46 protein-coding genes (2 of these 46 only partly in view) are annotated in these 56,956 nt (G+C 69.1%); 20 read left to right on the top strand and 26 right to left on the bottom strand.

Annotated elements, in window-relative coordinates; translation table 11 throughout:
• On the top strand, window positions 1–273 hold the 3' end of the coding sequence (locus DDZ18_RS13410; protein WP_109253914.1) for a YiiX/YebB-like N1pC/P60 family cysteine hydrolase. The gene continues 282 nt to the left of window position 1, outside the view; 273 of the gene's 555 nt are visible here — the last part of the coding sequence; its start codon lies beyond the left edge, outside the window; the stop codon is at window positions 271–273.
• Window positions 274–278: 5 nt separating this feature from the next.
• On the opposite strand, the gene DDZ18_RS13405 is transcribed toward DDZ18_RS13410, so the two are convergent.
• Together DDZ18_RS13405 and putA are read right to left on the bottom strand one after the other, a co-directional pair.
• A complete protein-coding gene (locus DDZ18_RS13405) occupies window positions 279–2,168 on the bottom strand; it encodes a ribonucleoside-diphosphate reductase subunit alpha (RefSeq protein WP_109253913.1) in 1,890 nt (629 codons plus the stop codon).
• A gap of 276 nt (window positions 2,169–2,444) precedes the next feature.
• Window positions 2,445–5,588 (bottom strand): bifunctional proline dehydrogenase/L-glutamate gamma-semialdehyde dehydrogenase PutA, encoded by a 3,144-nt coding sequence (gene putA / locus DDZ18_RS13400; protein ID WP_109253912.1) that lies wholly within the window; start codon window positions 5,586–5,588, stop codon window positions 2,445–2,447.
• 187 nt (window positions 5,589–5,775) lie between these two features.
• Here putA and DDZ18_RS13395 point away from each other — a divergent pair, with 187 nt between their 5' ends.
• Window positions 5,776–6,849 (top strand): glycosyltransferase family 4 protein, encoded by a 1,074-nt coding sequence (locus tag DDZ18_RS13395; RefSeq protein ID WP_109253959.1) that lies wholly within the window; start codon window positions 5,776–5,778, stop codon window positions 6,847–6,849.
• Window positions 6,850–6,901: 52 nt separating this feature from the next.
• Window positions 6,902–9,484, top strand: coding sequence for a hypothetical protein (locus tag DDZ18_RS13390; RefSeq protein WP_146190681.1), 2,583 nt, complete (start codon window positions 6,902–6,904; stop codon window positions 9,482–9,484).
• A gap of 21 nt (window positions 9,485–9,505) precedes the next feature.
• Here DDZ18_RS13390 and DDZ18_RS13385 read toward each other — a convergent pair whose 3' ends face one another.
• Together DDZ18_RS13385 and DDZ18_RS13380 are read right to left on the bottom strand one after the other, a co-directional pair.
• The gene (locus DDZ18_RS13385; RefSeq protein ID WP_233245848.1) at window positions 9,506–10,738 is read right to left on the bottom strand and encodes a substrate-binding domain-containing protein; all 1,233 of its coding nucleotides are present in this window, start codon (window positions 10,736–10,738) and stop codon (window positions 9,506–9,508) included.
• 95 nt (window positions 10,739–10,833) lie between these two features.
• Window positions 10,834–11,985 carry an OprO/OprP family phosphate-selective porin gene (locus tag DDZ18_RS13380; protein WP_109253910.1) on the bottom strand — a complete coding sequence of 384 codons (1,152 nt, stop codon included), beginning with the start codon at window positions 11,983–11,985 and terminating at the stop codon, window positions 10,834–10,836.
• 354 nt (window positions 11,986–12,339) lie between these two features.
• On the opposite strand from DDZ18_RS13380, the gene DDZ18_RS13375 reads away from it, so the two are divergent.
• The 4 genes from DDZ18_RS13375 (at window position 12,340) to DDZ18_RS13360 (ending at window position 16,221) form a co-directional block, all read left to right on the top strand.
• On the top strand, window positions 12,340–13,578 hold the full coding sequence (locus DDZ18_RS13375) for a type III PLP-dependent enzyme (protein WP_109253909.1): 1,239 nt from the start codon (window positions 12,340–12,342) through the stop codon (window positions 13,576–13,578).
• Window positions 13,575–14,624, top strand: a complete 1,050-nt coding sequence (locus DDZ18_RS13370) for a 1,9-bis(guanidino)-5-aza-nonane synthase (protein ID WP_109253908.1) — start codon at window positions 13,575–13,577, stop codon at window positions 14,622–14,624. Before DDZ18_RS13375 ends, DDZ18_RS13370 begins: the two co-directional genes overlap by 4 nt.
• A gap of 270 nt (window positions 14,625–14,894) precedes the next feature.
• Entirely contained in the window at window positions 14,895–15,458 is a 564-nt protein-coding gene (locus tag DDZ18_RS13365) for a 2-hydroxychromene-2-carboxylate isomerase (RefSeq protein ID WP_233245853.1), read from the top strand.
• Between the two features lie 112 nt (window positions 15,459–15,570).
• Window positions 15,571–16,221: a MarC family protein gene (locus tag DDZ18_RS13360; RefSeq protein ID WP_109253906.1), complete on the top strand. Its 651-nt coding sequence runs from the start codon at window positions 15,571–15,573 to the stop codon at window positions 16,219–16,221.
• Here the strand turns inward: DDZ18_RS13360 and DDZ18_RS14005 are convergent.
• Window positions 16,218–16,391 carry a hypothetical protein gene (locus DDZ18_RS14005; protein WP_199241159.1) on the bottom strand — a complete coding sequence of 58 codons (174 nt, stop codon included), beginning with the start codon at window positions 16,389–16,391 and terminating at the stop codon, window positions 16,218–16,220. The two genes, DDZ18_RS13360 and DDZ18_RS14005, sit on opposite strands and share 4 nt — an antisense overlap.
• A gap of 111 nt (window positions 16,392–16,502) precedes the next feature.
• Between DDZ18_RS14005 and DDZ18_RS13355 the strand changes: the two genes are divergently transcribed.
• From DDZ18_RS13355 to DDZ18_RS13345, 3 genes are all read left to right on the top strand, one after another.
• Entirely contained in the window at window positions 16,503–16,700 is a 198-nt protein-coding gene (locus tag DDZ18_RS13355; RefSeq protein WP_109253905.1) for a PqqD family peptide modification chaperone, read from the top strand.
• Between the two features lie 263 nt (window positions 16,701–16,963).
• Window positions 16,964–17,164, top strand: coding sequence for a CsbD family protein (locus tag DDZ18_RS13350; RefSeq protein WP_109253904.1), 201 nt, complete (start codon window positions 16,964–16,966; stop codon window positions 17,162–17,164).
• 133 nt (window positions 17,165–17,297) lie between these two features.
• A complete protein-coding gene (locus DDZ18_RS13345; RefSeq protein WP_109253903.1) occupies window positions 17,298–17,477 on the top strand; it encodes a hypothetical protein in 180 nt (59 codons plus the stop codon).
• A 24-nt stretch (window positions 17,478–17,501) separates the two neighbouring features.
• Here DDZ18_RS13345 and DDZ18_RS13340 read toward each other — a convergent pair whose 3' ends face one another.
• Complete coding sequence (locus DDZ18_RS13340) at window positions 17,502–18,206, bottom strand: hypothetical protein (protein WP_109253902.1); 705 nt, start codon at window positions 18,204–18,206, stop codon at window positions 17,502–17,504.
• A gap of 123 nt (window positions 18,207–18,329) precedes the next feature.
• Here DDZ18_RS13340 and DDZ18_RS13335 point away from each other — a divergent pair, with 123 nt between their 5' ends.
• Window positions 18,330–19,100 carry a hypothetical protein gene (locus DDZ18_RS13335; protein ID WP_109253901.1) on the top strand — a complete coding sequence of 257 codons (771 nt, stop codon included), beginning with the start codon at window positions 18,330–18,332 and terminating at the stop codon, window positions 19,098–19,100.
• A gap of 7 nt (window positions 19,101–19,107) precedes the next feature.
• Here DDZ18_RS13335 and DDZ18_RS13330 read toward each other — a convergent pair whose 3' ends face one another.
• The 4 genes from DDZ18_RS13330 to DDZ18_RS13315 all read right to left on the bottom strand — a co-directional run bounded on the left by DDZ18_RS13330 (window position 19,108) and on the right by DDZ18_RS13315 (window position 24,080).
• Window positions 19,108–20,655 (bottom strand): bifunctional GNAT family N-acetyltransferase/carbon-nitrogen hydrolase family protein, encoded by a 1,548-nt coding sequence (locus DDZ18_RS13330; RefSeq protein WP_109253900.1) that lies wholly within the window; start codon window positions 20,653–20,655, stop codon window positions 19,108–19,110.
• Window positions 20,656–20,862: 207 nt separating this feature from the next.
• The gene (gene aguB, locus DDZ18_RS13325) at window positions 20,863–21,696 is read right to left on the bottom strand and encodes an N-carbamoylputrescine amidase (RefSeq protein ID WP_109253899.1); all 834 of its coding nucleotides are present in this window, start codon (window positions 21,694–21,696) and stop codon (window positions 20,863–20,865) included.
• Window positions 21,697–21,714: 18 nt separating this feature from the next.
• Window positions 21,715–23,067 carry a serine hydrolase domain-containing protein gene (locus DDZ18_RS13320; RefSeq protein WP_146190680.1) on the bottom strand — a complete coding sequence of 451 codons (1,353 nt, stop codon included), beginning with the start codon at window positions 23,065–23,067 and terminating at the stop codon, window positions 21,715–21,717.
• Window positions 23,064–24,080 carry an agmatine deiminase family protein gene (locus tag DDZ18_RS13315; RefSeq protein WP_109253898.1) on the bottom strand — a complete coding sequence of 339 codons (1,017 nt, stop codon included), beginning with the start codon at window positions 24,078–24,080 and terminating at the stop codon, window positions 23,064–23,066. The genes DDZ18_RS13320 and DDZ18_RS13315 overlap by 4 nt, the downstream gene beginning before the upstream one ends.
• 328 nt (window positions 24,081–24,408) lie before the next feature.
• Here DDZ18_RS13315 and DDZ18_RS13310 point away from each other — a divergent pair, with 328 nt between their 5' ends.
• A complete protein-coding gene (locus DDZ18_RS13310; RefSeq protein ID WP_158272164.1) occupies window positions 24,409–24,936 on the top strand; it encodes a GNAT family N-acetyltransferase in 528 nt (175 codons plus the stop codon).
• Between the two features lie 10 nt (window positions 24,937–24,946).
• On the opposite strand, the gene DDZ18_RS13305 is transcribed toward DDZ18_RS13310, so the two are convergent.
• Both DDZ18_RS13305 and DDZ18_RS13300 read right to left on the bottom strand, forming a co-directional pair.
• Window positions 24,947–26,545 (bottom strand): alkaline phosphatase D family protein, encoded by a 1,599-nt coding sequence (locus tag DDZ18_RS13305; protein WP_109253896.1) that lies wholly within the window; start codon window positions 26,543–26,545, stop codon window positions 24,947–24,949.
• A gap of 163 nt (window positions 26,546–26,708) precedes the next feature.
• Window positions 26,709–29,882, bottom strand: coding sequence for a TonB-dependent receptor (locus tag DDZ18_RS13300; RefSeq protein ID WP_109253895.1), 3,174 nt, complete (start codon window positions 29,880–29,882; stop codon window positions 26,709–26,711).
• A 359-nt stretch (window positions 29,883–30,241) separates the two neighbouring features.
• Between DDZ18_RS13300 and DDZ18_RS13295 the strand changes: the two genes are divergently transcribed.
• The gene (locus DDZ18_RS13295) at window positions 30,242–31,795 is read left to right on the top strand and encodes an ArnT family glycosyltransferase (protein ID WP_109253894.1); all 1,554 of its coding nucleotides are present in this window, start codon (window positions 30,242–30,244) and stop codon (window positions 31,793–31,795) included.
• Here DDZ18_RS13295 and msrA read toward each other — a convergent pair.
• From msrA to DDZ18_RS13250, 9 genes are all read right to left on the bottom strand, one after another.
• Window positions 31,792–32,433 (bottom strand): peptide-methionine (S)-S-oxide reductase MsrA, encoded by a 642-nt coding sequence (msrA, locus tag DDZ18_RS13290; protein ID WP_109253893.1) that lies wholly within the window; start codon window positions 32,431–32,433, stop codon window positions 31,792–31,794. The genes DDZ18_RS13295 and msrA overlap by 4 nt on opposite strands.
• Window positions 32,434–32,512: 79 nt before the next feature.
• A complete protein-coding gene (argC, locus tag DDZ18_RS13285) occupies window positions 32,513–33,457 on the bottom strand; it encodes an N-acetyl-gamma-glutamyl-phosphate reductase (RefSeq protein WP_109253892.1) in 945 nt (314 codons plus the stop codon).
• The gene (locus DDZ18_RS13280) at window positions 33,454–34,728 is read right to left on the bottom strand and encodes an acetylglutamate kinase (protein ID WP_109253956.1); all 1,275 of its coding nucleotides are present in this window, start codon (window positions 34,726–34,728) and stop codon (window positions 33,454–33,456) included. The genes argC and DDZ18_RS13280 overlap by 4 nt, the downstream gene beginning before the upstream one ends.
• Window positions 34,729–34,811: 83 nt before the next feature.
• Window positions 34,812–35,816, bottom strand: a complete 1,005-nt coding sequence (locus DDZ18_RS13275) for an N-acetylornithine carbamoyltransferase (protein WP_109253891.1) — start codon at window positions 35,814–35,816, stop codon at window positions 34,812–34,814.
• 158 nt (window positions 35,817–35,974) lie between these two features.
• On the bottom strand, window positions 35,975–37,090 hold the full coding sequence (locus DDZ18_RS13270) for a diiron oxygenase (protein WP_109253890.1): 1,116 nt from the start codon (window positions 37,088–37,090) through the stop codon (window positions 35,975–35,977).
• Between the two features lie 165 nt (window positions 37,091–37,255).
• On the bottom strand, window positions 37,256–38,191 hold the full coding sequence (locus DDZ18_RS13265) for a sterol desaturase family protein (protein WP_109253889.1): 936 nt from the start codon (window positions 38,189–38,191) through the stop codon (window positions 37,256–37,258).
• The gene (locus tag DDZ18_RS13260; protein WP_109253888.1) at window positions 38,175–38,630 is read right to left on the bottom strand and encodes a hypothetical protein; all 456 of its coding nucleotides are present in this window, start codon (window positions 38,628–38,630) and stop codon (window positions 38,175–38,177) included. The genes DDZ18_RS13265 and DDZ18_RS13260 overlap by 17 nt, the downstream gene beginning before the upstream one ends.
• Before the next feature lie 115 nt (window positions 38,631–38,745).
• Window positions 38,746–41,457, bottom strand: coding sequence for a TonB-dependent receptor (locus tag DDZ18_RS13255; RefSeq protein WP_109253887.1), 2,712 nt, complete (start codon window positions 41,455–41,457; stop codon window positions 38,746–38,748).
• A 155-nt stretch (window positions 41,458–41,612) separates the two neighbouring features.
• Window positions 41,613–42,050 carry a hypothetical protein gene (locus DDZ18_RS13250; protein WP_109253886.1) on the bottom strand — a complete coding sequence of 146 codons (438 nt, stop codon included), beginning with the start codon at window positions 42,048–42,050 and terminating at the stop codon, window positions 41,613–41,615.
• 70 nt (window positions 42,051–42,120) lie between these two features.
• On the opposite strand from DDZ18_RS13250, the gene DDZ18_RS13245 reads away from it, so the two are divergent.
• The 6 genes from DDZ18_RS13245 (at window position 42,121) to DDZ18_RS13220 (ending at window position 50,995) form a co-directional block, all read left to right on the top strand.
• The gene (locus tag DDZ18_RS13245) at window positions 42,121–43,260 is read left to right on the top strand and encodes a PQQ-dependent sugar dehydrogenase (protein ID WP_109253885.1); all 1,140 of its coding nucleotides are present in this window, start codon (window positions 42,121–42,123) and stop codon (window positions 43,258–43,260) included.
• A 104-nt stretch (window positions 43,261–43,364) separates the two neighbouring features.
• Window positions 43,365–44,624 carry a serine hydrolase domain-containing protein gene (locus DDZ18_RS13240; protein WP_109253884.1) on the top strand — a complete coding sequence of 420 codons (1,260 nt, stop codon included), beginning with the start codon at window positions 43,365–43,367 and terminating at the stop codon, window positions 44,622–44,624.
• Window positions 44,621–46,228, top strand: coding sequence for a GMC family oxidoreductase (locus tag DDZ18_RS13235; protein WP_109253883.1), 1,608 nt, complete (start codon window positions 44,621–44,623; stop codon window positions 46,226–46,228). The genes DDZ18_RS13240 and DDZ18_RS13235 overlap by 4 nt, the downstream gene beginning before the upstream one ends.
• Before the next feature lie 11 nt (window positions 46,229–46,239).
• Window positions 46,240–47,661, top strand: a complete 1,422-nt coding sequence (locus DDZ18_RS13230) for a coniferyl aldehyde dehydrogenase (protein WP_109253882.1) — start codon at window positions 46,240–46,242, stop codon at window positions 47,659–47,661.
• Between the two features lie 48 nt (window positions 47,662–47,709).
• Window positions 47,710–50,064 (top strand): penicillin acylase family protein, encoded by a 2,355-nt coding sequence (locus DDZ18_RS13225; protein WP_109253881.1) that lies wholly within the window; start codon window positions 47,710–47,712, stop codon window positions 50,062–50,064.
• Between the two features lie 169 nt (window positions 50,065–50,233).
• Window positions 50,234–50,995 (top strand): SDR family NAD(P)-dependent oxidoreductase, encoded by a 762-nt coding sequence (locus DDZ18_RS13220; protein WP_109253880.1) that lies wholly within the window; start codon window positions 50,234–50,236, stop codon window positions 50,993–50,995.
• 6 nt (window positions 50,996–51,001) lie between these two features.
• Here DDZ18_RS13220 and DDZ18_RS13215 read toward each other — a convergent pair whose 3' ends face one another.
• Window positions 51,002–51,286 carry a DUF4242 domain-containing protein gene (locus DDZ18_RS13215; RefSeq protein ID WP_109253879.1) on the bottom strand — a complete coding sequence of 95 codons (285 nt, stop codon included), beginning with the start codon at window positions 51,284–51,286 and terminating at the stop codon, window positions 51,002–51,004.
• A gap of 107 nt (window positions 51,287–51,393) precedes the next feature.
• Here DDZ18_RS13215 and DDZ18_RS13210 point away from each other — a divergent pair, with 107 nt between their 5' ends.
• Complete coding sequence (locus tag DDZ18_RS13210) at window positions 51,394–52,311, top strand: LysR family transcriptional regulator (protein ID WP_109253878.1); 918 nt, start codon at window positions 51,394–51,396, stop codon at window positions 52,309–52,311.
• Between the two features lie 97 nt (window positions 52,312–52,408).
• Here DDZ18_RS13210 and DDZ18_RS13205 read toward each other — a convergent pair whose 3' ends face one another.
• From DDZ18_RS13205 to DDZ18_RS13195, 4 genes are all read right to left on the bottom strand, one after another.
• Window positions 52,409–52,879 carry a hypothetical protein gene (locus tag DDZ18_RS13205; protein WP_109253877.1) on the bottom strand — a complete coding sequence of 157 codons (471 nt, stop codon included), beginning with the start codon at window positions 52,877–52,879 and terminating at the stop codon, window positions 52,409–52,411.
• 611 nt (window positions 52,880–53,490) lie between these two features.
• Window positions 53,491–53,976: a hypothetical protein gene (locus tag DDZ18_RS13825; RefSeq protein ID WP_146190679.1), complete on the bottom strand. Its 486-nt coding sequence runs from the start codon at window positions 53,974–53,976 to the stop codon at window positions 53,491–53,493.
• A 17-nt stretch (window positions 53,977–53,993) separates the two neighbouring features.
• Window positions 53,994–55,775 (bottom strand): N-acyl-D-amino-acid deacylase family protein, encoded by a 1,782-nt coding sequence (locus DDZ18_RS13200; protein WP_109253876.1) that lies wholly within the window; start codon window positions 55,773–55,775, stop codon window positions 53,994–53,996.
• Window positions 55,776–56,180: 405 nt separating this feature from the next.
• Window positions 56,181–56,956, bottom strand: the 3' portion of a protein-coding gene (locus tag DDZ18_RS13195) for a bile acid:sodium symporter family protein (RefSeq protein WP_109253875.1). The gene runs 166 nt beyond the window's last position; only the last 776 of its 942 coding nucleotides appear in the window; its start codon lies beyond the right edge, outside the window — the gene reads right to left on this strand; it ends in the stop codon at window positions 56,181–56,183.

Raw genomic sequence — 56,956 nt, 5'->3', positions numbered from 1 at the left:
CTGCCGCCGGACGCGCTGGCGGCGTTCGTCGAGGCGGTGCGGGCGTTCGAGCGCGAGGCGGTCCCCTTCGACCACGCCTATGACAGTTCGGACGCCGACGCTCTCTACTGCACGGAGCTGGTCTGGGCGGCGCTGGCGGAGTCCACCGGGCGCGCCGGGCCGACCAGCCGGGTCGGCGGGCGCGAGGCCGTCCGCTTCTCGGATCTCATCGCGGATTCCCGGACGGGGCCGCTCCGCACTGTCGGGCCGCCGGACCCCGGATCAGGAAGCTGACGCGCCTACTGGCAGGACAGGCATTCCTCATATTCGGTCCGCGCGGCGGCCTCCATCGAGCGCTCGGCGTCGGACTTGTCCGCGGCGCCGGCGTAGGCGGCGCGCTGCACCGATTTCGAGCGGCAGTAATAGAGCGACTTCACGCCCTTCTCCCACGCCGTCCAGTGCAGCATGTGGAGGTCCCACTTATCGACGTCGCCCGGCAGGAAGATGTTGAGCGACTGCGACTGGCAGACATAGGGCGTGCGGTCGGCGGCGTGCTCGATCACCCAGCGCTGGTCGAGCTCGAAGGCGGTCTTGAAGACGTCCTTCTCGTTCTCGTCCAGGCAGTCGAGATGCTGGACCGAGCCCTCGTTCTCGAGGATCGAGGCCCAGACCGCCGGCGTGTTCTCGCCCTTCTCCTCGAGCAGGCGCTCGAGGTGCGGATTCTTGACCGTGAACGAGCCCGACAGCGTCTTGTGGGTGTAGACATTGGCCGGGATCGGCTCGATGCCCGCGCTCGTGCCCCCGCAGATGATCGAGATCGACGCCGTCGGCGCGATCGCGAGCTTGTGGGAGAAGCGCGCCTTCACCCCCGACGCCTCGGCGTCCGGACACGGTCCGCGCTCCTCGGCGAGCTTCACCGAGGCCTTGTCGGCCTCCTGGCGGATATACTTGAACATCTTGCGGTTCCACGACGCCGCCATGGCGGACTCGAACGGCACGCGCAGAGACTGCAGGAAGGAGTGGAAGCCCATCAGGCCGAGACCCACCGAGCGTTCGCGCATCGCCGAGTAGACCGCACGCTCCATCTCCGGCGGCGCCCGGTCGATGAAGTCCTGCAGCACGTTGTCGAGGAAGCGGAAGATGTCCCCGATGAAGCGTTCGTCCTCGCTCCACTCGAAGAACTTCTCGGCGTTGAGCGAGGACAGGCAGCACACCGCCGTGCGGTCGCGGCCCAGATTGTCCTCGCCGGTCGGCAGCATGATCTCCGAACACAGGTTCGACTGGCGCACCTTGAGGCCGAGCTTGCGCTGGTGGGCAGGAAGCGCGTTGTTCACCGTGTCGGAGAAGATGATGTAGGGCTCGCCGGTCTGCAGGCGCAGCTCGAGCACCTTCTGCCAGAGCTTGCGCGCGTTGACGGTGCGCACCTCCTCGCCAGTCTTCGGCGAGCGCAGGGCGAATTCGGCGTCGTCGCGGACGGCGTCCATGAACTCGTCGGTGATGTTGAGCCCGTGGTGGAGATTGAGGCTCTTGCGATTGAAGTCGCCCGAGGGTTTGCGGATCTCGAGGAACTCCTCGATCTCCGGGTGGTGGATGTCGAGATAGACCGCCGCCGAGCCGCGCCGGAGCGAGCCCTGCGAGATGGCGAGCGTGAGCGAATCCATGACCCGGATGAAGGGAATGATTCCCGAGGTCTGGCCGTTCTCGCCGACCTGCTCGCCGATCGAGCGGACATTGCCCCAATAGGTGCCGATGCCGCCGCCGTTCGACGCCAGCCAGACATTCTCCGTCCAGGTGCCGACGATGTCGTCGAGCGAATCCGAGACCGAGTTGAGGAAGCACGAGATCGGCAGGCCGCGATCAGCGCCGCCGTTGGACAGCACCGGCGTGGCGGGCATGAACCAGAGCTTCGACATGTAGTCGTAGAGCCGCTGGGCGTGCTCGATATCGTCGGCGTAGGCCGTCGAGACCCGCGCGAACATGTCCTGGTAGGACTCGCCGGGCAGGAGATAGCGGTCCGACAGCGTCTTCTTGCCGAAATCGGTCAGCAGCGCGTCGCGCTCGGCATCCGTGCGCACGCTCTCGACGACGCGCAGCGTATGCGCCTTCGGCTTGCCGCGGCGGGCGCGTCCGGTGTCCGCGGCGGCGTCCGCGGCGAGGCTGGCCGATTGAGCAGAGTCGAAAGGCGTCATGGCGAACCGTTCCCCTTGGCGACGGCGCGAGCGATCCCGTTGCGGCGAACCGCAAGTCCGCGCGCTGCCGTCTGAATTCTATATATGCTGTGTGGTTCCGTTCCGAAACCGCAAGATATAGTGCTTGCGCACCACATGGCCGTCAACGGGTTCCAGGTCCGGAATCCGAACTTTTTGGTTACCAACTTCCTAACACGGATCGCTCCGCGCCCGGACTCGTTAAGGAGTGCGAACGCAGCCGGTCGGCACGCAGTTGTGGAAAGTCGCCGCCGGGGCTCACGCGAGGTTCAGCAGCTCCGGGTCGCCGCCCTGGGCGGCGATGTTGACGGTGACCACGCGCTCGGTCGCAAACCGCGGCAGGTAGTGCGGCCCGCCGGCCTTAGGTCCGGTGCCCGACAGCCCCTCGCCGCCGAACGGCTGCACGCCCACGACCGCGCCGGTCATGTTGCGATTGACGTAGACATTGCCCGCCGGCACCGCGTCGCGCACCGTCCGCGCGAAGCTCTCCAGCCGCGAGTGCACGCCCAGCGTCAGCCCGTAGCGCTTGTCGGCGAGCTTCTGCGCGGTCTCGGCGAGCTTGCCGCGCCTGTAGCGCACGACGTGGAGAATCGGGCCGAACCGTTCTTCGTGAATCGCATCGAGCGAATCGAGCTCGACCAGGGTCGGGGCGAAGAACCAGCCCTTCCCCGCCAGGCCGTCGGGCAGCGGCGTGCGGTGCAGCACGGTCTGCTCGGCCTCCATGCGCTTCACGTGATCGGTCAGCATCTCGTGGGCGTCGGCGTCGATCACCGGGCCGATATCGGTCGCGGGATCGGCCGGATCGCCCAGCGCAAGCTCGTCCATCGCGCCGATGAGCCCCTCGATCAGAAGGTCGGCGGTCTCCTCGGGCAGGAGGATCACGCGCAGCGCCGAGCAGCGCTGGCCGGCCGAGCCGAAGGCCGAGAGCATCGCGTCGTCGAACACCTGTTCGCGCAGCGCGGACGTGTCGACGAACATGCCGTTGAGCCCGCCGGTCTCGGCGATCAGCGGCGCGATCGGCCCGTCGCGTTCGGCCAGCGTGCGGTTGATGATGCGCGCGACCTCGGTCGAGCCGGTGAAGGCCACGCCGTCGGTGCGCGGATCCCGCGTCAGCGCGCCGCCGACCCGGCCGTCGCCGGGCACGAGGTGCAGCGCGCCCTCCGGCAGGCCGGCCTTGTGGAACAGCTTGACCGCCTCGAAGGCGATGAGCGGGCTCTGCTCGGCGGGCTTGGCGAGCACGCAGTTGCCCGCCGCCAGCGCAGCGGAGAGCTGGCCGGTGAAGATCGCCAGCGGGAAGTTCCACGGGCTGATGCACACGAAGACGCCGCGGCCCTTGAGCTCGATATGGTTGGTCTCGCCCGCCGGGCCCGGAAGGCGGACCGGACCGGCGAACGTCTCCTCGGCGCGGGCGGCGTAGTAGCGCAGGAAGTCGACCGCCTCGCGGACCTCGGCGACGCCGTCGGCGAGCCCCTTGCCGGTCTCGCGCGCCATCAGCGCGATCAGCCGGTCGGCGTCGGCCTCGAGGGCGTGCGCCATCGCGCGCAGCACCTCGGCGCGCGCCTGGCCGCCGCGGGTGTGCCAGTCGGCGAAGGTCTCGCGGGCCGACGTGAACGCGGCGTCGATGTCGGACTCGTCGGCGTCGCGCACTTTCGCCACGACGAAGTCCCTATCGGCCGGGCTGACGCGCTCGGTTCCGTCCTTCGTCTTCGCCTCGCCGGCGATGATCGGTCCGGCGGCCAGCGGCGCGGCGGCGTCGAAGTCCTTCTGGGCGGCGCCGAGCCGGGCGCGCACGCTCTCCTGGGTGAGGTCGATGCCGGCCGCGTTGAGCCGGGTCTCGCCGTAGAGCTTCGGCGGCGCCGGGATGAAGGGATGCCGGTCGAGCGAGGCCGCGCCCTCGAACGGCCCGCGCGCGACTTCCTCGGCGGGCACGTCGGGGTCGAGGAAGGAATGGACGAACGAGGTGTTCGCCCCGTTCTCCAGCAGACGCCGGACGAGATAGGGCAGCAGGTCCTCGTGGCTGCCCACGGGCGCGTAGACGCGCACCGGCTTGAGATCGTCGAAGGCCTCGGCGGCGGCGTTGTAGAGCGGCTCGCCCATGCCGTGGAGGCGCTGCAGCTCCCAGGCGTCGTTGCCGACCTTCTCCGCGATCGCGCGCACCGCGCACAGCGTGTGGGCGTTGTGGGTGGCGAATTGCGGGAAGATCGCCTCCGGCGCCGAGAGCATCAGCTCGGCGGTGGCGAGGAAGTTCATGTCGGTGGCCGGCTTGGTCGACCAGACCGGGAAGTCGGGTTGGCCGGCCATGTGGGCGTACTTGATCTCGGTGTCCCAGTAGGCGCCCTTCACCAGCCGGACCATGAAGCGCCGGCCGATCTCGCGGCCGAGCGCGATCAGCTTCTCGATCACCGCCAGGGAGCGCTTCTGATAGGCCTGCACGGCCAGCCCGAGCCCCTGCCAGTCCTTGAGCGACGGCTCGCGCGACAGCCGCTCGAGCAGCTTCATCTGGATGACCAGCCGGTCGGCCTCCTCGGCGTCGAGGCAGAAGCCGATATCCGCCGCTCTTGCGGCCTCGGCCTGCTCGAGCACACGCGGATAGAGCTCCTCCATCAGCCGGTCTTCCTTGACCGCCTGGTAGCGCGGATGGAGCGCGGAGAGCTTGACCGACACGCCGTCGACGCGCTCGACGGGACCCTCCTGGCGGTTCTTCGCCGCCACGGCGATGGCGTCGAGATAGCGCCGGTGATAGCGCGCCGCGTCGTCGGCCGTGCGCGCCGCCTCGCCGAGCATGTCGAAGGAGAAGAGCGGGAACTGGCCCGGCGGGGTCTTCCAGCCGCGACCGCGCTTGAGCGCCGCGTCCATCGACCGGGCGAGCACGAATTGCTCGCCGAGAATGCGCATCGCCCGGCGCACCGCGGTGCGGATCACCGGCTCGCCCATCCGGCCGGCCATGCGCCGGAAATAGCCGCCGGGGTCGCGCTTGGCCGAGGCCTCGACGTCCATCAGCGAGCCGGTGAGCATCAGCCCCAGAGTGGAGGCGTTGACCAGCCAGTTGTCGGACTTCCAGGCGTGCTCGCCCCAGGCGCCCGAGCCGATCTTCTCGGCGATCAAATCGTCGGCGGTCTGGGAGTCCGGCACGCGCAAGAGCGCCTCGGCGAGGCACATCAAGGCGAGGCCTTCCTTGTTGGACAGGCCGAACTCCTGAAGGAAATCCTCCATCAGCCCGCCGCGATGGCGCGACTGCCGGGCGCGCTCGACCAGATCGACGGCTTCCTCGCCGACGGTCTTGCGCGCGTCGGGGTCGAGACTGACGCGGGCGTCGAGACTGCGTGCGGCGTCGCGTTCGTCGGCGAATTTCAGGTCGTCGAGAGCGTCCCAGTCGATGGAGATTTCGGCGTAGTCGCGCATGGAATGCACCTTCAAGGAACGCCGCGCGGGCGTGAGTCGAGCCGAAAATGAGCGCGTATGCGCGCCCGCGCAAGCGTTGTGCGCGACGATGCCGCGCGCCTCCCTTCGACTCCGCGCCAAAACACGCTAAAGACGCCCGCGATCGAACGAACCCACGGGAGCATATCGCATGGAGGACGGCGCGCCGCTGCGCATCATGCTGGTGACCGACGCCTGGGAGCCCCAGGTGAACGGCGTCGTGCGCACGCTGTCGCGCACCGTCGAGGAATGCCGGGCCATGGGTCACGAGGTCGAGGTGATCCATCCCGGGCTGGGCTTCCGCACGTTTCCGATGCCGACCTATCCCGAGATCAAGATGGCGATCGGGGCGAAGAAGGAGATCGAGGCCCGCTTCAAGGCTTTCGAACCCGAGGCGATCCATATCGCCACCGAAGGCACGCTGGGCGACGCGGCGCGCAAGATCTGCCTGAACTGGAAGCTGCCCTTCACGACCAGCTACCACACGAAGTTTCCCGAGTACGTCAACGCGCGCTTCCCGTTCATCCCGATCCGCGCGGGCTACTGGTTCATGCGGCGCTTCCACAATTCGGGCAACCGGCTGATGGTGGCGACCCAGTCGATGCGCGACGAGCTCACCAAGCGCGGCTTCAACAACATCACGCCCTGGGCGCGCGGCGTGGACACCGAGCTCTTCCATCCCTCCAAGCGCAGCGAGGACGGCGGCGTCTACAAGGATCTCGAACGCCCCGTGATCGCCTATGTCGGCCGGGTGGCGGTCGAGAAGAACATCGAGGCCTTCCTGAAGACCGACCTGCCGGGCACCAAGGTCGTTGTCGGCCCCGGCCCGCAGCTCGAGGAGCTCAAGGCGAAGTATCCCGACGCCGTGTTCACCGGCTCGAAGTCGGGCGACGAGCTGGCGCAGCACTTCGCCGACGCCGATCTGACGGTCTTCCCCAGCTTCACCGACACGTTCGGGCTGGTGATCCTGGAGTCGATGGCCGCGGGCACGCCGGTCGCGGCCTACCCCGCCCCCGGGCCCAAGGATATCATCCCGGGCAGCGGGGCGGGCGCGGTCGATCCCGATCTCGCCGTCGCCTGCCGCGAGGCGCTCAATTGCGATCGCGAACAGTGCCGGCGCTACGCCGAGGGCTATTCCTGGCGGGCCTGCGCGGAGGAGTTCGTGCGCAATCTCAAGCCTCAGCCGCGCCCGGAGCGCCGCCGCTTCTGGCGGCGCATAAGGCGGCTCGGCCGGCCCGGCTGAGCCGGCGGCGCGCTGGACGCGGGCGAGGCCGCGTCATTAGGCTGGGACGTCCGTGAGCCAGCAGATCACCGGACGCCCCATGCATTTCTCCCGACTGAAGACGAGCGCGATCGCCGGCGCCGCCGCCTGCGCGAGCCTTTCGGCCGCCGAGGCGCAGCTGCCCTGGACCGGCGCGGAGTGGGCGGTGACCTGCTCGGCCGAATTGCAGGACCTCGCCGCCGCCGACGCGGCCGGCCGGAACGCCCGGGCGGCGGAATTGCGCGCGGCGAATCCCGAGACGGCGTCGGCCTATCCGAGCCGCGAGGCCTTCGTCGCGGAGACCAACGCCTGGGTCGACGCGCTCGCCGCGCAGGCCCGGGAGATGTGCGGCGATCCCGACGCGCCGAACGGGCTGCCCGCCCGCATCGAGGCGCAGCTCGAGCGCACCAGCGAATGGCTGAGCGATCTGGGCCTGAGCGGTCCGGCGATCTCGGCCTTCCCCGCCGCACGCGGCGACGCCGCCCTGTTCCCGGGCGACCAGGCGATTTGCGAGACGCAGTACTGCGCCGAGATCGGCGCGCTCGTCGGCGCCCACGGCACGTACTACTACAACGAGGGTTATCTGAAGCTGGGCCATCGGCTCGGCCGGTTCAGCCGGCCGGGCGAGGACGCGCAGCCCGGCGAGGTGCGCTTCGCCTACTCGCCCACGCACGAGCTCTTTCACGCCGTCCAGTTCGCCTATGACGGCATGGATGACGCCGACGCGCTTGACTGGTTCACCGAGGGCAGCGCCCGGCACGTCCAGCTCGTCGCGGCGGAGAAATGGGGCGTGATCACCGAGACGTCGCCGGAGCGGCGGATCTACGACCGTTCGCTGCACATTCCCTACGCCCCGCCCGGCGGCGCACCGCACCACAACTGGGAGTACGGCTCCTGGCTGTTCTGGGACTTTCTCGGCGAGGCGCTCGGCGCGCGCGACCGCGTCGCCTATCTCGATCGCGTCCTCCGCCAGGACCTGTCGGCGAACAACGGGCTCGACGGCGTCGACGCCGCGCTGCGGCAGTGGAACGAGGACGGGCTCTACGACCTCTATCCCGCCTTCGTCGCCGAGCGCCTGACCGAGGCCGATTTCTTCCAGACCGTTCAGGACGTCGAGCTCGCTTATCCGGAGGACGAGGAAACCCGCGAGATCCAGGCCGTCGAGCCGCTCGCCGCGGCCGCCTACCGGGTCAGCGTCGCCATTCCCGATGGCGAACTCGCCGGGCTGCGCATCGGCTTCGCCGACGACGACCGCCCCGATCTGCATCTCGTCGTCGACGCGCAGCGCTTCGACAAGGCCGATCCCGCCTCGGGCCGGCGCAACGTCTTCCGCGAACCGGTCACCGGCGGAGCCGAGGCCCGCGAGTTCCTGGTGCGCGTCGCCAACGTCGCCGAGGACGTTCCCGCCTCCGAGCTGCGCGAATTCGACATCGAGTTCGCGCTGCGCCCGCTCGATCCCTGCGGCGAGGCCGCGATGGCCGGCGTGGTCAACGAGGAGCGCGTGCTCTGGGGGCCGCCGGAAGCCGGCCGCACCTTTGACGATCCGAACATGCCCGACGACGTCGCGCGCTTCGCCCAGGAGGTCAGCGAGCGGCGCCTGCCCGGCGCCGGCCGGCTGTCGATCCAGAGCCTGGTCAACGACGCCGGCGTCGGCTGCAGCGGGCACGTCTCGGCGACGTCGCTGATGGGCCGGAGCCTCGCCGGCGACGCATCGCAGGACGAGGTCGACGACCGGCTGGACGAGACGATGGCCCAGGCCGAGCAGCTTCTCGAGATGACGGAGGGCGGCGAGCTTTCGCCGGGCCAGCTGCAGGCCGCCGCCGCCCAGGCCCAGCGCATGCAGGACGCCTTCTCCGGCGAGGCCGCCGGCGAACAGAAGAGCGTCGTCCTGCCGGTTCACACGCCCAACGCCTATGTCTGGCACGTGGGATCGCTGGCGGGCGATCCGCGCCACGTGCGCCACGGCGGCGTCGGCGGCTGGCGGACGAACGCCGCGGCGCACTTCGTGATCCACCTGCCCGACGCCTCGCCGGATTCGATCCGCGAGGGCGAGACCTACGAGGCCGTGGCGATCGCGCCCGACGGCGGCGGCTCCGACATGATCGACGGCAAGGTCCCGACGCCGGCGGGCTTCTACACCCGCTGGGAGGGCGAGTTCGCGCCGGTTCCCTATCCGCCGGCCGACACGCCGGAGGAAGCCCGCGAGCAGGAGCGCGAGCGCGCCGCCTGCGAAGCCATGCGACAGCAGGCGATGGGCGTCAGCGGCATGCTGAACAACCGGCCGACCGGCGAGCTCGCCGAGCGGCGGGATTGCCGCTATCGCGACACCGCCTTCGAGGGGCGCACCGTCGAACTCTACGGCAGTCTTGCGGGAACCGTGACGATCGAGGAAATCACCGGCGCGGAGATCCGCGGACGCTTCTCGCTTTCGGGCGAGGGAACCCGTCGGGAGACCGAGTACGCCTTCAACTATGACGACGCCGGACGCGTCACCGGGAACGACGTCGACGAGGACTCCCGCACCGGCCCCGTCAGCATCGAGGGCGAGCTGAGGGCGCCGAACGTGGTCCGGGGCGGACAGCTTCGATTCGGCTACGACGCCGTCGTCGTCGACTGACCGCCCCGGTTCGTCGCGGCCCTATTCCTCGCTGACGCCGTCCATCGCCTCGAGCGAACGCGCGGCCTCGCGCACCTCGGCGCGGCGCGCCTCCGGCAGCGCGATCAGGCCGCGTTCGGCGAGATAGCCGAACGGTCCCCAGGCTTCGTCGCTCGTCAGCTCGGCGATGAAGGCCTCGATGCCGGGCGCGACGCCGACATGCTGGTTCTTCACGTAGACGAAGAGCGAGCGCGAGACCGGGTACACGCCCTCGGCGATGTTGTCGTAGGTCGGCTCGACGCCGTTGATCGTCGAGGCGTGGATGCGGTCGCCGTTCTGCTCCAGGAAGGAATAGCCGAACACGCCGAAGGACGACGGGGTGTTGGCCAGCGTCTGGACGATGGCGTTGTCGTTCTCGCCGGAATCGACCCAGGCGCCGTCCTCGCGCAGGCGCGCCGCGACCCGGTCGAACATATCGGGGTCGCTGTCGGCGAGTGCGGCGATGCATTGGATATCTTCGGCGCCCTGCTCCATGGCGAGCTCGACGAAGGCGTCGCGCGTGCCCGAGGTCGGCGGCGGGCCGAACACCTCGATGCGCGCGTTCGACAGGTCCGGATCGACGTCCGACCAGCGCTGGTGCGGATTGTCGATGAAGGTCTCGCAGGAATAGCCCGCCACGTCGGCGAAGCTGGCGCCGTCGACCGGCGCGCCCTCGGCGTCGAACAGGGGCTGGCCGTCGGCGTCGACCGGGGTTGGCACCTGCGCGGCGAGCGCCAGCCACAGCTCGGCCTTGTCGATATCCATCGCCGGCGCCTCGACGGAATTGCCGATCACGATGCCGTCGAAGCCGATCATGATTTCGGTGATCGCGGTGACGCCGTTCTCCTGGCAGAGCGCGTACTCGCTGGCCTTCATCGGACGCGAGGCGCCGGTGAGGTCCGGATACTCGAGCCCGACGCCCGAGCAGAACAGCGCCATGCCGCCGCCGGTGCCGGTCGACTCGACGACCGGGGTCGGGAAATCGGTCTTGGCGCCGAAGCTCTCGGCCACCGCCGTGGTGAAGGGGAAGACGGTCGAGGAGCCGACGATGCGGATGCCCTGGCGGGCGCCGCCCGTCCCGGCGGCCGTCGAACCGGAGGCCTCGGACGGCGCGGCGGCTTGCTCGCCGGCGCCGGAGGTCGGCGCGTCGCTCAGCTCGATCTCTTCGCCGCTATCGCCGCAGGCGGCCAGCGCGAAGGCCGCGCAGGCGGCGGTCATCTTGAGCAAGGATTTCATGGCGCAGTCCCTTCCTGTCTGTCCGGGGCGGGAGCCCCGTCGCGTGCTCGCGGCACTATCCGATATTTGCGACGGCCGTGTGACAGCCGCCCGCCTCACCAGTCGATCTGGGCGCGGGCCTGAAACGCCGCGAAGTCGCCCTCGCCGAACGCCGCGCCGGACCCGTCGACCTCGGCGACGACGGCGTTGAGCATGAAGCGCACGTGGCTCTCCGGGTACCAGTTCAGCCCGAGCGTGTAGGTCGTCATCTCGCCGCCGCTTCCCGCATCGAGCACGTCGTAGCGGCCGGCCACTTCCCAGGCGCCGAGGCCCTGCATGCTGAGCGGAGCGTTGGGCGAGGTGCGCCGGAACGTCCCCGACGAGGCGCGGTAGGCGCGCTGTTCGCCGGTGATGAACCAGCCGAGATTGACGAAATAGCCTTCGAAATCCTCGGCGACGCCATCGACGTCCTCGGTCATGTACTCGGCGTGGGCGTGGAACGGCCCGGAGATCCAGGCGGCCTCGAGCCCGTAGAGCGTCGACTCCTCGGCCGCCGTGCTGGCCGCGACCAGGCGCTGGGCGAGATGGACGTTGGGACGCGAGCGGATCCGGATGGCGGGCCCGGTGTCCTCGCGCGAATAGTAGCGCGTGCTGGCGCCGAGATGGAGTACGGCGGCGTCGGTGTTGATCGGCGCGGCGGTGAAGCGCGCCGCCAGCGCGTGCGATTCGCTCGCGCCGTCGGCGTCTTCGGACACATCGCCGCCGAACACGCCCCCTCGGAAAGAATAGCGATCGCCGCCGGTTCCGACGGTCACGCCGATGCGGCGGTCGAGGCGGAAGGCGTCGGTCGCCTGGCCGCGCTCCATGAAGGTCGTGTAGCGCGAGGACGTCTGCTCCTCGAGCGAGTTCGGAGTCTTCTGGTTGCCGATCCACACGTCGAACGCGCCGATCTCGCGGGAGATGTAGACGTCCTTCGCGGTCACCTCGTCGCCGGCGAAGTCCCACTCGGCCTTGTAGCCGAACCCGTACCATTCGCCCTCGACGCCGAGGCGTCCGGTCCGGATCTCCGTGTCGGTGTAGCTCTCATCGCGCGCGTCGAGATCGACCTCCACGGCGGCGGCGTCGAGAAACAGCCGTCCGCGCAGCTTGAAGGAATTGCCCGTTTCGGGATCCACCCATTCCGGCGCGCCGTTGAAGACGGGCGCCTGCGCGAACGCGCCGCCTGAAAGAACTGCGGTCAGCGCCGCGCCAACCAGAAGCGATTTCATGTCCCCGTCCTCTTGCTGGGCGAACCCGCAACCGGGTCGCCGTTAGACGGCGGCGGGATAGGCGTCGTCCAAGACACTTTGATGACGGCCCCGCCAAACATTTGTGACATTACCATGTCCGCCCCATGACGCCGCGACTCCGTATCGCGATGCGCGCCGGATAGCCCATCGATTCCAATGCGCTGCGCGGCGGCGCAAGCGATGGAGCGGAAGGCGCGCCTGGCGCGTTTCCTACCGACGAAACCCGGCTGCGAAATTCCGCTTTACATGGTCCTTCGCAAGCCTTACACGCGCCCGTCCCGGCGGAGGCGACGATGCCGGATTGGGTTAACTGCAAGCAGGGGGTCGCGTGAGTTGTCTCAAGACCATACGCCCCTGGACCTGGTCCGCAATCGGCCTGTCGAAGGCCCGGTCGCCTGCGCGCGCCCGGACCGGCTGAAGGTCGCAGCCGACTGGTTCCTCGAAAACTTTCCCGGCGAAGTCCTCTACGCGGTGAAGGCGAACCCGTCGTCGTGGGTCGTCGACGGCCTCTACGCCGCCGGCGTGCGCTGGTTCGACGTGGCCTCGACGCCGGAAATCGAGATGATTGCGGCGCGCTGCCCCGACGCCGTGATGGCGTTCATGCATCCGGTGAAGAGCCGGAAGGCGATCCGCACCGCCTACCATGATCACGGCGTGCGCATCTTCGCGCTCGACTGCGAAGCCGAGCTCGCCAAAATCCTCGAGGAGACGGGCCACGCCGACGATCTCACCCTGATCGTGCGGCTGGCGGTCTCGAACGACGGCGCCAGCCTGCCGCTGGCGGGCAAGTTCGGCGCGACCGAGTTCGAGGCGCCCGACCTCATCCGCGCGGCGCGCGCCCACGCCGCCGAGCTGGGCGTGAGCTTCCATGTCGGCAGCCAGTGCATGACGCCGAGCGCCTATCGCGCGGCGATGATGGAGTGCTCGCGCCTGATCGCGAAGGCGGGCGTGACCGTCGACATCGTCGATGTCGGCGGCGGCTTCCCGTCGGTCTATCCCGGCCTGACCCCGCCGCCCCTGCGCGACTACATCGACGCGATCGAGAGCGCCTTCAACGAGATGATGGTGCTGGAGAACGCCGACCTGTGGTGCGAACCCGGGCGGGCGCTGATCGCCGAGGCCGCCTCGGTGCTCGCCCGCGTCGAGCTGGTGAAGGCCGACGCGGTGCATCTCAATGACGGCGCATACGGCTGCCTGTTCGATCTCGTCCACGCGCGCTGGAGCTACCCCATGCGGGTCCACCGCGCCTCGGGCGCGCCGGGCGCGGAGCTGGCCGAGTTCCGGCTCTACGGGCCGACCTGCGACTCCATCGATTCCATGCCGGGCGCCCACCTGCTGCCGGCCGATCTCAAGGAAGGCGACGTCATCGAGTTCGGCATGCTCGGCGCCTACGGCACGGCGATGGCGACCCGGTTCAACGGGTTCGGCGATGTCGAGACGGTGACCGTCTCCGACTTTCCCTGGACCTCGCTTTATGACGACGCCGCGGCGCGGACGCCGGCCGAGACCGGCCGCGTCGTGGCCTTCCGGCCCCGCCGCCGCAGACACAAGCTGATCAGGAGACGCGGATGAGCGCCCCCTCCAACCGCAAGGCCGAGCTGCTTTCGCACGCGGTCGAGCACATCGACATCGCCGCCTTCGACGGCCGGACCATCATCGACGCGTGGGAGAAGATGAGCTTCACCTCGCGCGACGCCGCGCGGGCCGCGCGCATCCTGCAGGCCGCCGTCGAGGATCCCGATTGCGCCGTCATCCTGACGCTGGCGGGCTCGACCTCGGCGGGCGGATGCATGCATGTCTGGCGGGACATGGTGCGCAACAACATGGTCGACGCGATCGTCGCCACCGGCGCGTCCATCGTCGACATGGACTTCTTCGAGGCGCTCGGCTTCAAGCACTACCAGGCCCGCGAGATCCCCGACGACCGCGAGCTGCGCGATCTCTATATCGACCGCATCTACGACACCTATATCGACGAGGACGAGCTGCAGGCCTGCGATCGCACGATCGGCGAGATCGCCAATGCGCTGCCCGCGAAGCCGATCTCCTCGCGCGCCTTCATCAAGGCGATGGGGAAATGGCTCGCCGAGGGCGGGGCGAAGAAGGACGGCTCGCTCATCCAGGAATGCTACGAGCACGGCGTGCCGATCTTCGTGCCGGCGTTTTCCGACTGCTCGGCGGGCTTCGGACTGGTCAAGCACCAGGTCGACCGGATGAAGGCGGGCGAAGCCTACCTCTCGATCGACAGCGTCGCCGACTTCCGCGAGCTCACCGACATCAAGATCAAGGCGGGAACCACCGGCCTGTTCATGGTCGGCGGCGGCGTGCCGAAGAATTTCGCCCAGGACACGGTCGTGTGCGCCGAGATCCTCGGCCACGAGGACGTCGAGATGCACAGATACGCCGTCCAGATCACCGTCGCCGACGTGCGCGACGGGGCGTGCTCGTCCTCGACGCTCAAGGAGGCCTGCTCCTGGGGCAAGGTCGACGTCGCGCTGGAGCAGATGGTCTACGCCGAGGCGACCACCGTCGCGCCGGTCATCGTCTCCGACGTCTTCCACCGCGGCGCCTGGAAGACGCGCCCACGCCGGCGCTTCGCCGACATGTTCGAGGATTAGGGGCGCGCTGTCGGCATGGCCGCGCCCCCTCTCCCCTCCTTGAGGGGAGAGGCCGGGAGAGGGGAGAACGCGCCGCGCCCCGCCTGAAGGCGCGCCCCGCGTTGGGCGAAGCGCTCGCCGCAACCGACCCCCTCACCTGACCTCGCCCCCTTCCAGGGGGAGAGGAATCGGCGCGCGCTGTCGAGCGTTGGCGGCTCCCTCGCCACCCGGCGCGCCGGGTGCTAAAGCGCGAGCCCACGCCTCATGCGCCCGAGGAGACGCCCCGTGACCATGCCCGTCTGCTTTTTCGGATTCCGCAGCCCGTACTCGCGGCTCGGCCTGCACAAGCTCGCCCGCGCCGGGGTCGAGTGCGACCTGCACCCCTTCACCGGGCCGCCCGAGGGCGTGGCCTTCCTCAACCCGACCGACAGCCCGCCCAAGCTGAAATACTACGCCCACGACGCCCCGCGCATGACCGCGCTGATGCGGCTGCCGATGGTCCTGCCCGACCCGTTCGAGACCGACTACAAGCCCGCCAACCGCGCCTTCTATCTCGCGAAGGCCGAAGGCCAGGCCATGGACTTCGCGCTGGCGGTCTCCGACGCGCGCTGGGGCGAGGGCCGCGATATCGCCGACCCCGACGTGCTGCGCGACTGCGCGGATGCCTGCGGCCTGTCCGGCCTGATCGACCGGGTCGAGGCCGAGAGCGACCGCATCGCGGACGCCGCCGCCGAAACCCGCGCGCTGGTCGAGAAACACGACGTGTTCGGCGTGCCCTTCCTGATCGACGGGGCGGAGCCCTACTGGGGCCACGACCGCTTCGATCTGTTTCTCGAGCGGCGCGGGAAAAGCTGAGGCCGCCGGCCCGGCGATTACGCATTTCCGGTCTGATCGCGCGCGGGGTCGCCATCCGCCGCGCCCGGTGTTAAGGGCCGAGCGTTCCGCTCAACCCGGCCGGGGGGCTCCCATGGACGCGTTCGACTTCTCCCTGCTCACCGCCTCGCTGGTGACCTTCTTCGTCGTGATCGATCCGATCGGCGTCATGCCGATCTTCGCCAGCCTGACCGAAGGCTCGAGCGGGCGTCACAAGCGGGTGATGGCGGTGAAGTCCGTGGCGATCGCCACCGGCATCCTGTTCGGCTTCGCCTATGTCGGCGAATGGCTGCTGGGCGCGCTGCATGTCAGCCTCGACGCCTTCCGGGCGGCCGGCGGCGTGCTGCTGTTCATGCTGGCGCTGGACATGATCTTCGAAAAGCGCACCGAGCGCCGCGAGGAGCGCGCCGAGAAATGGGGCGAGGAGCACGAGAGCGCCGCGCCCGCCGAGGAGGACATCTCGGTCTTCCCGATGGCGATCCCGATGCTGGCCGGCCCCGGCGCCATCGCCTCGATCATGCTGTTCATGAGTTCGGCCGAGGGCGCGTTCGCCAACCAGCTTCTGGTCTTCGCCGGCATGCTGGGCAATCTCGTCTTCTGCCTGGTGCTGTTCCTGCTCGCCGGGCCGATCATGCGTCTGCTCGGCGACACGCTGGCGGCGATGATCACGCGCATTCTCGGAGTGATCCTGGCCGCGCTCGCCGCGCAGTTCATCTTCGACGGGATCGCCGGCGCGCTGCTTTAGGTCACGAGCGGGGCGAAATGCGCGCCCAGGAAGTACGGCCAGACGATCAGCGCAAGCGCGCCCTTCCAGACGCCCAGACCGAGATAGCCGATGGTGAACAGCCAGCCGGCGAACCAGGCCAGGCCGAGCCCGCTGTGCTGCTGGATATTGATGTCGCTGTCGCCGCGCATGCGCGCCTCCCCTTGATCGTCGCCGCACGATAGCAGGCCGGGCCGGGTGTTTCTCGGGAACGGGCTGGCGGTCGCCGCGTTCCTCCAGTGAGCCGGACATGGAGGACGCGCATGCACGCCGATGAGCTGAAGGGCAAGTGGACGCAGTTCGTAGGAGAGGTGAAGCGCCGCTGGGGCAAGCTCACCGACGACGATCTCGCCGTCGTCGCCGGCGACCGCGACAAGCTCGTCGGCCGGCTGCAGGAGCGCTACGGCGTCGAGAAGGACGACGCCGAGCGCGAGGTGAACGACTTCATCGAGAAACTGTGAGGCGTCGGCTCATCACCCTGTCATCGCCGGGCTTGTCCCGGCGATCCAGGCTCTCCGATCAATGACTGGATGGCCGGAACGAGTCCGGCCATGACAAGGACGCGGATCGCGACCCCATCCACCGACCGCAACGGATCAGCATGCAGGGCTCGCCGCGAGCGTCCGTAGTCTTCCGGATTCCCCGGACGCCGCCGGGCCTGCATGATGCGCGCGCTTCCGATGGAAGCAGGGTGTTCAGCGGGGACGACGCAGGAGTAGCTGCCATGCAACCCCAGGAACTCAAGAACAAGTGGAACCAGATGAGCGGCGAGGTGAAGCAGCACTGGAACAAGCTCACCGACGACGACATCAAGAACATCCAGGGCGACTCCCGCAAGCTCGCCAACAAGATCGAGCAGCGCTACGGCAAGAAGCACGACCAGGCCGAGCGCGAGGTGAACGACTGGATCCAGCAACACCAGTGACGCCGGTCCCACCCCGGTGACGAGAGGCGGCGCCGGGAGGCGCCGCTTTTTCGTCCGCCATCAGGCCGCGTGAACCGAATTTTAGCCGCTTTCCGCCAAAATGCGGCCGCTCTTGAAAGGAAGGCTGCGAGCCATGACGCGTCCGCGCTTCATGATGATCGCCGCCGCAGGCGGCTGCGCCGCCCTGGGCCTGACCGCCGGGGCGGTCAGCCTCATGAGCGGCATGGTGGACCAGGCGATCGCGCTGGCCTGGCCCGGGCTCGGCGCGGCGGTCCTGCTGGCGCTGATGATGCCGGGTCGGCGCGCGGAGTGAGGCGCGGCGCAAGCGGCTTCCGTCTCAGCCCGGCCTCAGAAATCCAATGCAATAGTATCCTGCGCGCCTGAGGATCGGACGCTCACGCGCAGCGGGTTCAAGATCCGGGTTGAGCGCGGCGCACAAGACCCTCAATTGGTCCAGCTGAGCGAACTCAAGTCGCATTGGTTCGTTGAAATTCAGCGGTCCCAGGATCGGGTACAGCTCGGCGGTGATGTCGACAGTGTTGATCGGTTCCGGCTCGGTCGCGAACCGGCCATCGGCGTGAAGCTCGGCGATCCGGTCGGACAGCGAGACCGGATCGACCGGCGCAGGCTCCGCCAGAGCCGGCTCGACCAGCTCCCGGATGCGCTCCTCAAGTTCGGCGAAACGTTCATCGTCGCGACCCTCGCCCGCCGCCAGCGTCTCCTGAATGCCCTCGATCCCGTCTGTGACCGCCCCGAAATCCGGGGCGCGCGCCTCCCCGACCGGCAGGACGCGCTCCTCGATGATCTCGGTGCGGCGCTCGATGACCTGGACCCAGACGATGACCTGCAGCGTGACGGCGAGCGTACCGCCGGCGGCCAGCACGTTGAACAGGTCCCGGCCCAGGCAGACGAGATCGCCGGGCTCCTTGTCCTGCTTCTGGCGATAGTCCAGCAGAACGCAGAACACCGCGACGATCACGCCGATCGCGGTGAGCGCGAAGGCGATGTTGGCGCCCGTCTGCATGATTGCGAGTTGCTCCATGACAAGCTCCCTTTCAAGCCAAGGGAGAATAGCAAAACCTGTGCGGGAAGTCCGCGACGATCCGCCCGTTTTGCGCGGGCGCGCCGAGGCTTATTTTTCCGGGCGGCAGCAAGGGAGGTTCGGATGAGAACCCTGCTTTCCGCTTTCATCGCGCTCTTGACGCTGACCGCGGCCGGCGCGCACGCGGAGGAGACGCGCGTGTCGGTCTTCGCCCGGTCGGCCGACGCGAAGTTCATCGGCGACGGCATGGGAGGCATGACCGTCGTGCTGGAGAACGCCGACACCGGCGAGGTCCTCGCCAGCGGCGTCACCCGCGGCGGGACCGGCGACACCGGCCTGCTCGTGCCCGAGACCCGGGAGCGCTACGCCGACATCGTCACCGAGGACGCCGCGCGCTTCACCGCGACGCTCGACATCGAGCGGCCGATGCGCGTGCGCGCGACCGTCGCCGGCCCCAACGGCCAGCGCCAGGCCGGCGCCGAGGCCTCGCAGGTCCGCTGGATCCTGCCCGGCCGGCATCTCGAGGGCGATCTCGGCTGGATCGTCGAGGTTCCCGGCCTCGCCGTCGACATCCTTTCGCCGCCCGCCCACCAGTATGTCTCCGGCGGTCCGGAGACGATGGAGATCGCCGCCAACGTCGTCTTCCTGTGCGGCTGCGGAACCTCGCCGGAGGGCGTGTGGGACGCCGACGCGCTCGACATCGTCGCCGAGGTGCGCCGCGACGGCGCCGTGACGGCGACGCACGAACTCGACTACGCCGGAGAGCGCAGCCAGTACGCCGTCGAGATCGATGCGTCCGAACCCGGGCTCTACACCGTCACGGTGACCGCCTTCGACCGGCGCACCGGAAACAGCGGCGCCGACTTCACCAGCTTCATCATCCGGGAGGAATGACGCGGGCTCAGCTGCTGCGGTCGTTCCACACGATGCGGTAGAGGTCGAAGCGCCGGTCGCGGAGGTTTCTGACCGTGCCCGACCGGCGCGCCTCGGCGAGATCGTCGAGGCGCAGATCGGCGACCGCGATGGTCTCGACGTTCTCGCTGGCCACGGCGGCCAGCCCGTCGCGGGCGAAGGGGAAGTCGCACGGCGTCACGATCGCGCTCTCGGCGTAATTGACGTCCATGTTCTCGACATCGGGCAGATTGCCGACATTGCCCGCGGTGACGACGAAGACCTGGTTCTCGATGGCCCGGCCGTGGGCGCAATAGCGCACGCGCAGATGCCCGGTCCGGTCGTCGGTGGCGTAGGGCGAGAAGATGATGCGCGCGCCCTCGTCGGCGAGCCGGCGCGACAGCTCGGGAAATTCGACGTCGTAGCAGATGAGAATGCCCACCGGACCGCAATCGGTGGGGATGGCGTGGACGAAGTCGCCGCCCTTGATGTTCCACCAGTATTTCTCGTTGGGCGTGGGGTGGATCTTCTCCTGGGCGTGGATCGAGCCGTCGCGCAGGAAGATGTAGGCGACGTTCTGGATGTCGCCGTCATCGGTCTTGGTGGGGTGCGAGCCGCCGACGATGTTGATGTTGTAGCGCACCGCGGCCTGGCTCATGAACTCCATGAAGCGCGGCGTGTGGCGGGTCAGCGCCTCGATCGACTCCTGCGGGGTGAGCTTCTTCTTCTCCAGCGACAGGAGCGCGACGGTGAACATCTCCGGGAAGACGCAGAAATCGGCGCGATAGTCCGAGCACACATCGATGAAGTATTCCACGTTGCGCTCGAACTCGGCGATCGTGTCGACGGCGCGGGCCTGGAACTGCACCGCCGCGACGCGCACCGTCTGCGGATCGGGCCTGCGGCCGTGCCTGGCGGTCTCGACATATTTCGGATTGCGCCAGACCATCAGCGCGGCGTGGCCGGCGCTGTCGACGTCTTCCGGGTAGTAGTTCCTGAGGATCCCCGCCGGCTCGAAGCCCATGCGGAGCTGGAAGTTGGCGACGGGATCGCGCACCTCGCGGTCCTGGACCGCAGCGAGATAGGTCTCCGGCGTGGGATAGGTCTTGCGCTTGCGGCGGAAGCCGGGGATGCGCCCGCCGAAGACGACGCCCTTCAAGCCCCATTCCTGGCACAGCGCCTTGCGCGCGTCATAGAGGCGCTGGCCGATCCTCAGCCGGCGCCGGTTCGGATCGACGGCGACCTCCATGCCGTAGAGCCAGTCGCCCTCCTCGTCATGGCGCGCCGCATAGCCCCCGCCGGTGATCTCCGCCCAGCTGTGCGGGGCGAAGGCGGTCGCCTCGTCGATGATGAAGGTCGCGCACCAGCCCACGACCTCGCCCTCGTACTCGACGACGAACTGGCCTTCGGGGAAGGCGCGGATCTGGCCGCGGATCATGCCCGGCAAGTCGGGGGGCATGTCGGGATAGGCCCGGTCCTGCAGCGCCAGGATGGCGGAGATGTCGTCGACGGTGGCGTTGCGGACGGAGAGCTTCGCGGAGCGGCGGCGTTCGGTCATGGGGAGAGCCTGAAACTGCAGGTCGGCGGATCGAGGTAAGCACGCGGCGATCCTGACGGGAACAGCAAGATGCGGCCGTCGGAGCCGCCCTCGTGCTTCGAGACGCCGCCTCCGGCGGCTCCTCAGCATGAGGGCGGAGTGGCCAGAGAATCCGATCCCTCATCCTGAGGAGGCCGCAGGCCGTCTCGAAGGACGGGGATCGGTCGGCTAGAGATAAAACTCCGGCCGTCTGTCCCGGAAGAAACCCCAGGCCGCCCGATGGCGATCCAGGAAGGCGGGATCGAATTCGGCCGCGATCACGCCGGTCTCGGCGCGGTCGAGCTCGGCGACGATCTCGCCGGCGTGGTCCGAGATGAAGCTCGTGCCGTAGAAGACCTGGCCGTCTTCGTCGCCGACCCGGTTGGCCGCCACGATCGGGATGACGTTGGACACGGCGTGGCCCTGCATCGCCCGGCGCCAGCGCGCCGCGGTGTCGAGGCCGGCGTCGTGGGGCTCCGAGCCGATGGCGGTGGGATAGAACAGCACCTCGGCGCCCATCAGCGTCATGGCGCGGGCCGTCTCGGGGAACCACTGGTCCCAGCAGATCCCGACGCCGACCTTGCCGTGCTTCGTGTCCCAGACCCTGAAGCCGGTGTCGCCGGGGCGGAAATAGAACTTCTCCTGATAGCCCGGCCCGTCGGGGATGTGGGCCTTGCGGTAGACGCCCATGGCCGAGCCGTCGGCGTCGAGCATGACGACGGAGTTGTAGTAGCGCGGCCCGTCGCGCTCGAAGATCGAGACCGGGATCGCCACGCCCAGCTCGGCGGCGACGGGCTGCAGCGCGGTGACGCAGGGATGGGCGTCGGCGGGACAGGCCGTCTCGAACCAGGCCTCGTCCTGCGACTTGCAGAAATACGGCCCCTGGAAGAGCTCGGGCGGCAGGATGATGCGCGCGCCGCGATCGGCGGCCTCGCGGACGAGGTCGATCACGGTCTCGATATTGGACGCCATGTCGGCGCCGAACGGCGCCTGCAGCGCCGCGACCTTGAGAGGCTTGTTCATGGAGGCGGTTCTAAAGGCTCAAAGCCGGTCGAGCCAGTCGCCCGGACCGTCGCCGGTGCGCAGGTCCATCACGGTCGGCCAGAGCCGCCAGGGCTCGCGCGCGTCGGCGTTCCACAGCGCGACGAAGGCGAAGCCGGTCGCCGGCTCGAGCACGACCTGCGCGCCGTAGCCCGACAGATAGCCCGAATGCATCATCAGGGTGCGGTCGCCCCAGTGATAGATGCGCCAGCCCATGCCGTAGGCGGTGTCGTCGACGCGGGCGCGCAGCCGGCCCAGCCCGCGAGTCTCGCGCGGCGTCTCGATCTGCGGGGCGAAGGCGCGCTCGCGCACCGTCTCGGGCAGGCCGGCGGCCTCGTCGAGATGGGCCTGCGCCCAGGCGACGAGATCGTCGATCGTGAGATTGACCCCGGCCGCGGCGGGCAGGTTGTCATAGTAGGAATCCGGCGAGCCGGCCCGGCGGCGGACATTGCGCCGCCAGCCGCGATGGGGCCGCGCCCAGCTCTCCGAGGCGCGCAGCGCGTCGGCGCCGACGCTGGCGCCGTCGAGGCCGAGCGGATCGAACATGTAGGTCCGAAGGGCCTCGGCGTAATCCAGCCCGGTCGTCTCCTCGATCAGGAGCTCGGCCGCGCCGAAGGCGACGTTCTGATAGCTGTAGCACTCGCCGATCGGGCAGACGAGATCGACCTCGGCCAGACGCCGGCGCGCCTCCTCGGGGCTGCGCCCGGCCTCGATCAGGTTGTCGTAGGCGTTGGGCGGCAGGCCGGTCTGATGGCTCACCAGCTCGAGCCAGGTCGGCTGGCGGTCGGCCTTGAGCGTGATGACGTCGGCCGGAACGGACTCGCTCAGATCGACCCGGCCCTGGGCTTCCAGCAGCGCCAGCATCGAGCCCGTGAAGGTCTTGGTCAGCGAAGCCGCGCGGAACACCGTGTCGCGCGTGACCGGCTCGCCGGAGCCGGCGGCGGTCTCGCCATGGGTGTAGTAGAGCACCGGCTCGCCGGCTTCGAGCACGGCGGCGGCCAGCCCGACCACGCGGCCGCTGCGCGCGGCCTGGTCCAGGCGTTCGCGCACGTCGTCGAGATAGGGCGGCGGGGCGGTCAGGATCAGCGGCTCGACGCCGACCGTCTCGGGCGCGGCGACGCTGGCGATGATCGAGGCTTCCTCGGCCGGGCTCGGCAGGTTCGCGCGCACCTCGGCGGCGACGTCCGGGGCGGCCAGCTCGGCGGCGGCGTTGGACGCCGCGGCGACGGCGATCGTCACCGGCTCGGTCTCGACCGCGCCCTCGTCGGCGACCGCGCCGCCCCCGGAGGGTTCGACGACGGCCGTCGCGCCGAGCGACAGGCCTATGATTCCGAGAACGATCGAGCGTCTCATCCGGCTCCCGCGGGCTGATTGCATGTGACGCAGTGAAACGCGCCGCCGCCGGTCAGGATACGGCGCGCGGGGCTTACAAATACTTTCCGCGAACCGAACAGCCGCGTCAACGCGGCCGCCGCAGTCCTCGCGCGATCGTTATATGCGGGCAACACGACGCTGCGCGGCCCGATCACCCAGTTCATGTGCGAGGCCGCCGCCGGCGCGCCGTCTGCGTCCTCGACCCGGCCGGGGGAGGGAATCCGGACCACCTCCAGCCGGCGCCCGCGCGCGTCTCGGGCCTTGCCCAGCTGGCGCGCCACGGCGTCGAGAACCTTCCGATTGGGGTCGTCCGAGCCGCTCGGCGCCTGGCAGGCGACGACGCCGGGACGGACGAAGCGGGCGAGATTGTCGACATGGCCGTCGGTGTGATCGCCGGCCAGCCCCTCGTCGAGCCAGATCACCTGCTTCACGCCGAGCGCGTCGATCAGCCGCGCCTCCACCTGCGGCTCGGAGAGGCGCGGATTGCGGTTCGAATTGAGGAGGCACTGGCGCGTGGTGATCACCGTTCCGTCGCCGTCGAACTCCAGCGCGCCGCCCTCGCCCGTGAGATCGACCTCGCGGATCTCCGCGCCGGCGCGCGCCGCGATGGTCGCTCCGATCGTCTGGTCTCCCGGCAATTCGTACTTGCCGCCCCAGCCGTTGAAGCGGAAACGCACCGCGGTCAGCCGGCCGTTCTCGAGCCCGAAGACCGGGCCGGTGTCCCGCGCCCAGACATCGCCGTACGCCGCGCGCACGACCGTCGCCCGGCCGCCCAGCGCCTTGCGGGCGTTCGCCTCCGCGCGCGCCGTGGCGGCGTAGACGACGAGATCCGGCCGGCGGCCGTCGGAACCGGGCTCGGCGAGCGGTCCCAGGAAGCGCGCGAACTCCGCCTCGGCGGGCCCGAGATCGGCCTCCCAGAGCGCCGCGTCGGCCGGCCAGCAGGTGTGGATCGCCGCCTGGCGCGCGGTTTCATGGGGAATGGTCAGCCTCATGGCGCGGCGCTCTAGCATGCCTCGGGCCGAAAGGGGTAGCGGGCGACGCCGCGGTCCGCGCCTTCTCCCCTCATCTCACTTCTCCCCTCCATGAGGGGAGAAGGGTCGCCGGCGTGGAGCAATTTTCTTCAATGCAGACGCCAGGCTCCGCTCCCTCTCTCCCTCAAGGGGGGAGAGGGTCGGGGTGAGGGGGTCATCCGCCAGGAAACGCAATCAGACGCCCGCCACCGTTTCCGGGATCCTCGCCTGCGCGGGAACCCCGCACATAAGCTTGACCCGATATCGGCATGGCGAACATCAGGAGGGTCCAACAATGCGGGAGAGGCCCATGACGGCGGACATCGCGATCAGACCGGCCCGGCCCGACGACATGGCGGGGCTGGAAACGCTCTATCCGGCGGCGTTTCCCGACGAGGACCTGCTGGGGCTCGTCAGGGCGCTCTCCGCGGAGGGTCCGACCGTGGTTTCGCTGGTCGCCGAACGGGACGGCCGCGTGATCGGCCATGTCTGCGTCTCGATCTGCGGCGTCGGCGGCCGGCCGAACGCGGCCGGACTGCTGGGGCCGCTCGCCGTCGCGCCGGAGGCCCAGGGACAGGGGCTCGGCCGCGCCCTCGTCGAGACCGGCCTCGAGCGCATGGCCGACGCCGGCGTCGACGCGGTCTGCGTGCTGGGCGATCCGGGCTATTACGGCCGCTACGGCTTCGAACCCGGAACCGGGATCGCGCCGCCCTACCCGATGCCCGAGGAATGGCGCGAGGCGTGGCAGGGGCTGCGCACAAGCCCGGACGCGCCCCGCGTTTCGGGAAGGCTGGAGCCGCCCGCCCCGTGGATGGACGAAGCGCTCTGGCGGCCCTGAGGCGCGCGACTCAGGCCCGGACCGGCCCGGGCCGGCCGGCCTCGACGACGAAGCGGGCCTGGTCGCGCGGCGCGTAGCCGTCGCGCCGCTTGACCTCGCCGACCGTGCGCAGCGCGACCTCGGCGCGATCCGCGTACAGGTCCATCAGGCCGTAGCCGTGCTCGCGCGCGTCGAAATGCTTGATGTGCGGGAAGTTCGGAACATTGGCCGCAAACGCGTCGTGGCTGAAGTGGTGGGAGGTCACCGAGCTCGTCACGAACTCGCTGCCGATCGCCGGCGAAGCCGGGTCGTCATAGTCCTGCCTGACGTCGCTCACCCAGTAGCAGTGCGTGTCGCCGCCCAGCAGGACCGGATTGGCGCCCCGCCCCTGGCGCTCGGCCATCAGGTCGAGCATGCGCCGCCGCGCGGCCGGGTAGCCGTCCCAGCCGTCCGACCAGGCGTTGGGTTCGCCAGTCTCGGGGTCGGTCCCGTGGAACTTGGAGAACAGGGTCGGCTGGACGACGAGATTCCAGCGCGCGCCGGAGCGCCCGAAATCGTAATTGAGCCAGCGCTCCTGGTCGGCGCCGAGATAGGTGCGCTCGGGATCGAGGCGCTCGGGGCAGTCGCGATCGATGAGGGCCCCGCCGCGATCGTCCTCGGTCGGACACGCCATGGGCGTGCGGAACTGGCGGCCGTCGGTCATGTTGATCTCGGCCATGCCGCCGAAGACGTGCTGGCCCCAGATGCGCATGGTCTCGTGCGTGCGCTCGAGGATCGAGCGGCGGCGCAGCGGCATGTTCTCCCAATACGCCTGATAGGCGGCGAGACGGCGGGCGCGGAAGGCCTCGCGACTCACCTCGGCCTCCTCGGCGACGTCGCCGGCGTAGTCGTTGTCGACCTCGTGATCGTCCCAGGTCGCGAGCCACGGCGCGGCCGCGGCGGCGGCCTGCAGGTCCGGGTCGAGCCGGTAGAGCGCGTGCTGCATGCGGTAGTCGGCGAGCGTGTAGGGCTCCGGGACGGCGTGGCGGCGCACCTGCGGCCCCCAGCTCGATTCGTAGATGTAGTCGCCGGTGTGCACGATCAGGTCGGGCGCCTCGGCGGCCATGTCGCGATAGGCGTGAAAGAAGCCCTGCTCGTAATGGGCGCAGGAACACCAGGCGATGCGGAAACGATCGAGCGCCGCGCCCCAGGGCGCAGCCGTCGTCGCGCGCCCGACCGGGCTCGTCGCCCCGCCGGCGTGGAAGCGGTAGAAGAAGGCCCGGCCGGCGGGCAGGCCGTGGATCTCGGCGTGCACGGCGTGGCCGCGGCCGGGCAGCGCGCGCTCGACGCCGGCGCGCACGATGCGCGAGAAGCCCTCGTCGGCGGCGATCTCCCAGGCGACCTCGAGCGGCTCGGGCGCCATCCCGCCGTCGGGATCGAGCGGATTGGGCGCGAGCCGCGTCCACAGCACGAAGCCTTCCGGGGTCGGATCGCCCGAGGCCACGCCCAGCGTGAAGGGATCGTTGCGGAAAGCGGCGCCGCGCTCCAGCCCCGGCAGCTTGCAGGCGGCGGCGAGCGACGCCGTCGCCCCGGCGGCGGCGCTTCTCAGCAGAAAGCGGCGCGTCAGCGCCCGGCTCGCAAGCTTGCCCATGTGCGGATCCCCCTCGATCGCAGGACTGGAACGCGGCGGGGATCTGTCTAGCCGCGGGCTTTGACAGTTTGACGAAGCCGCCGCCTCCGCCAGCCGGAAAAAGAAAGGGGCGGCCCGAAAGCCGCCCCGATCCGTCTCGGTCCGTGCGGACTGCGCGGAGTTCCTAGAACTCGTAGCGCAGGCCGATGCGGACCGACCACAGCGACGGAGACCCGACGCGCGGCTCGGCGATCCGGTTCGCGTTGAAGTCCTCGAAGAGGATCTGCGAGCCGCCATTGATCAGGCTGGCGTCGACGACATCGACCAGGCGCGGGAAGCTCGCCTCGCGCATCACGCCCCACTCGTCGTTGATCAGGTTGGTGACGTTGTCGATCACGATGAACGCGGCGCTGCGATCGCTCGGACGCAGGCCCGGCAGCTCCTGCTCGATGCGCAGGTCGGCCTTGGTCCACCAGCCGGAGTTGAAGTCGTTGCGGTCGACATAGCCGCCGGCGTAGCCGTTCAGGCCTTCGCGGCTCAGGAAGGCGAAGAACGCATCCTGGTCGAAGCCCGGGTCGAAGACGACGTTCGGGTCGTTCGCCCCGTCCGGCACGTAGAGCAGCGAGCTGTCCGAGCCCTGGAACGGATTGAAGCCGAGCAGCGAGTTGGAGCCGAACGTGTAGCTGTACGGCCGCCCCTCCGAGGCCAACGCGAACAGGCTCAACCGCGTCGCGTAATCGCGGACGAACTCGTTTTCGTAGTTCACCAGCAGGGTGAAGCGGTTCTCGATGTTGTAGTTCGAGGTCGCGACTTCATCGATCTGCGGGTTCACGTACGCGCGATTGTTGTAGTTCGAGAACGCGACCGAGCTGGTCATCGGCTGGACGTCCTCGGCGTCCGAGTAGGCGTAGCCGAGCGTCCAGTCGAGGCCGAAGTCGTACTCCTTCTGGACGGTGAAGCCGACATTCCAGTCCTCGGCCTCCGAGTCGGCGTTCGTCAGCACGAAGGACGGCAGGCGGACGCTGTCGAAGATGGGCAGGCCGGCCGGGCCCGTCCCGATCTGCTCGAGATCGCCGCGGCGGATGACGGCGGCGTCCTGGTCGCGGGAGTAGAGCAGGTCGGCGTTGAACAGGTACTCGCCGCCGAGAACGCCCGGAAGCGGCGCGTCGTAAAGCCAGGTCGCGCCCAGCGAGACCTTCCACTCCGACGGGATCTCGAAGTTCGGATCGAGGTAGTTGATCTCGAAATTGCTGCCCTGACGGTTGGCGACGGCGTCGGCCATCTCGACGGGAATGCCGTAGCCCGGGCCGCCCGGACCGTCGTTCATCGTGTAGGCCAGGTCATTGAGATTGTTCGACGGCAGCACGTCCTCGTCGACGGTGAACTGGGTCACGTTCGTCGCCGAGTAGTTGTTCGACAGCCAGACGTTCGGGTTGCCGCCGGAGTACAGGCCGACGCCGCCGCGGAAGGTCAGCGTGTCGGAGTAGTCGTACTGGAAGCCGAAGCGCGGCTGCAGCAGGCCCTCGCCGTCGAGGTTCTGGGCGTTGGTGAAGCCGTAGTCGGCGACGAAGTCCGGGTTCTCGGCCGGCGTGTCGTCGCTGGTGTACCAGTCGTAGCGCAGGCCGCCGGTGAGCGTCAGGCCGTTCGGCAGCGTCCACTCGTCCTGGGCGTAGACCGTGTTGACGGCGTAGCCCCACTCGGCCGCGGCGTCGTTGAGATCGCCGGTGGGCGAGTTGGCGTAATCGAAGGCCGAGAACACGCCCGCCTCGAAGTCGGCGATGCTGTCGAACTCGATCTGGCCCTCGGTGTGCTGGACGAAGAGGTTGAACACGTCGAGGTCTTCGCGCTCGTAGCCGAACGTGAAGCTGTGCGCGTTCCAGTCGTAATAGCCGCGCAGGAGCAGCGTCATCGTCTCGTAGTTCAGGTCGTTGGCCTGGCGGCTGTCGTCCTGACCGAGATAGATGGTGTTGTCGTTCACCTCGACCTGGACCTCGGCGAAGCCCAGACCCTCGGCGTTGGAGATCTGGCGGTTGTCGAGCTCGAGATAGCCGACGCGGACCTCGGTGGAGAAGTTCTCCGTCCAGTCTGAGAACAGCGAGCCGACGACGGAATTCAGCTCGGCGCCGCGCTCGTAGAGGTGCTGGGAGTATTCGAACTCGTCGGAGTCGCCGTCCGACTGGTTGATGTTGAACCCGTCATTGTAATTGTAGATCAGGTTCGCGCGGTGCTGGTCATTGATCTCCCAGTCCAGGCGGACCAGCAGCTTCTCGTCCTCGTTGTCGAAGCTGCGCGGCAGCGTGCCCGGGTCGAAATTGTAGACGTCGCGGGCGATGCGGGCGATCTCGTCAAAATCGGCCTGGGTGAAGCCGGGCAGCTCGACCGCCGAGTTCGAACCCTCGGGACCACGGTCGAAGGTGTTCGCGCCCTCGAGCTTCTCGTAGGCGACGCTGAAGAACAGGCGGTCCTCGATGATCGGGCCCTGGACGTTGAAGCCGTAGCGGTATTCGTCGAACTCGGCGACGTCGACCGGGTCGCCCTCGAGGCTGTCGCCGCTCAGCGAGTCGCTGGTGTAATCGACGAACGCGCCGCCGTGGAACGCGTTGCCGCCGGACTTGGTGACCGCGTTGATGTTGCAGGCCGAGAAACCGCCGTACTGCACGTCGAACGGGGCCAGCTCGACGGCCACCTGCTCGATGGCGTCGTAGGAGAAGGGCTGGCGCTCGGTCGGGAAGCCGTTGGAGTTCAGGCCAAAGGCGTCGTTGAGGCGGACGCCGTCGACGGTCAGGCTGTTGAAGCGCGGGTTGGCGCCGGCGCACTGGATGCCGTCGACGAAGGCCTCGTCGACATAGAGGCTCGGGTCGATGCGCACGATGTCGTTGATCGTGCGGTTGATCGCCGGGGCCTCCTGCAAGGTCTCGAGACCGAACGACGCCGTCGGGCCGATCGCCGTCTCGGCGATGTTCACCGCTGAACCGGTCACGACGATCACCTCACTCGAGACCGCGCCGGCCTGGAGCGTCAGCGTGACGTCGGTGGTCTCGCCCAGCGTGACGTAGACGTCCTCGACGCGGGTTGGGGCGTAGCCGTCGGCGGTCACCGTGATGGTGTAGGGGCCGCCGACGCGGAGGTTGCGGGCGAACGCCGCGCCCGTGTCGCCCGAGCGGCTGACGCTCGTCGCGCCCGTCGGGTTGTGAACGATCGTGACCGTGGCGTCGGCGACCGGCGCGCCGGAGGCGTCGACGACCGCGCCCCGGATGGCGCCGGTGACTTCCTGCGCGTGAACGCCAGCGACCGGCGCGGTCAGCGCGATGAGCGCTGCGGCGGACACGCCGCCGGAAAGCTTCCTGAACAAGGCCATTTTCCTGGTTCCCCTGATTTCAACCCAAAACCCACACCGGCCCGGCGCCGGTGCTTCGAGGGGGTCGCTTAGGAACGGACGTTTGCGGTTGCGTGACGCGGGAATGAAGGTTTCGCGACGCCCCATCGCATTGAATATGCAATCGGAGTTCGGGAGGCGCGCCGGCCGGTCGAAGGAACCCGCCGAAGTCCTTGAGACTCCGCGATCCGCGCTCCGGAAGGCGCGACGCCGTCGGCCCGACGCCGGCCGAGGCGGCGGCGGGACCCGCCTGACCGGAATCAGCCCAGCGTGGCTGCGGTGCAACGCCTCTCGCCGGCGGCGCCTTTGACAACGCCGCCGCGGGAAGGGATGAAGCCGCGATGACCACCGTCGCCCCATCCGCCGGAACGCGGCTCGACGCGCCGCAGCCCCGCCTCCTCGCCGCGGGCGTCGTGCTCGCCGGCCTTCTGGCATTGCGCCTCGTCGCAATCTCGATCGATCCCAACAGCCTCTACGCTGACGAGACCCAGTACTGGATCTGGTCGCGCGATCTCGATTGGGGCTATTTCTCCAAGCCGCCCATGATCGCGTGGATCATCGCCGCCACGACGGGCGTGTTCGGAAACGCGGACTGGGCGGTGCGGCTGGCCGCGCCCTTCCTGCACACCGCCACGGCGGCGTTCCTGGGGCTGACGGCGGCGCGGCTGTTCGGCCCGCGCGCAGGGATGTGGACGGCGATCGGCTGGGCGACCCTGCCGGCGGTCTGGCTGTCGGCCTCGGTCATCTCCACCGACGCGGTGCTGATGGTGTTCTGGAGCGCGGGGCTCTACGCGCTCGTCCGCCTGCGCGAGGGCGGCGGTCTCGGCTGGGGCGCGGCGCTCGGCGTCGCCGCCGGCCTCGGCTTCCTGTCGAAATACGCGATCATCTATTTCCTGCTGGGGACCGGCCTGGCGCTCGTCGTCGACGCGCCGGCGCGCCGGGCCCTTCTGTCACTGCGCGGCCTGACCGCGGCGGCCGTGTTCGGCGCGATCGTCGCGCCCAACGTGATCTGGAACGCCAGCCACGACTTCGCGACCGTCTCCCACACCGCGGCGAACGCGAACTGGGGCGCGCAGCTGTTCAATTTCGACGAGCTCGGCCAGTTCGTCGGCGACCAGCTCGCCGTCTTCGGCCCGCTCTTCTTTCCCGTCCTGGTCGCAGCGATGGTCGCGGCCGCGCGCGGCGAGGCCGGCCAGGCGGCCCGTCCCCGCCTGATGCTCGCGCTCTATTCCGCGCCGGCGCTCGCCATCGTCGCCGTCCAGGCCTTCATCAGCCGCGCCCACGCCAACTGGGCGGCCTCGGCCTACGGGGCGGGGCTCGTGCTGGTCATGGCCTTCCTGCTCGACGGGCCGCGCTGGCGGCGGGGCGTGATGTTCGCCTCGATCGGCTTCCACACGGCGCTGGGCCTGACCTTCGTGGCGGCCGCCGCCTCGACGCCGCTGTCGGAGTCCATCGGGCTCGCCAACGCGTTCAAGCGCGTGCGCGGCTGGGAGGAGACCGCCGAGGCGCTTGCGCGCGCGTCGGCGGCCGCCGACGTCGAAGCGGTGGTCTTCGACAACCGCAACGATTTCCACCAGATGCAGCGCTACGGGACCGGGATCGAGGCCGATCTCTACATGTGGCGGCGCTACGCGGCGCCGGCCTCGCACGCCGAGCAGGTCTGGCCCCTGCCGGCGGGCTATGACGAGCCGGTGCTCGTGGCCTCGGAGCGCCCCCGCGAGATCCCGCTCATCGGCCGCGATTTTCGTGAATTCGAACCGGCCGGCGAGATCGTGATCCCGCTCGGCGGCGAGCGCGAGCGCGTCTATCGCCTGTTCCGCGCCGAGGGCTACGCCCCCGTCCCGCGCACGGACGCGTACGAGGCCTGGGTCGCGGAGATCCGCGCCGGCGACTAGCCGTTGGCGCCGAGCGCCTCGTCACCCCAGATCTCGCGCAGGCGCTGGTCGCGCCGGCAGCCGAGCCGGTAGCGGCTGTAGCGCAGCGGGTTCTTCTCGGCGTAGTCCTGGTGATAGTCCTCGGCCGGCCAGAAATCGCCCGCCGGCTCGATGTCGACGGCGATTTCGCGATCGAAGCGCGCCGAGACGCGATCCCGCGAGGCGCGGGCGGCGTCGGCCTGGTCTTCGTCCAGCGTGAAGATGGCCGGGGCGTAGGACGGGCCGCGGTCGCAGAACTGGCCGCCCCCGTCGAACGGATCGACATTGCGCCAGTAATGGTCGAGCAGCGCGGCGTAGCCGACCGCATCGGGATCGTAGATCACCCGCACCGCCTCGTGATGACCCGTGCCGCCGCCGGTGACCTGGCGATAGGTCGGATTGTCGACATGCCCGCCGGTATAGCCCGACACCGCCTCGACGACGCCGTCGAGCTTTTCGAAGTCCGCCTCGGTGCACCAGAAGCAGCCCGACGCGAAAATCGCCTGGGCCGCGCCCTCGGGCAGGTCGGCGGCGGTCGGATCGCCGGCCGGTCGGGCCTCCTGGCCGCAGGCGGCCGCGGTCAGGGCGAACGGGACGAGGAGTAGGGCGAGCGCGCGCATGGGATCGGCTCCTGTGGGCTTGCCTCAGTATCTGGTCCGCGAGGGCGGGGCGCCAAGGCCCCAACGCTTCACGACTGCGTCAGACGAGCCCGTCGAACTCGTCGAGCTCGAGCGCAAGCGCCAGGTTCTGGATCGCCTGGACCGCCGCGCCCTTGAGCAGATTGTCGAGCGCGCAGACCATCACGGCGCGGCGGCCGTCCTCGCCGAGCGCGAACCCGCCGACCGCCGCGCCGTTCTGGTTCGCCCCGTCGGTGATCTCGGGAACCCGATCCTCGACGATCTCGATCAGCGGTTCGTCGGCGAACCCCCGGACATACGCATTGCGCAGGGTCGCCTCGTCGAGCGGATCGGCGAATTCGAGCTGGGCGGTGACGATCAGCCCGCGGAAGAAGGCCGCGACGTGAGGCGAGAAGCGCACCTCGCCGCCGAGGTGACGGCTCATCTCGCGCTCGTGGAGATGCCCGGTCAGCCCGTAGGGCATGAGGTTGTCGGCGAGCGCGACGGGATCGTTGCGCCGGCTCGGACTGGTCCCCGCGCCGGAATAGCCCGACACGCCGAAGAGATGGGCCGGTCCCGCCAACCGATCGCGCACCGGCGCGACGCAGAACTGACCCGCCGTGGCGTAGCAGCCCGGATTGGCGATGCGCGTCGCGCCGCGCAAACGCTCGCGCCCCTGGAGTTCCGGCAGACCGTAGGCCCAGGCGTCGTCGAAGCGATAGTCGGCGGACAGGTCGACGATGACGGCGCCGGGGCGGGCCGCCTCGATCGCGGCGACATAGGGCGCGGCCTCGCCGTTGGGCAGGGCGAGCACGACGGCGTCGACGTCCTTGCCGGCGACGCCCTCGGGACCGAGCGCCTCGATGGTGAGACCTTCGGGGGCCTCGGGGGCGAGCGCGGTGGCCGGGGCGCCGGCCATCGCGCGCGACGAGGCGAAGGCCAGCCCCATGTCCTCGCGACCAGCCAGGAGCCGGATGAGTTCGCGCCCGACATGGCCGCGCGCGCCGACGAGGCCGATGCGTTTCATGGCGCCTTCCCCTCGAGGGTTTCAGGCAGCGCGACGATGCGATCGACCATCGTTGGAATCCGGGCGAGATCGTCCTCGCCGCGCCAGAACACCGTCCAGCCGCCGACCTTCACCGCGCCGTGGCAGGCGGCGAAGTAGAACTCGTTGACCGGGTTGTCGGCGCGCGATCGCCAGTAGAGCCGCGGCGCGAACTCGACCAGCCGGCGCCAGACCGCGCCGCCCAGCCCCTCGCCGCGGGCGTCGTCGAGCACGGCGAACTTGTCGAGATAGACCGCGTCGTCGAGCCGCGTGGTGATCGCGGCGGCGCGATAGCTCTCGCTGACGAAGGCGTGATGGAAGTCCAGCCGCTCGAAATAGTCGGCGACCGGCGCGCGCCCGAACGCCTCGGCGACCAGCCCCCGCATCCGCTCCCGATCCAGCTTGTCCAGTCGGTCGATGTCGAGAATGCGCTCGCCGCGCCGAACCAGCGTGCCCGCCCCGGCGTGGGTGAACAGCTCCTTGGCCAGCGCTTCGGGCCGCGTGATCGACACCGAGCTCGACAGCGGCAGATCGTCCAGCAGGCGCTTGATCTCGGCCATCTTCAGCCGCATGCCGCCCGAGACCCAGTCGGCGTCCATAAGCTCGTCGAAATCGGTGGCGAGGTTGATCGCCGAAATGATCTCGCCGGACGCGTCGAGCAAACCGCCCGTGCCGGTCAGGAAGATGATCTTGTAGGGCTGGAGCGCGTGGACGAGCGCGCGCACGGCGGCGTCGGCGTTGACGTTGACGAGGCGGCCGTCGGCGGTGTCGCCGAGGCAGGCGAGGATCGGCGCCTGGCCGGCGCGCGCGGCGGCGGCGACCTGGTCGAGGCGCACCCGACTCGGTTCGCCGACGCGGCCGAGGCCGGCCTCGTCGATCAGCTCGGCCTCGAACACCCCGCTCGGGATCGCCGCGGCGCGGCCGCCGCAATCGCGGATCGCCTGGACGAGCTTCAGATTGACGTCGGTGAGCGTGTCGCGGACGACGGCGACCGCCTCGGGCGGAGTCACGCGCAGACCGTCGCGGCGCTCGCTGGCGATGCCGGCCGCGGAGAGCGCGGCGTCGAGCTGCGGTCCGCCGCCGTGGACGACCACCGGCGACAGGCCCACGCTCTGCAGGAAGGCGAGTGCGGCGGCGAGCTCGTCGAGCGAGTCTTCCATCACCACGCCGCCGACCTTCACGACGGCGAAGCGCTCCTGGTCGAGGCGGGAGAAGCGCGTGAGATACTCGCGGATCTCCTTGCCGTCGCGCATGTGCGAGAGCAGCTGGACGATCGCCGAGCGCACTTTCGGCCGCTCGGGCGCGCGCTCCGGCTTGGGGCTCGTCGCGTCGTCCTTCACGCCGCGCCTCCCGCGAGCCGCTCCATGATCGCCTTCTGGACGTGCAGCCGGTTCTCGGCCTCCTCGATGCCGAGGAAACGGTCGGAATCGACGACGGAATCCGCGATTTTCACGTTGCGCCGCATCGGCAGGCAGTGGCTCACCACCGCGTCGTCAGCGCGCGCGAGCTTGGCCTCGTCGACCATGAAGCCCTCGCCCTTGGCGCGGACGGCGGCCTCCTCGTCCCAGCGCCCGTAATAGGGCAGCGCGCCCCAGCTCTTGGCGTAGACGGCGTGGGCGCCGGCGTAGCCGGCCTCGATATCGGTGGTGAAGCTGAAGTCGGCGCCCGCCTCGGAGCAGAACCGTTCCGCCGCGCCCATGTAGCGCGGGTCGAGCGCATAGGTCTCGTCCGGGGCCAGGACGCGGACATTCATGCCGAACTTCGACGCGATCAGGATCGCCGAGTTGGCCACCGCCGTATTGAGCGGCTTCGGGTGCGGAACCCAGCTCAGCAGGAAGGTCTTGCCGCGCACCTCGCCCAGCCAGTCCTGGAGCGCCATCATCAGGGCAAGCTCCTGGCAGGGATGGACGATGGTCTCCATGTTGATGACCGGCACGGTCGCGTGCTCGGCGTAGGCGCGGATGAGCGGATCCTCACGCTCGGCCTTCCAGTCCTCGAACTTCGGAAAGCAGCGGATGGCGATCAGGTCGACATAGCGCGACAACACACGCGCGGCCTCCCTGACATGCTCCTCGGGACCCCCGTCCATCACCGCGCCAGGCTCGATCTCGACCGGCCAGGTCGCGCCCTTCGCGTCGAGCACGATGGCGTGGCCGCCGAGCTGGAAGGCGCCGAGATCGAACGAGGTCCGCGTCCGCAGCGACGGGTTGAAGAAGACCAGCGCGATCGACTTGCCCTTGAGCGCGTCGCCGAGCGGGCTGTCGCGATACGCCCGCGCGCGGTCGATCAGCGCCTGGAGTTCGTCGCGGGACCAGTCTTCGGTGGACAGGAAATGACGCATGGCGCGCGGGCCTCGGCTCTCGTCGGACCCTTCGCGTTTATCGGCCCGGCGCCGGCTTGGCAAACACGCGGCGCGGCGGCGCGGCCGCAAGAAAACGGCGCCGCGGAGGCGAGTTCGCCGCGGCGCCGCAAAGAACGTCGGTTGTTGCGGAGCCGGCGCTACTCGGCGTGGCCGGCCGCCTCGCCCGCGACGGCATGGATATAGTCGCGGCGCGCCTGGGCGGGATCGACGCCGGAATCCGCGTCGATCTCGGCGGCGATCCGCTCGTCCTCTTTCTGCAGCGCCTCGGGATCGAGCTCGGCGTATTCCAGCACGCCCATGTCGGCGTAGGCCTTCTGGATCTTCGGACCCCAAAGCCCGATATCCTTCACGATCGGCACGATGCGCTGGAAGAGCAGCTTGCGGTACATCTTCACGATCTCGGAATTGTCCGCGTACTCCCGGCATTCGGCGGCCGGCAGGCCGAGCTGCTCGTAGACCTCGCCGGACTGGGTCATGCGGTCGCGCATGAGATAGCAGGCGTCGACCAGGAATTCCTCGCGCTCGTCGCGCTCGGCCTGGGTGAGCTCGGGATAGTAATCGCGCAGGGAGAGCCGGCCGAAGGCGACGTGGCGGGCCTCGTCCTCCATCACATAGGCGTTGACCATGCGCGCCAGCGGGTTCTGGGCGAGATCGCGGATCGTGCCGAAGGCGGCCAGCGCCAGGCCCTCGATCACCACCTGCATGGCGAGATAGGTGACGTCCCAGCGCGAGTCCCGCAGCGCGTCGTTGACCAGCTCCATCAGCGGATCGGTCATCGGGTAGGCGACGCCGAACTTGCCCATCAGCTTGCGATAGGCCTCGACATGGCGGGCCTCGTCCATGACCTGGGTGGCGGCGTAGAACTTGGCGTCGAGATCGGGCACCGACTGGACGATCTTGGAGGCGGCCAGCAGCGCGGCCTGCTCGCCCTGCAGGAATTGCGAGATGTTCCAGGCCTGGGCGTGGCGGCGCAGCTCCTGCTGCTCCTTCTCGGTCAGCTTCGCCCAGATATCGGAGCCGTAGATCGCCACCGACTCGTCAGGCATCTCCATCGGATTGCCCGGGTCGAGATCGAGATCCCAGTCGATGCGGCTGAGCGCGTCCCACTGCATGTCCTTGCCCTTCTGGTACAAGTGCATGAGCGTCGTGCGGCCGTCGTCGAAGTCCCAATCGAACACCGCGTCGTACTCTTGCGGCACGTGCCAGTGGGAATCGATGCCGGGCATCGGATAGAGATCACGCAGGGCGGTCATGGTCGCTCCTCCCGTCGGGGCGGCGGCGCGGGCGGCCGCATTGCGCCCCATTCGAGCCCAAACAGCTTGACGCCGTGTGAACGCCGAGGTTGTGCGGCGCGGGCGTGAACGCTGTTCACTTTTCGCAGTGTGAGCGATCCGACGGGGGTTTGTCCAGTCAAGTCGCTATTCAGCCGCCGCCGGCGCGGTCTCGTCGTCCGCCCGATCCGGCTCGGCCTGGCGCGCCGCCCAGCGCTGCTTGATGGTCTGCGAGGACTCGCGGCTGCCGTCGGGCGACCAGCCCGGCGGGCCGAAGAAATAGCCCGCGGCCTCCTTGAGCGACTTCGCCCCGCGCACGTCGCGGATGATGCCCACCCATTCGTGCAGGCAGATCTTGAGCGGGTTCCAGGTGCCGAGATTCTTGATGATGCCGTAGCGGCACGGCTCGTCGTCGCGCTCGGGCTCGAAGGTGCCGAACAGCCGGTCCCAGACGATGAAGACGCCGGCGAAATTGCGGTCGAGATAGCGTGGGTTGGTCGCGTGATGGACGCGATGGTGGGAGGGCGTGTTCATCACCGCCTCGAACCAGCCGGGCATCCGGCCGATCACTTCGGTGTGGATCCAGAACTGGTAGACGAGGTTGAGCGCGCCGACGAAGGCGATCATCGCCGGCGGGAACCCGATCAGCACCAGCCACGAGCCGAAGACGACGAATTTGAGCGTCAGCGGGCTCAGCCAGGGCTGCCTGAGCGCGGTCGACAGATTGTAGTGCTGCGAGGAGTGGTGGATGACGTGGTCGGCCCACCACCAGCGAACGGTGTGCGAAAACCGGTGCCACCAGTAATAGACGAGATCGTCGAGGACGAAGGCGAGCGCGAACGCCCACCAGGCGTAGCCGATATCGAGGATCGCGAAGCGCTCGACGAAGAAGAACCAGGCCACCGAGATGAAGCCCAGCAGCGCGCCGGAAACCGTGTTGCCCAGCCCCATCATGAGGCTCGCGGCGGTGTCGTGGGGCTCGAACTCGGCCCGCCCGGTCGCGCGCGCATAGATCATCTCGGCGATGATCAGGGCGATGAAGCCCGGGATTGCAATCAGGATCGGATCAGGCAGCTCGGGCATCGGCGAACGTCTCCGAAGCGACGAAGCGCTGCGCCTCGGCCGCCCAGGCGGCCGCGCTGCGCTCGTCGGGAAATGTGATCTCCGCGCTCGGCAGGGTGAAGTCGCTGAAGCGCAGCTCCAGCGTCGCGCCGCGCCGGACCGTCTCGCGAAGCTCGCCTGCCCGGATCGCCCGTGTGACGAAGCGATCGCCGCGGGCGAGCACGAGGCCGAGCCGATCGCCCGAGCGCTCCATCACCAGCGCGGCGCGCCCCTGCGCGCCGCAGACGCGCTCTCCAGGCTCGAAGCCGATGATGTCGGCGGCCAGCTGTCCCGCGGCCGCCTCGGCGTCATCCAGCCGCGCTGGCGACCAGCCGCCGACCATGACGTTGAGCGCCACGAGCGCGGCGATGCTCAGCGCCGAGCCCGCCAGCACGAGGGATATGAGCAGAACGTCGTTCACGCCGGAATTGAACGCTGTTCACCCCGGCCTGGCAAGACCTGGGCGCCTCCGGAAAAGCGAAAGGCGCCGGGGTCGCCCCCGACGCCTCCCGCCGCTCTGTGAAGCGGTCGCGCGCCTAGTAGCGGACGCGCAGGGTGAGCCCGTAGGTCATCGGGTCGCCCGGGTACTGGTTGAAGCTCGTGCCCAGGTAGCCGACCGACGGGAACCCGCCCTTGGCGTATTCCTCGTCGGTGATGTTGCGGCTCCAGAGCTGGAGCTGCCAGGCCTCGTCGGCCGCGCCGATCCCGACGCTCGCATTGTAGAGCGTGAAATCGTCCTGGTTGGCGAACGGCCGCGGATCGAGCCCCGTGGTCAGCGCGTACTCGGAGGTGTGCCGCGCCTCGCCGCGGATGAACGCCTCCATGTTGTCGCCGATCGGGTGGACATAGGTGCCCGTGATCGAGCCGACGAACTCCGAGTTGCCGCGATCGTCGCCCGACAGGTCGTTGAACAGCGCGGTCACGCCGAACGGGTTGGTGCGCTCGTTGCCGGGCACGCACAGCTGGAAGAACGGGTCGGACGCGTCGAAGTCGTCCGGGCACGGCGCGAACGGATAGTCGCCGTACTTGCTCTCGAAGAGATAGGTGAAGCCGCCGGTGAAGAAGAGCCGGTCGGTCGGCGCCCAGAAGCCCTCGAACTCGAGGCCGCTGACCTGGATCGAGCCGGCGTTCTCCAGCGCGAAGCCGTTGCCGACGAAGTTGTTCGACTGGAAGTCCTCGATCTCCTGGTCGAAATAGGTGATCGCGTAGGTCAGCGTGTTCTCGAGCAGGCTGCCCTTGGCGCCGATCTCCCAGGATTCCGCGGTCTCCTCCTGGAACTCGAACGCGCCGGTGAAGGCGGCGTTGTAGGAGATGTTGAAGCCGCCCGGCTTGTAGCCGGTCGAGTAGCTTGCATAGAGGTTCAGATTGTTCGTGACGTCATAGGACGCGATGGCGTTCCAGGAGAAATTGTCGTCGCTGCGGTCGGTCGGGAAGTCGCTCGAATTGACCGGCGGGAAGTTCTGGAACGCCCGGAACCCGAGAAGCGGGTTGAGATCCGGATTGCTGGCCTGGGCGTCGGTGAGCGGCGTGGTCGGGCTGATGCCCAGCGCCGTCAGCGTGTTGAGAAGCGTGGGATCGCCGCCCAGCGCCTCCGCCTGCGCCTGGCCGAACAGCAGCGACGGCACGAGATAGGCGCAGCTGTCGCCCACCGCGGGGTTGAGGCAGGTCGTCGGCGAGACCAGCCGCAGGTCCTGGCCGAGATCGGCGAAGCTGAACGCCGAGATCGGATCGTAGACGTTGACGTCGGAAGACATGTGCTTGTCTTCCTCGGAGTACCGGCCGCCGACGGTGAAAGTGAAGCGGTCGGTGATGTTGAAGTCGAGCTGGCCGAACACGGACCACGACTGCGTGTCGTAGCCGTACTGCTCGCCGATCAGGCCGTGCGTGGTGTCGACATAGCCTTCGGCCGGGACCAGCGGCAGCGCCGGGTTGCCCGAGGGCAGCGGCGCCAGCGTGCCGACGCCGGTGGCGTTGTTGCTGTTGAGGAAAGCCTCGAGCAGGGTCACGCCGCCGGTGCCGGCCGGCAGCCCGAGCGCGGAGACGATCGGCGCGACCTGAGGCGCCGAGGCCGCGTCGAAGAAAGTCCGGCTGTCGACGCCGTAAGGCGTGGCGTTCGAGAACTCGAGCTCGTTGTCGTAGAAGAAGAAGCCCGTCATCCAGTCGATCCGGTTGTCGCCGGTCGAGGTCAGGCGGAATTCCTGGGTGAACGAGTTGTAGTCCTGACCGATCGGACGGCGGCTGACCAGGTCGAGGTCGGAGAAGTCCGCGTCGATGTTCTGGTCCTCGTCATAGGTCCGGTAGGCCGTGATCGAGGTGAAGGTGAAGTTCTCGAACTCGTGGTCGAGCTGGACCGAGGCGCCGGCCGTCTCGAGCATCGTGTTGACGTCGCCGTCGACGGCGATGAAGCCGCCGTGCGGGTTAGGGGGCACGGCGGTGCCGCCCAGGCCGACCAGCGCGGCGAGGTCGACCGGGTCGTAATAGGCGAACGGCGCGGCGCAGCAGTTCTCGTCGATCTCGCCGTAATCGGCGATGAAGCGGATCCGGGTGTTCGCGTTCGGCGTGAACAACAGCTGGCCGCGATAGTTCTGGCGGTCGCGATTGTTCATGTCGCGCCCGTCGGGAACGTTCGTCAGATAGCCGTCATTGCTGTGCGTGGTCGCATCCAGCCGGAAGGCGAGCCGGTCCTCGACCAGCGGGCCGGTGACCGTGCCCTTGGCGACGAACTGGCCGTAATTGCCGAAGGTCAGCTCGGCGTCGCCGCCCAGCTCGAATTCCGGCTCCTTGGTGATGAAGCTCACCACGCCGGCCGGCGTGTTGCGGCCGAACAGGGTCGACTGCGGACCGCGGATGACCTCGACGCGCTCGAGCGACAGGAAGTCGTTGATGGCCGCGCCGGTGCGAGGCCGGTAGACGCCGTCGACGAAGACGCCGACGGACGGCTCGAGGCCCGGGTTGAAGCTCGACGTGCCCACGCCGCGCAGGGCGAACTCGGTGTTCGTCGAGGCGGCGAACTCGGCGACGCGCAGCGACGGCACGAGCGTCTGCAGGTCGGCGGCGTCGCGGATCTGCGACTGCTGGAGCTGCGTATCGCTCACGACCGCGACCGAGACCGGCGTTTCCTGCAGCGTCTGTTCACGCTTCTGCGCCGTGACGGTGATGACTTCGACCTGGGCTTGCGCCGCGGTCGACACGAGGCCGGCGGCCAGCGCCGTGGCGCCGAGCGCCGCTGATTTCGTGAAACGTTTCATCTCGGGCTTCCTCCCCCTGGTGATGCGCCTGGTTCTGCGCCGGCGGCTTCCACCGCACTTCTCCGGACGAAAACTGTAAACGCCGTTCAATCCATTTGTCATTCAGACATGGTGATCATCGCGTTAATACGCGGCCGGACTGTAACAGCGTTGCATCAGCGCCGCGCCGTCAGGGCGGCGAACAGCCAGCCCGCCGCCGCGCCCAGGGCGAGCTGTGCGGCGAAGCCCGCGGTCGAGCGAGTCCCGGCGATCGGGCTCGCGCCGAAGAAGACCTCGCGCATCAGGTAGAGCATGACGGCCATGCAAACCGCCCCGGCCCCGGCGTAGACCGCGCCCCGCGGGGCCTGGATCAGCCGGAGCGCGAGCGCGGCGGCGATGAAGGCGATGGCGAAGCCGATGGCGATGAACACGGCGTAGGTCGGCGTCAGGCCGACGAGGTCGGCGCGGGTCATGAAGAGCCGGTCATCCCAGCCGATGTCCGCGCCGATCGTTTTCAGGTCGGAAAGCACGAACTGGGTCTGGGCCAGCACCCCGGCGACGGCCATGATGGCCACCGCCGCGAGATACCCCGCCGGAATCCGAAGCCAGGCCATGGCGTTTCCCCCCGTCGGCTTTAACCCTATCATGCCTCAAAGAACGGACCGGGCAAATCGGGGGCGGGCGATGACGATGCGAACCTGGACGATCACCGTTTCGGCGGCCGCGGCGCTGGCCGCGTGCGGCGCACCCGACGAGGCGGCCGAGGAGACGGGGCCGGCGAGCGCGGCCTATCGCGTGGAGACGGTCGCCGAGGGACTCGAATATCCTTGGTCGCTGGCCTTCCTGCCCGGCGGCGACATGCTGGTGACCGAGAAGCCCGGCCGCCTGCGCCTGATCATGGACGGCGCGCTGCGCGACGAACCGATCGCGGGGACGCCGGACGTCTTTTACGAAAGCCAGGGCGGGTTGCTGGAGGTCGCGCTCGCTCCGGATTACGCCGATACCGGCGTGGTCTATCTGAGCTACGCCGCGGGCGGACCGGACGCCAACGCCACCGCGCTCTATCGCGCGCGCTTCGACGGCGAGACGCTGTCGGGCGGCGAGACGGTCTGGACGGCGGAGCCGACCAAGGACACGGCGGTCCATTACGGCGGCAAGATCGGCTTTCTCGCCGACGGCACGTTGCTGCTCACGCTCGGCGACGGCTTCGAGTACCGCGAGGAGGCCCAGCGCCTCGACAGCCATCTCGGAACCATCGTCCGCCTCAATCCGGACGGGACGGCCCCCGCCGACAATCCCTTCACCGGCGATCCCAACGCGCTCCCCGAAATCTGGAGCTGGGGGCATCGCAACGTGCAGGGCCTCGTGGTCGATGACGCCAGCGACCGCGTCTGGGCCCACGAGCACGGGCCGCGCGGCGGCGACGAGCTCAACCTGATCGAGGCCGGCGCCAACTACGGCTGGCCGGTGGTCACCGCGGGCGTCGACTATTCGGGCGCGCGGATCTCGCCCTTCGAGGACCACGAGGAACAGGGCTACGCCGCGCCCGAGCGCGAGTGGGTTCCCTCGATCGCGCCCTCGGGCATGGCGCTCTATGACGGCGAGCTGTTCCCGGACTGGCGCGGCGATTTCTTCATCGGCGCGCTCGCGGGCCGGGCGCTGCACCGCGTCGACATGGAGAACGGCGCGGCCGTCGGCGAGGAGGTGCTGCTCGGCGATCTCGGCGAACGCATCCGCGACGTGCGGGTCGGTCCCGACGGCGCCCTCTACGTGCTCACCGACGCCGAGAACGGCCGCGTGCTGCGCATCGTCCCCGACGCGTGACCCGCCGCGTGATCGTTGACTAGCCTTCACTTCGCGAAAAGTGTTCACTCGCGAAGAAAGCTCGCCGGAATCAAGAGCGGGCCGAGACAAGGGGAGGCGCGCGGATGAAGCGCATCGTGGCCGGCCTTCTGGCCGTTCTGCTCGTGATCGGCGTCGGGCTGGCGCTCTGGTATTACCGGCCCTGGTCGCCCTATTCGCCCGCGCGCATGACCGCGCTCGACGACCCGGAACAATTTCCCGAGACCTTCCAGCGGATGGACGAGATCCTGCCCTCGAGCCGGATCGAGGCGGGCGACCCGCAGCCGCTGCCCCGCGCCGTCGAGCCGCTGGCGCTGGACTATGAATGGAACGGCGAGACGAAGTCGCTCGACCGGTATCTCGACGAAGCTGACGCGACCTCGCTCGTCGTGCTGCGCGACGGCGAGGTGATCGCCGAGACCTATCGCCGCGGCGCCGGGCCGGAGACGCGCTTCACCTCCTGGTCGATGGCCAAGAGCTTCGTCGCGGGACTGATCGCCATGGGCGTCCGCGACGGCCTGATCGACAGCCTCGACGATCCCGCCGAGCGCTACGCGCCGCAGTTCGCGGGAACCGATTACGGCGCGACGAGCCTGCGTCACCTGCTGATGATGTCGGCGGGGATGGACTTCAACGAGGAGTACTCGCCCGAAGAGCCCTCCGATATCCGTCCGCTCTTCTTCAACGCCTTCATCATGCGCAGGAACGTCGACGCGATGATCGGCGAGATCGAGCGCGACCGCGAGCCCGGCGAGGATCTCCATTACACGAGCCCCAATACGCACGTGCTGTCGGCCGTCGTGCGCGGGGCCTACGGCGACCGGCTGGCCGACATCGTCGAGGAGAAGATCTGGACGCCGCTCGGCATGGAGCACGACGCGAACTGGCTGCAGAACAAGCCCGGCGAGAACGGGATCGCCATCGGCTATTGCTGCCTGCAGGCGACCGCCGTCGATTTCGCCCGCTTCGGCTGGTTCCTCGCCAATGACGGCGTGTGGAACGGCGCGCGCCTGCTGCCCGAGGGCTTCGTCGAGCAGGCCACGCGGCCCAACGCGCCGTTCCAGGAACCGGGCCCCGACGCTCGTTACGCGCCGCGCGGCTACGGGCTGCATTTCTGGATCCCGCCCGACTACGCCGACGAGTATTTCCTCGCCGGCGTCTACGGACAGTATGTCTGGGTCGACGAGCGCCGCGGCGTGGTCATCGCCCAGACCGCCGGGTCGCCGGACTGGCTCTCCCGCCAGGAAGAGGCCTTCCATGTCTTCCGCGCCATCGCCGAGCGCGTCGCCCCGCTGGAGACGTCGCCCGACGAAGCCGGGACCGAAACCGCGGAGGACGGCGCATGACCGAGCAGGCCTATGATTACGTCATCGTCGGTTGCGGCTCGGCGGGTTCGGTGCTCGCCGGCCGGCTGAGCGAGGATCCCGACGTCTCGGTGTGCGTGCTGGAGGCGGGCGGCAAGGATAACAAGGCCAACATCAGGACCCCGATGCTGCTGCAGTTCGCGATGACGGACGAAAGCATCAACTGGGACTACTGGACCGAGCCGCAGAAACATCTCAACGACCGCAAGCTCTACTGGCCGCGCGGCAAGGCGCTCGGCGGGTCGTCCTCGATCAACGCCATGCACTACATGCGCGGCGCCTGGGAGAATTACGACTCCTGGGAGCGCGATCACGGCGCGGCGGGATGGAACCGCCAGACCGCGCTCGAGGCGTTCAAGCGCGTCGAGAACAACGAGGATCACGGCGAGCCCTGGCACGGACAGGGCGGGCCGCTGAACGTCAAGACGATCAGCCCGGTCAACCCGATGACCGAGCTCTATTACGAGGCCTGCCGCCGCCGGCAGATCCCGGAGAATCCCGACCATAACGGCGAACGCCAGGAAGGTTTCGGGACCTACCAGGTCACCCAGAAGGACGGGAAGCGCTGCTCGGCCGCCGACGCCTTCCTGCGCCCGGCGCTGGACCGGCCCAATCTCACCGTGATGACCCAGGTGCTCGCCCGCCGCGTGGTGATCGAGAACGGCCGCGCCGCCGGCGTCGAGATCGACCATGACGGCGAGCGCAAGACGATCGCGGCCAACCGCGAGGTGATCCTCGCCGGCGGCGCGCTCAACTCGCCGCAGCTTCTGATGCTCTCGGGAATCGGGCCGGCCGACCATCTGCGCGAGGTCGGCGTCGGGGTCGAGGTCGACCTGCCCGGCGTCGGGGCCAACCTGCAGGATCATCTCGACGTGATGGCGCGGGCCCGGACGAAGTCGGCGAAGTCGCTCGGCTACTCCTGGAAGAAATTCCCGCGCAACGCGCTCGACATCACCCAGTGGGCGATCACCGGAACGGGACGGTTCACGGTCAATCCGGTCCAGGGGTCGGGCTTCGTGAAGTCGCGGCTGGCGAAGGACCTGCCCGACATCCAGCTCGTCTTCATCCCCGGCCTGTCGAGCCCGCACGGCCGCGAGGGCACGATGGGCGGCCACGGCATCAGCCTGCACGCCTGCAATCTCTACCCGAAGAGCCGCGGCCGGCTGCGGCTGGCCTCGGCGGATCCCTCCGCCCACATCCTCATCGATCCCGAATATCTCTCCGCCGACGAGGACATGGAGGTGATGATCGACTGCCTGGAGATCGCCCGCGACCTGCTCATGAGCGACGCCTTCGACGGCGAACGCGTCGAGATGGAGCTTCCGAAGACGCTCGACGGCTCGCGATCGGATCTCGCCGAGGAGGTCCGCGAACTCGGCGAGACGCTCTATCACCCGACCTCGACCTGCGCGATGGGGACGGGCGAGCTGGCCGTCGTCGACGAGCAGTGCCGCGTGCGCGGGATCGACGATCTGCGCGTCGTCGACGCCTCCGTCATGCCCGAGGTCGTCGGCGGCAACACCAATGCGCCCACCATCATGATCGCGACCCGCGCAGCTGATATGATCCAGTCGAGAGCCTTCTGAAGGAGACCGCCATGAGCGAGGTCGAAACCCGCCAGATCGAGCGGATGAAATCGGTCCTCGAGGCGCAGAAATCCGCCTTCGCCGCCGAGCCGCGGCGCTCCATCGAGGAGCGCAAGCACGATCTGAAGAAGATCGAGGAGATGGTGAAGGCCCGCGCGGCCGACTTCGCCGAGGCGATCAACGCCGATTACGGCCGCCGCTCGGCCGCCGAGACCCAGATCGCCGAAATCGGCTTCATGGTCGCCGACGCCAAGCACGCCCGGCAGAACCTGACGAAATGGGCGGCGATCAAGCGCAAGTCGGTGCCGATGACGATGGCGCCGGGCAAGGCCTATGTCCGCCGCGAGCCCAAGGGCGTCGCGGGCGTCGTCGCGCCGTGGAACTATCCCATGCAGCTGGCGCTCGCCCCGCTGGTGGCCGCGCTGGCGGCGGGCTGCCGGGCGATGATCAAGCCCTCCGAGTTCACCCCCCGCACCGCCGAGCTGCTCAAGGAGACGCTCTCCGAGCTGTTCGACGAGGACCATGTCGCGGTGATCACCGGCGGGCCGGAGGTGGCGAAGGCGTTCTGCGATCTGCCCTTCGACCATCTCTTCTACACCGGCTCGACGCATGTCGGACGCATGGTCGCCGAGGCGGCGGCGAAGAACCTCACCCCCGTCACGCTGGAGCTGGGCGGCAAGTCGCCCACCGTGATCGCGTCGGACTTCGACGTCGCCGAAGCCGCCAAGACGATCGCCTGGGGCAAGTATTTCAATGCCGGCCAGACCTGCGTCGCGCCCGACTACGTGCTCACGCCGAAAGGCACGGAGACGCAGTTCGCCGAAGCCGTGATCGCCAGCGCGCAGCGCTACTGGCCGCACGGCGAGAGCAATGCCGACTACACCGCGCTGGTCTCCGAGCGCCATCACGACCGCATCGGCGAACTCGTCGAGGAGGCGCGCTCGGCCGGCGCGCAGGTGATCCAGGCCGAGTTCGATGAGGCGCCCGAGCAGGGGATCCGCGCCTTCCCGCCGACGGTGGTGATCAATCCTCCCGAGGACATCCGGCTGATGCAGGAGGAGATCTTCGGCCCGGTCCTGCCGGTGCTCGGCCATGACGGCATGGTCGACGCGGCCGAGTTCGTGAACCGGCGCGACCGGCCGCTGGCGCTCTACGTCTATGCGAAGTCGAAGCGCACCGCGCGCGACTTCCTCGACCGGACGATCTCGGGCGGGGCGGCGGTCAACGTGCCGATGCTCCATCTCTCGGTCGAGGACCTGCCCTTCGGCGGGGTCGGGGCGTCGGGCTACGGCGCCTATCACGGCGAGGCGGGCTTTCTGACCTTCACCCACGAGCGCGCCGTGTTCGAGGCGCCGGTCTGGCACCCGAGCCGGTTGATCGCGCCGCCGTATGGGAAGATGTTCGACTTCTTCAAGAAACTGCAGGCGGGCTGAGGGGAGCGCGCCGGGCGGAAACGGGCGCGGATCGCCGAGGGGGCTGAGATGACCAAGTGGATTCTGCGCGGCGGGCTGGCCGCCGCGGCGTTGGCGCTGGTGCTGGCGCTGGGCGCGGCGGGCTGGCTGACCGAGCGCTTCATCGCCACGAAGCCGCAGGTTTCGGGCGAGGCCGAGGCCGTCGGCCTGCCCGCGAGCGCGCAAATCGTCCGGGACGAGCATGGCGTCGCGCACATCTTCGGCGAGACCGACGCGGACGTCTATTTCGCGGTCGGCTACGCCCACGCCGCGGAACGCTATTTCCAGATGGACATGGCCCGGCGCTACGTTCAGGGCCGACTCGCCGAAGCGCTCGGCGACGACTATGTCCGCACCGACGCCCGCGCGCGCATCCGCGGCTATCCCGGGGCCGCCGAGGCCGTCCTGTCCAATCTCTCCGACGAGACCCGCGCCGCCCTCGAGGCCTATGTCGCCGGCGTCAACGCCAGGCTGACGCGCGGCGCGCCGGCGCCGGAATACGCCGTCCTGCGGATGCCGATCGAGCCGTGGCGCCCGATCGATTCGGCGGCCGTCAACATCTTCCTGGCCCATGATCTCGCCGCCGGCGGGGCGGACGACTGGGACCGCGCCGCGCTCGCCGACGCGCTCTCGCCCGATCAGCTCGACCAGTTCCTCGACCCCTTCCCAGACTGGGCGCCGACCATGCTGAAGGACGCCGACGTGCGCGCCACGCTCGACGGCGTCGAGGTGCTGCCGCTCGAGGAGATCGGCGAAACCCTGCGCGGACGGGACGCCGACAGCGAGGCGCAGGCCCAACCCGAGAACCGGCCCGGCTCGAACGCCTGGGTGGTCTCCGGCGAGCGCACCGAATCCGGCGCGCCCCTGCTCGCCAACGACCCGCATCTCGGTCTCGGCGCGCCGTCGATCTGGTATTTCGTCCGGCTGAACCTCTCCTACGGCCCGGTGATCGGGGGGACCATTCCGGGCACGCCCTCGGTCGTGCTCGGACGCAACGCCCACGGCGCCTGGGGCTTCACCAACACCGGCTTCGACGTGATCGACTATGTCGAGCGCGATCCCGGCGCGATCGACGTCACCGAGCGGCGCGAGACGATCCGGGTGCGCGGCGGCGACGACGTGGAGCTCGTCATCCGCGAGACGCCGGAGGGCCCGGTCCTCGACGAGCAGTGGTTCGATCTCTCGCCCTTCGATCCCGACAAGCTGGTGGTGTGGCGCTCGACCTCGACGCATCCCGACAACGACTCCGCCGACGCCACCCTCGCGATCATGAAATCCACCGGCTGGGACAGCTTCGTCGACGCGGTGCGCGGCTGGACCGCGCCGATGCAGAACATGCACTATGCCGGGATCGACGGAACGATCGGCTACACCACCGCCGGCCTGCTGCCGGTGCGCGACGAGGCCGGCGAATGGACCGGCTTCGTCCCGTTCGACGAGCTGCCGCGGGTAGAGAACCCGCGCGGAGGCTACATCGCCTCGGGCAACAATCTGGTCGCCGGCGACGTCTATCCCTACCCGCTTCCCGGCAGCTACGCCGTCTACCGCGCGCCGCGCATCGAGGCGATGATCGAGGCGACCGAGCGCCACGACGCGGAAAGCTTCGCGGCGATGCAGCTCGACGTCACCTCGCTGCACATCCGCCGCATCCTGCCGGCCCTGCTGGCCGCCGAACCCGAAAGCGAGCTCGGCGCGGCCGCGATCGCGCGGCTGGAGGGATGGGACGCCTCGCTCGATCCCGACGAGCCGGAAGGCCTAATCGTCTCGGCCTGGCTGCGCGCGCTGTCGGCGGCGATCTGGTCCGACGAACTCGGCGCGCTGGCCGGCCGTTTCGACCAGCCCCGACGCGCCTTTCTCGAGGACGTGCTCGCCGGCGACGCCTCGGCCTGGTGCGACGACGTCCGCACCGCCTCGGTCGAGCGCTGCGCCACGATCGCAGGGCTCGCGCTCGACGCGGCGATGGCCCGGACGGCGGCGCAATACGGCGAGGACATCGACGCCTGGCGTTGGGGCGAGGTCCACCAGGCGGTGTTCGACCACGCCTTCACCGGCCAGCCGATCCTCGGCGGCATGTTCACCGTGCGCGAGCCCGTCGGCGGCGACGGCTCGACGGTCAATGTCGGCCATTTCAGCTACGCGGCGGGGAATTACGACGCCTATCACGGCGCCTCGATGCGGGCGATCTACGACCTCGCCGATCTCAACGAGTCGCGGTTCATGCACGCGCCGGGGCAGTCCGGCCATCCGCTGTCGGCGCACTATGACGATCTCGCGCCCATGTGGGCGGCCGGCGAGTATTTCCAGATCCGAGACGACTGGACGCCGGAAAACCCGCCCGAGGGCGCGAGGACGCTCAGGCTGGTTCCGGCCGGGGGTGGAGAATAGGCGCGACGCATGCGCCCCCTCTCCCCTCCTTGAGGGGAGAGGTAAGGTGAGGGGAGCAGGCGTCGCGCTCTACCTCCACCGCCCCCCTCACCTGGCCTCTCCCCCTGACAGGGGGAGAGGGATTCGCCGCCTCGGTTCTCCTCGCCAAGCCACCTGAAAGGACCCGCCCATGCCCGGCCTCGCCGACAAGAATATCCTCGTCACCGGCGCCTCGCGCGGAACCGGCGCGGCGATCGCGAAGACGCTCGCCGGCCAGGGCGCGAAGGTCGTCGTCCATTACGGGCGCAATCGCGACGCCGCCGAGGACGTCGCCAACGATCTCGGCGGAAACTTCCTGGGCCTGATGAGCGCGGATTTCGCGACCCCCGGCGCCGCGCCCGAGGCCTGGGCGGAGGCGAAAAAGCTCGCCGGCGGGCGCCTCGACGGGCTGGTGATCAATCACGGGATCTTCGAGGCCGCCTCGATCGAGGCCGATTACGAGACCTGGCGGGCCAACTGGACGCGCACGCTGGAGGTCGACCTGCTCTCGGCGGCCGATCTCGCCCGCGAGGCCGCCCGCGACTGGCGCGGCCGCGCCGACGATCCCGGCGCCATGGTCGCCATCGCCTCGCGCGCGGCCCATCGCGGCGACGATCCCGACCATCCCAGCTACGCCGCGGCGAAGGCCGGGCTCATCGGGCTGATCAAGACGCTGGCGCGCGCCTATTCCGGCGACGGGGTCCTGGCCTACGCGATCGCGCCGGGCTGGATCGACACCGAGATGGCGCCGCAGGAGCCGGGCGCGCGCGCGAAGGCGCTCGCCGAGGTCCCCTACGGCCAGATGGCGCAGCCCGAGGAGTTCGGCCGGCTGTGCGCCTTCCTGCTCTCGGGCGCGTGTCCTTCGGCGACCGGAGCGACCTTCGACGTCAACGGCGCGAGCTATGTGCGCTAGCCGCGCCTAGTTGTTCGCCGTCAGCGGATCGATGATCTGCGGGATCTCCGTGATCCTGGTCGCCGGGAAGCCGCTCAGCTCGGCATGCTTGCGAATCTTGTCCTCACCGCTGGCGAGATAGATGCAGAACGTCTTGTCGCCGGCGACATAGCTGTGCTGCCACTGGATGCCGTGATCGAGCTTGTCGAGCGCCTGGTTGGACGCGCGCGCGGCGCCGCAGAGCTCGACGATCGACATCGATCCGACGCCGGGGATGTCGCGCTCGATCATGTATCGCTTCAGCTGGGCCATGGCGGGTCTCCTCCCTGTCTGCGAGACGAGAGCCATTTTGGCCTCGGCGAGGGCGTCGACAATCTGAATGTTCTTTATCGAATTAAAGAAAAACTTTACCCTGAGGCATGGATCACGCGACCCATCTGAGATCGCTGCAGGCGCTTGAGCTCGCCGTGCGCGCAGGCTCGCTCAAGGCCGCCGCCGAGCGGCTCGGCGTCACGCCGGCCGCCGTCGGCCAGCGCATCCGCACGCTCGAGGACTATCTGGGCGTCGACCTGCTGGTGCGCGGGCGATCCGGAATCCGCCCCGCGCCGGCGCTCAAGCAAGCCATGCCCCATCTGAAGACGGGTTTCGCCGAGCTCGACGCCGCGGCCGGCATTCTCGAGCTGCAACGACTCAGCGAGATTCATATCCTCGCCGATCCCGACTGGGCCGCGCTCTGGCTCGAGCCGCGCCTGGACGCGTTCCGCGCGCTCCGTCCAAACACCGAGTTCCGCATGAGCAGCGAGGCCCCGCCGGGCGCGCCGGACTGCGAGATCCGGCTCGACGTCGAACCCGGCGGAAAGGACGCGATCGACCTGTTCACCGACTATCTCCTGCCCGTCAGCTCGCCGGAGAATACGCGCCGCATCAACGCGCTCGACGCGGCCGATCGGCTGGAAGGCTTTCCGCTGCTCCACCTCGACGCCTACCGGAACGTCCCCGGCGCGATATTCTGGCCGGACTGGATCGCCGCCCACGGCTACCGCAAGACCGCGCCGGAGCGCGGCATCCGCTACGCCCGCATCGCGCCTGCGCTGGAGGCCGTGCGTTCCGACGCCGCGCTCGCGATCTGCGGACTGGCGCTCGCCGCGCCGGGGATCGAGACGGGCGATCTCTCCCTGCCCTTCCCGGCGACGGCCGGCGCCTGGCTCGGCGCGCCCTATCGCGCGCGCTTCCGCCGCGAGAGCCTCCGCCGCCCGCCGGTCGCCCGCTTCCGCGACTGGCTCGTCGCAGAGGGCCGCAAGACGCAGGCGATGCTTGAGGAGAAGGCGGGGGCGTGATCGCCGGGGTTCCCGCACAAGCGGGAACCTATTGACGCGAAGCCGCCCCTCGCTGGACCCCCTGGCATAGTGTGGGGGGCGGTCGGAGGGCCTCATACTAATCCGGCCGAGAATGCGGGCTGGTCAGCGGAACATCCAGATCGAGCGCTTCGGCGAACACATCGCGCGCGCGCTCGAACGGCATAAGACACGCGCTGGTCCTCAGTTCGCCCGACTCATCGCCCGCGCGGGCGAAGACGAGATAGGTGCGGCCGGGCTCGAACCACACGCCGCACATGCCATCGTTTGTCGTGTGCGCCACCATGGCGCGCCGGTGCAGGTCGCCCTTTATGGCGCGGTCCACACGGAACCACGTCTCGTATCGGTCGACGCCGTACCGCCGGTCGTCGGCGTTCGGGGCAGACTCGTACGATTCCGTCACCGTCCCGACGAAAGCCACCTCCGCGTCATCGAGATAGGTCGCCATGGTGAGCGGCGGCCTGTGGTCCGGAAGCGCGCAGCTGCACGCCATCGCCGACGGGACGCCGGCGGTGAGGACGAAAAGCAGGCTGGCGAAAAGCGTCCGCATGACGCCCAGCCTGCGCGGAGGGCGCGCATCGCGCAATCTTTCATAGGGGCGAGCGTCGGCGCGGGCGAGTTCCCTTTCCCCTCCAATCTCTTCGTCATCCCCGAGGCCGAAGGCCGTCGGGGACCCAAGGATCGAAGGGCGTCTGGCGGCCCCTCTGGGTTCCCGCCTTCGCGGGAATGACGCGCAAGCGGGTCAGGGGGACAGGCGCCGCTCTCGGCTCCGCCCCGATCCCCGTCCTTCGAGACGGCCGCTACGCGTTCGGCCTTTGCGGCGCGCCACCGGCGCCCCGCATCGGCTTCGCCGAGCGGACCTCACCCGCAGGATGAGGGGATCGGGGCGTCTCGAAGGACGAGGGCCTTGCGAGTCCTCCACCGGCTCGGTCCTTGGGCTTGACCCAAGCATCCAGAGCGGCGCTCAACGCTCGCCCCCCACCCCGTCCCTCCCCCGAGGGGGAGGGAGAACGCGCTGGCGTCCGGTCTTGAGCGGACATCGCGCGCGGCGGCGACCTGACTCCCTCCCCTTGAGGGGAGGGTCGGGGTGGGGTGAGAAACGCCGGCGCCGCGGCCATGCGATAGTCAGCACGCATGAAGCGCGTCAAACAGACGCAAAAGTCAATGCTTTCCGATCAACGCGCGAACCGATTCGAGAGACAGGATTCGCTTGCACGAATCACAAGAGCAGACCTCGCTTTTGGGAAACTCATCGAAAAACTTGCTTAGGCCTGAAGAAATGATTGCCTCGATGCGCGGCCAATCTGGCGGTTGCCTGCCCTCTTCTCTGGTCAGCTGCTTATAGGTCAGGTGAGGAATATTCTTGTTTATCCTCTCCATGTGTTCTGACAGGTCGCCAGGTGATTGGCCTACAATCTGTCCCCATCGACCTTGTTCGGGAAAAGCGCGCTCCGCGACATAGTCGTCCTGCCGAGGATTCTTCTTATAGAGAAAATCCAAAAGCCCGCGCGCATGGATCGCCCGCGCTTCTACACAGGCGTTCAACAGCACCCGATCATGCCTGCACCGGCCTAATCGCTTTTCGGCCAATTCAACGAACATCCAGATCTTATAGATCAAATGATGAGAGGGAGGTTTGTCGTTCACTGCCGCACCTCTCACCCCTACTCCGCCGCCATCCTCATTTCCCGGCCCGCGCGGATCAGCCGTCCCGGCCGCGCCTCGGTGATCGCATCGTCGCGCACCACGACCTCGCCGTTGACGATCGTCGCCCGGTAGCCCGTCGCGCCCTGGAGCAGGCGCTGGCCGCCGGCGGGCAGGTCCCGGACCATGTGCGGCGCCTCGAGTCTCAGATTGTCGTAGTCGATGACGTTGAGATCGGCCTTGAGCCCCGGCTTGATCCGCCCGCGGTCGGAAAGCCCCAGATAGTCGGCGAGATCGGCGGTGAGCTTTTTTATCGCCGTCGGCAGCGCGATGCGTTCGCCGCGCGTGCGGTCGCGCGTCCAGTAGGCGATCAGATAGGTGGGAAAGCTCGCGTCGCAGACCGTGCCCACGTGCGCGCCGCCGTCGGACAGCCCCATGATGGAGAGCGGGTGCTTCATCATGGCGAGCACGTTGTCGTAGCTGAGCTCGGTGTAATTGTAGATCGGCAGGTAGATGAGTTCGCGACCGTCGCGGGCGATCGCCGTGTCGTAGAGCTGCTCCCACACCGAGACGCCGCGATCGCGCGCCTTGGCCGCGATCGACTGTTCCGGCGGCTGCTCGTAGTCGGGATCGTCGGAGAGCGTGAACAGCTTTTCCGCGACGAACTCCATGGTCTCGATCATGAGATCGGCGATCGGCGGCACCGAGTTCTCCGGCGTTGAGACCTTGTCGGACTTCTGGGCCAGAAGCTTCGCCTTGAAGCCGGGGTCCTTCATTCGCGCGACGCGCTCGTCGAGCGGCAGATGGGCGATCTCCTTGTAGGCGGGATAGCCCATGAAGGGATGGAAGGTGCACTGAAGCCCGAGGAAGACGCCGATGGCGCGCGGGGCGACCTGGGCGCGCACGGTGTAGCCCTCGGCGTCGAGCTGCTCGAGCCCGGCGAGAATCTTCTTCCATTGATCGGGCGCGAAGTCGCGCTGCATCAGCGAGATCGAGAACGGCCGGCCGCCGGCGGCCTTCACGTAGGATTCGATCACCGCCCACTCTTCGGGGAAGCGGTCCTGGTCGCGTTCGAGATCGAAGTCCGAGACCGCCTGGATCACGCCGTGATCGAGCCCCTCGAAGGCCGAGGCGATGCCGGCGAGCTCCTTCGCCGTGGCCTCGCTGGCGGGCGTCCATTCGCCGTCGGCGGTGCGATGGAGATCCGAGCGGCCCGTCGAAAACCCGATGGCGCCGGCCTCCAGCCCCTCGCGGACGAGATCGCGCATCCTCGCGATTTCGGCGTCGGTGGCCTGGTCCTCGGCGTTGGCGCGCTCGTCCATGACGAAGACGCGGATCGGGTCGTGGGTGACCATGGCGGCGATGTCCATCGTCCGCGGCGTCTTCTCCAGCGCGTCCATGTAGTCGGGGAAGCTCTCCCACTCCCAGCTGAGCCCCTCGGAGAGCGCCGTGCCGGGAATGTCCTCGACGCCCTCCATCAGGCGGACCAGACGGTCGTGATCGGTCCGGCGCACGGGGGCGAAGCCGACGCCGCAATTGCCCATCACCGCGGTGGTCACGCCGTGGCGGATCGAGGGCTGGAGCGCGTCGTCCCAGCTCGCCTGGCCGTCGTAATGGGTGTGCACGTCGAGGAAGCCCGGCGTGACGATGCAGCCCGCCGCGTCGAGGGTCTCGCGGGCGTCGTCGGGCGCCTCGCCGACGGCGACGATGCGCCCGGCCGTGATCCCGACCTCGCCTTCGAACGGTTCGCCGCCCGTCCCGTCGACGATGGTTCCGCCCGTGATCTTGAGGTCGTAGGTCATCGCGTGTGCTCCCGTCGGTTCATGTCTTCAGTCTCTTCGCGTTTCCCCAGCGCAAGCTGGGGCCCAGAGAGGACGCGCGGCGCCCTGCTTCTCTGGATCCTGACTGGAGTTCACCCCGGACCCCGATCCGGGGCAGGAAAACGCAGGATAGGAAGCTCATCGCCCGGCGCATTTCCACTCGCGCCGCATCGTGAATCCGTTCCGTCCCCCTCCCCCTCGGGGGAGGGTCGGGGTGGGGGGCTCCAGCGCATGAACCCCCGGCCGACCGCAGCGAGAGCCGGGGCCTCCACAAGGCCTGGCCGCCACGAGGTCCCGGATCGCGCCTGCGGCGCGTCCGGGAATTCAACGCACCCCACCCTGGCCCTCCCCACAAGGGGAGGGGATCGCGGCGCCGCGCATCTCCCATCACTCCGCTCCCGCCCGGACCGCGGCGCGGGCGCGCCAGGCGTCGAGGCCGCGGAAGCCGCCGACCAGCGCCAGCCCGGCGATCAGGTGCCAGACGCTCCAGATCCCCGCCATCGCGACCGCCCCGCCGATGCCGTCGAAGGCCGCGAGCAGGATCACCAGCGCCAGGCCGGCGTTCTGGACGCCGACCTCGAAGGTGAGCGCGCGCCGGCCGGCGGCGTCGAAGCCCAGCGCGCGCGCCGAGAGATGGCCGAGCCCGAAGGCGAGCGCGTTGTGGAGCGCCGCGATCCCCGTCAGCACCAGCCCGGCGGCGAGCAGGATCTGGGGATTGCGCGCCAGCCCCGAGACCACCAGCAGGATCAGGATGGCGAAGGCGACCGCCATGAAGCCCGGCCGGATGCGCGCGGCGAAGCGGGGAACGAGATGGGCCACCGCCATCCCCGCGGCCAGCGGAACCGCGAGCAGCACGGTCGTCTGCAGCACGAAGGTCCAGGGATCGACCTCGACGGCGGCGACCAGCGCGGCCGCGGGCGGATAGAGGCTCGCCCAGACCACGATCGAGACCGGGGTCAGAAGCGCGGCGAGCAGGCTCGACGTCGCCGTCAGCGACACCGACAGCGCGGTCTCGCCGCGGCCGAGATGGGTGAGAAAGTTCGAGACGTTGCCGCCGGGACAGCACGCCACGACGATCATGCCCAGCGCGATCGAGGGCGCGGGCCCGAGCGCGTAGACCAGCGCCAGCGTGAGCAGCGGCAGGCCGAGGATCTGGGCCGCCG

The sequence above is a fragment of the Marinicauda salina genome, from assembly GCF_003122085.1.
Lineage (GTDB): Bacteria > Pseudomonadota > Alphaproteobacteria > Caulobacterales > Maricaulaceae > Maricicauda_A > Maricicauda_A salina.
This window is presented reverse-complemented; position numbering and strand designations above follow the sequence as displayed.

Excerpts from the sequence above, each read along its gene's own strand:
- aguB (WP_109253899.1), bottom strand. The coding sequence starts at position 21,696 with ATGAACAAGCCTCTCAAGGTCGCGGCGCTGCAGGCGCCGTTCGGCGCC.
- DDZ18_RS13210 (WP_109253878.1), top strand. The coding sequence starts at position 51,394 with ATGGATCACGCGACCCATCTGAGATCGCTGCAGGCGCTTGAGCTCGCC.
- DDZ18_RS13270 (WP_109253890.1), bottom strand. The coding sequence starts at position 37,090 with ATGACCGCCCTGCGTGATCTCTATCCGATGCCCGGCATCGATTCCCAC.
- DDZ18_RS13245 (WP_109253885.1), top strand. The coding sequence starts at position 42,121 with ATGACGATGCGAACCTGGACGATCACCGTTTCGGCGGCCGCGGCGCTG.
- DDZ18_RS13265 (WP_109253889.1), bottom strand. The coding sequence starts at position 38,191 with ATGCCCGAGCTGCCTGATCCGATCCTGATTGCAATCCCGGGCTTCATC.
- DDZ18_RS13370 (WP_109253908.1), top strand. The coding sequence starts at position 13,575 with ATGAGCGCCCCCTCCAACCGCAAGGCCGAGCTGCTTTCGCACGCGGTC.
- DDZ18_RS13360 (WP_109253906.1), top strand. The coding sequence starts at position 15,571 with ATGGACGCGTTCGACTTCTCCCTGCTCACCGCCTCGCTGGTGACCTTC.
- DDZ18_RS13250 (WP_109253886.1), bottom strand. The coding sequence starts at position 42,050 with ATGGCCTGGCTTCGGATTCCGGCGGGGTATCTCGCGGCGGTGGCCATC.
- DDZ18_RS13345 (WP_109253903.1), top strand. The coding sequence starts at position 17,298 with ATGACGCGTCCGCGCTTCATGATGATCGCCGCCGCAGGCGGCTGCGCC.
- DDZ18_RS13330 (WP_109253900.1), bottom strand. The coding sequence starts at position 20,655 with ATGACCGAACGCCGCCGCTCCGCGAAGCTCTCCGTCCGCAACGCCACC.
- DDZ18_RS13205 (WP_109253877.1), bottom strand. The coding sequence starts at position 52,879 with ATGCGGACGCTTTTCGCCAGCCTGCTTTTCGTCCTCACCGCCGGCGTC.
- DDZ18_RS13295 (WP_109253894.1), top strand. The coding sequence starts at position 30,242 with ATGACCACCGTCGCCCCATCCGCCGGAACGCGGCTCGACGCGCCGCAG.
- DDZ18_RS13340 (WP_109253902.1), bottom strand. The coding sequence starts at position 18,206 with ATGGAGCAACTCGCAATCATGCAGACGGGCGCCAACATCGCCTTCGCG.
- DDZ18_RS13215 (WP_109253879.1), bottom strand. The coding sequence starts at position 51,286 with ATGGCCCAGCTGAAGCGATACATGATCGAGCGCGACATCCCCGGCGTC.
- DDZ18_RS14005 (WP_199241159.1), bottom strand. The coding sequence starts at position 16,391 with ATGCGCGGCGACAGCGACATCAATATCCAGCAGCACAGCGGGCTCGGC.
- DDZ18_RS13315 (WP_109253898.1), bottom strand. The coding sequence starts at position 24,080 with ATGAGGCTGACCATTCCCCATGAAACCGCGCGCCAGGCGGCGATCCAC.
- DDZ18_RS13350 (WP_109253904.1), top strand. The coding sequence starts at position 16,964 with ATGCAACCCCAGGAACTCAAGAACAAGTGGAACCAGATGAGCGGCGAG.
- msrA (WP_109253893.1), bottom strand. The coding sequence starts at position 32,433 with ATGCGCGCGCTCGCCCTACTCCTCGTCCCGTTCGCCCTGACCGCGGCC.
- DDZ18_RS13380 (WP_109253910.1), bottom strand. The coding sequence starts at position 11,985 with ATGAAATCGCTTCTGGTTGGCGCGGCGCTGACCGCAGTTCTTTCAGGC.
- DDZ18_RS13235 (WP_109253883.1), top strand. The coding sequence starts at position 44,621 with ATGACCGAGCAGGCCTATGATTACGTCATCGTCGGTTGCGGCTCGGCG.
- DDZ18_RS13355 (WP_109253905.1), top strand. The coding sequence starts at position 16,503 with ATGCACGCCGATGAGCTGAAGGGCAAGTGGACGCAGTTCGTAGGAGAG.
- DDZ18_RS13225 (WP_109253881.1), top strand. The coding sequence starts at position 47,710 with ATGACCAAGTGGATTCTGCGCGGCGGGCTGGCCGCCGCGGCGTTGGCG.
- DDZ18_RS13255 (WP_109253887.1), bottom strand. The coding sequence starts at position 41,457 with ATGAAACGTTTCACGAAATCAGCGGCGCTCGGCGCCACGGCGCTGGCC.
- putA (WP_109253912.1), bottom strand. The coding sequence starts at position 5,588 with ATGCGCGACTACGCCGAAATCTCCATCGACTGGGACGCTCTCGACGAC.
- DDZ18_RS13275 (WP_109253891.1), bottom strand. The coding sequence starts at position 35,816 with ATGCGTCATTTCCTGTCCACCGAAGACTGGTCCCGCGACGAACTCCAG.
- DDZ18_RS13230 (WP_109253882.1), top strand. The coding sequence starts at position 46,240 with ATGAGCGAGGTCGAAACCCGCCAGATCGAGCGGATGAAATCGGTCCTC.
- DDZ18_RS13200 (WP_109253876.1), bottom strand. The coding sequence starts at position 55,775 with ATGACCTACGACCTCAAGATCACGGGCGGAACCATCGTCGACGGGACG.
- DDZ18_RS13280 (WP_109253956.1), bottom strand. The coding sequence starts at position 34,728 with ATGCGCGACGGCAAGGAGATCCGCGAGTATCTCACGCGCTTCTCCCGC.
- DDZ18_RS13240 (WP_109253884.1), top strand. The coding sequence starts at position 43,365 with ATGAAGCGCATCGTGGCCGGCCTTCTGGCCGTTCTGCTCGTGATCGGC.
- DDZ18_RS13405 (WP_109253913.1), bottom strand. The coding sequence starts at position 2,168 with ATGACGCCTTTCGACTCTGCTCAATCGGCCAGCCTCGCCGCGGACGCC.
- argC (WP_109253892.1), bottom strand. The coding sequence starts at position 33,457 with ATGAAACGCATCGGCCTCGTCGGCGCGCGCGGCCATGTCGGGCGCGAA.
- DDZ18_RS13320 (WP_146190680.1), bottom strand. The coding sequence starts at position 23,067 with ATGAGACGCTCGATCGTTCTCGGAATCATAGGCCTGTCGCTCGGCGCG.
- DDZ18_RS13300 (WP_109253895.1), bottom strand. The coding sequence starts at position 29,882 with ATGGCCTTGTTCAGGAAGCTTTCCGGCGGCGTGTCCGCCGCAGCGCTC.
- DDZ18_RS13335 (WP_109253901.1), top strand. The coding sequence starts at position 18,330 with ATGAGAACCCTGCTTTCCGCTTTCATCGCGCTCTTGACGCTGACCGCG.
- DDZ18_RS13365 (WP_233245853.1), top strand. The coding sequence starts at position 14,895 with ATGCCCGTCTGCTTTTTCGGATTCCGCAGCCCGTACTCGCGGCTCGGC.
- DDZ18_RS13305 (WP_109253896.1), bottom strand. The coding sequence starts at position 26,545 with ATGGGCAAGCTTGCGAGCCGGGCGCTGACGCGCCGCTTTCTGCTGAGA.
- DDZ18_RS13310 (WP_158272164.1), top strand. The coding sequence starts at position 24,409 with ATGACGGCGGACATCGCGATCAGACCGGCCCGGCCCGACGACATGGCG.
- DDZ18_RS13220 (WP_109253880.1), top strand. The coding sequence starts at position 50,234 with ATGCCCGGCCTCGCCGACAAGAATATCCTCGTCACCGGCGCCTCGCGC.
- DDZ18_RS13385 (WP_233245848.1), bottom strand. The coding sequence starts at position 10,738 with ATGAAATCCTTGCTCAAGATGACCGCCGCCTGCGCGGCCTTCGCGCTG.